Here is a 56886-nt window from a genome sequence, read left to right on the forward strand (position 1 = left end):
TTTAGCGCGGTGGTCCCACCTGACCCCATGCCGAACTCAGAAGTGAAACGCCGTAGCGCCGATGGTAGTGTGGGGTCTCCCCATGCGAGAGTAGGGAACTGCCAGGCATCAGTTAGGTGAAGAAGCCCTGAACGGAAGTTCAGGGCTTTTTTACGTCTAAATTTCATAAAAAGCGCTAATACAGTCATTTCAAAGACTTTTAAGCCACTGAATAATAAAATCAGTAATCTGCTGCGGCTGATTAATATCCAAATAGGGTAAATCAATCTTCAAATCTTCATCAGTAGCCACCGCGATCACGTGCTCATCGATTAAATCCTCAATCTGACCCGGTATATCACGCCGCCAAAGCACAATTTTAGGCACTGGTTCATTCTTGAAGCCCTCAATCAGTATCAAATCTAATACCGAACTATCCATCCTCAATGCTAACTCTGCGAGACGGGGCGTCTGGTTGGGTGTTTCAACCATCAAAGCCCATCGTTTATTACTGGCGACGATCACCTGATCCGCTCCAGCTTTACGCAGCAAATAGCTATCTTTCCCAGGCGAATCGATATCCATTTGGTGGTGCGTATGTTTGATTAAGCCTGATCGTATGCCTTGTGCTTTCAGTTGCGGAATAACTTGCTCTAGCAATGTGGTTTTTCCGGTTCCGCTCCAGGCAGAAATGGCCAGCAAAGGCACGGTCATGACAACGTTTCCTCATTAACCAGGTCATCGGGTGTATTGATATTACGGAAGGCCGATTCTGCATCTGAAAACGCAACGGCATGTCCATCATGCTCGCGTAAAAACTGCATCAAACGCCGTTCGCCGCGGAGTAGCCAGGCTTCGAGATCATCGGCCAGTGCACAATTCACTAGCGCTAAAGCAGGATGATCGCGCTGAGAAGACTTCACCCACACTGCGGGTGCATCGCCACGTTCCTGCCATAAGCGCGCAACAAAATTATTGGGAAGCCAAGGCGTATCACAAGGGCAGAAGGCGACCCATGCAGTTTTACTGTGACGCATACCACTAAGCATGCCAGCCAACGGTCCGGGATAAGCAGGCATTGAATCAGTAACAACCTGACAACCACTTGCCTGATAGCGATCAATGTTACGGTTAGCGCTTATCAACACAATATCGACCTGCGGCCGAAATCTCCGCAAAACATGCTGATAAAGGGGTTCACCTTGTAGCATTAGTAACCCTTTATCCTGTCCACCCATACGGCTGCCTTGCCCACCTGCGAGGATCACGCCGGTAAATGCTGTCATCTTCGTCTCCTTCTCTATTCTGGACGATACTTATATAGCGGCAGCGTACCACCTGCATAAAGGAATCAATGATGAAATATCACCGACTCAATGAACTGATCGATCTTCTGCAACCAGCATGGCAAAAGGAGTCCGACATCAACTTGTTGGCATTTTTACAAAAACTGGCGCATGAATCTGGTTTCAGTGGCCCATTAAGTGAATTAACGGACGATGTATTGATTTACCATCTCAAAATGCGTGAAGCAGGCAGCGACGCTGAAATACCCGGCCTAAAAAAGGATTATGAAGTGGACTTCAAAACCGCGCTATTACGTGCTCGTGGTGTGATTAAGGATGATGAGTAGTGTTATCCTTGCGCATTAATCGCAAAGGTAACACACAGGCAAAATGATGAGCGAAGCTGCCTTTAATTTCCAGACGCTGAATCCCGATGTCATTCTTGATGCACTTTGGGATGCGGGTTTGCGTGTCGAATCAGGCTTAACTGCCCTCAATAGCTATGAGAATCGCGTTTATCAATTTAGCGATGATGAGAAGCGACGCTATGTGGCGAAATTTTATCGTCCACAGCGCTGGAGCGCACAGCAGATTCTTGAAGAGCATCAGTTCACGCAGGATCTGCTGGACGATGAAGTTCCGGTTGCCGCACCGCTAAATCTACAGGGCAGTACGCTGAATCATCATGCCGGGTTTATGTTCGCAGTCTTTCCCAGTTTGGGCGGCCGACAATATGAAACCGACAATGAGGAACAGATGGAATGGGTGGGCCGCTTTCTTGGACGCATCCATCAAACCGGAAGGCAAAGTCCGTTCCAGCAGCGCCCAGCGTTTGGATTGGAAGAGTATGTGTTTCAACCACGGCAGGAGCTGGAAAGAAGCACGTTAGTACCCGCTTCTTTAAAAAACATACTGCTTGCTGCAGTTGATAAGCTGAGCACTACGTTGCAGCAGCGCTGGCATACGCAGTGGCAGCCGCTTAGGTTGCATGGGGATTGCCATCCCGGCAATATTCTGTGGCGTGAAGGGCCGATGTTTGTCGATCTTGATGATGCGCGTACCGGGCCGGCCGTGCAGGATTTATGGATGCTGGTCAACGGCGATCGTCAGGAACAATTGATTCAATGGGACATTTTGCTGGAAGCCTATAATGAATTCGGTGATTTTGATTTACATGAATTGTCACTGATTGAACCTTTACGCGCTATGCGCATGGTTTATTATTTGGCCTGGGTGGTACGCCGCTGGCAGGATCCCGCTTTTCCGCGCGCCTTTCCCTGGATGACAGATGAGGATTTTTGGCGCCGGCAGATTGCATTATTTATCGAGCAGGAGAGGCTGTTAAACGAACCGCCGTTGCAGCTTAGCCCGCAATATTAATGAAGTACTCAGGAGATTGTTTCACGATGAAAAAGATCATCTTTGCGCTGGTAGGTTTGATGCTGGCATTTGGCGCCTCTGCGGCACAGTTTAACGATGGTAAACAGTTCGTTACTTTGCCGAAGCCGGTAGCCGGTGAGCCGCAGGTTCTGGAGTTCTTCTCCTTCTTCTGCCCGCATTGCTACCAGTTCGAACGCGTTTATCACGTGAGCGATGCAGTGAAAAAGAACCTGCCGGCTGACACTAAAGTGACGAAATACCACGTTGATTTCCTTGGTGGCCAATTCGGTCCAATCGTTACTCAGGCATGGGCTGTTGCAATGGCGCTGGGCGTAGAAAGCAAAGTAACTGCACCCATTTTCGACGGTATTCAGAAAACTCAAACCGTTACTGATGCGGCGAGCCTGAAAGAGACCTTTATCAAAGCGGCAGGTATCTCCTCCGAAGATTACGATGCGGCGTGGAACAGCTTCGCGGTGAAAGCGCTGGTTGCGCAGCAGCAAAAAGCAGCTGCTGACGTAAATCTACAGGGTGTGCCGGCAATCTTTGTTAACGGTAAATATATGGTTAACAACGGCGGCCTGGATACCAGCTCAATGGATAACTTCGTTGCTGATTACGCCAACGTCGTGAAATTCCTGGTAGAAAAGAAGTAATGTAGCTTCAGAGAACGCCGACAACGTCGGCGTTTTTTATTGCCTTTTTAGTTTTACTAATACGATGTTTATATAAGCCCTTCGCTTAATATCCACATGGATGATCATCTTTTCATTACGTTGCATAAGGTTGCATTCGGAATATAACTTTATGATATATATATAATTTTAATTCCAAAGTAATTACAATTAACGTAAATAACAATATGTTATGATTTTTACGCACAAACTTATCCACAACCTGATCCTTGCGATCCGTGCCGCGTAACGACGAAAAAGATCCTGACTTCCCTGAGTGCATTCAACATTCTCCTCCGGTTGTGGCATCCTTATAGCCCTCATTATCGCAACGAAGAAAATACGAACCTATGGCGCAAATTGCAGAAAATCCCCTGATTCTGGTCGACGGCTCCTCTTATCTGTACCGTGCATATCATGCCTTTCCGCCGCTAACGAACAGTGCAGGCGAGCCAACTGGCGCCATGTATGGTGTGCTTAACATGCTGAAAAGTTTGTTGATGCAGTATCAGCCAAGCCATGTGGCTGTGGTCTTCGATGCTAAAGGCAAGACCTTCCGCGATGAGTTATTCGAGCACTACAAGTCGCATCGTCCACCAATGCCAGACGATCTGCGGGCGCAGATTGAACCGTTACATGAGATGGTGAAAGCGATGGGCCTGCCACTATTGGCGGTATCTGGCGTTGAGGCGGATGATGTGATCGGCACCTTGGCTCTGGAAGCGGAAAAACTTGGCCGTCCGGTATTAATCAGCACCGGTGATAAAGATATGGCGCAGCTCGTCACGCCGGCGATAACGCTGATCAACACCATGACGAATACCGTGCTGGGCCCGGAAGAGGTCGAACAGAAATATGGCGTACCTCCAACGCTGATTATCGATTTCCTCGCCATGATGGGCGACAGCTCGGACAACATTCCCGGTGTCCCGGGCGTCGGTGAGAAAACGGCTCAAGCCTTGCTGCAAGGTCTTGGCGGTATGCAGTCGATTTACGACAATCTCGACAAAGTGGCCGATCTCTCTTTCCGCGGTGCGAAAACCATGGCGGCGAAGCTGGAACAAAACCGCGATGTGGCTTTCCTTTCTTATCAACTGGCAACCATTAAAACCGACGTTGCGTTGGATCTGACGTGCGATCAACTGATCGTAAACGAGCCTGATGTTGAAGCGCTGCAAACCTTATTTAGCCGTTACGAGTTCAAACGCTGGATCGCTGATTTGCAGGATGGCACATGGCTGCAACAAGGCAAGAAGAGCAACTCGCAGACGCAGAAATCGCAGCTTAGTGAAGTTGTTGCGCCCGTTGCAGAAACCACCAGCGTGCTATCAGCGGATGGCTACGTCACCATTCTTGATGAAGCGACATTCGCTGACTGGCTGAAAAAGCTGAAAAGCGCCGAACTCTTCGCTTTCGATCTGGAAACTGATTCGCTGGATACACTGAGCGCTAACATTGTCGGTATTGCGTTTGCTGTCGCACCGGGAGAAGCCGCCTATCTGCCCGTTGGCCATGACTATTTGGATGCACCCGAACAGCTGGATCGTAATGACGTGCTGAAGCAGCTGAAACCGCTGCTGGAAGACGGTAACGCGGCGAAAGTTGGCCAGAATCTCAAATACGATCGCGGTGTATTGAAGAATTACGATATTGAACTTAACGGCATTAAATTCGACACCATGCTGGAATCATATTGCCTGAACAGCGTGGGAGGTAAACACGATATGGACAGCCTGGCAGCGCGCTGGCTGAACCATAAAACGGTGACTTTCGAAGAGATCGCTGGCAAAGGCAAAAATCAGCTCACCTTTAATCAGATTGCGCTTGAGCAAGCTGGGCACTATGCCGCTGAAGATGCCGATGTCACGCTGCAGCTGCATCTGAAAATGTGGGCGAAGCTGGAGCCAGAGGCGGGGCCAAAACAGGTATTTGAAGAGATTGAAATGCCGTTGTTGAAGGTGATATCGCGAATTGAGCGCAACGGCGTGTTGATCGACCAAAATATCCTGGCGAAACACTCACAGGAGTTGACCACGCGTGTCGCTGAGCTGGAGCTGAAAGCGCATGAGTTAGCGGGTGAACCGTTTAACCTCTCTTCACCTAAACAACTGCAAACCATTCTTTTTGAAAAACAGGGTATTAAGCCGACGAAAAAAACGCCCGGCGGCGCACCTTCCACCAGTGAAGAAGTACTGGCTGAACTGGCGCTAGATTATCCATTGCCGAAGGTAATTCTGGAACATCGCGGCCTTTCGAAGCTGAAATCGACGTATACCGATAAGCTGCCACTGATGATCAATCCGGTTACGGGTCGAGTGCACACCTCCTATCACCAGGCAGTAACGGCGACCGGGCGACTTTCATCTACCGATCCTAACTTGCAGAACATCCCGGTGCGCAACGAAGAAGGTCGTCGTATTCGCCAGGCGTTTATTGCCGGGCCAGGCAATATTATTGTTGCTGCGGACTATTCACAGATTGAACTGCGCATTATGGCGCATTTATCACAAGATAAAGGCCTGCTGGATGCGTTTGCTCAGGGCGAAGATATTCACCGTGCTACCGCATCAGAAGTGTTTGGTGTCACGCTGAGCAAGGTTTCTGGTGAGCAGCGCCGCAGTGCCAAGGCGATCAACTTTGGTTTGATCTACGGTATGAGCGCCTTTGGCCTTTCTCGTCAGCTAAATATCGGCGCGGGCGAGGCGAAGAAATACATGGATCTCTACTTTGAACGCTACCCGGGTGTGCTGCGTTATATGGAAGAGACGCGCTCGAAGGCGGCAGAGAAAGGCTATGTTGAAACGCTCGATGGTCGTCGTTTGTGGCTGCCGGATATTACCTCTAGTAATGCTATTCGTCGTAAAGCCGCTGAGCGTGCCGCGATCAACGCACCAATGCAAGGCACGGCTGCAGATATCATTAAGCGCGCCATGATTGCAGTTGATGGCTGGCTGTTGGAGCAAAAAGACGATGCGGTACGGATGATAATGCAGGTACACGATGAACTGGTGTTTGAGATCCGCAGCGACGCGGTAGAGGGGGCCATCAAGACCATTCGTGAGCTGATGGAGAACAGCATGAAGCTGGATGTGCCGTTGCAGGTTGAAGTGGGAACCGGCGATAACTGGGATGAAGCGCATTGATGTAGCGCAGTTAGCGGTATATGCATGCCGCTGACATCGTCATAAGAAAAAAGTTTACTTAATCGGTTCAGCAGCGTTGTAAAGCGGTCTATTAAATGCGCGTTTTGTAACTGCTTAACGCCTAAGCATTTTTTTAGTAATTAAACTACATTGCGCGTATAAAAATGTGATGAGCTTAGTAAAAAAGATGTCGAATCCTGAAAGTTAACAACAAAAAACCCTTTGTAGGGCGCGTAAAATCAGGTAGAGTTTGTCGCGTAGGGTACAGAGGTAAGATGTTCTATCTTTCAGACCTTTTACTTCACGTAATCGGATTTGGCTGAATATTTAGCCGCCCCAGTCATTTATGACTGGGGCGTTTTTTATTGGGCTTTATCTCAAAAGCCACAACAACGTTACTCTGCTTGCTCTTCGCCATCACCTTCTTGTGCTGGCTCCAGTTCATTGAACCAGCTATCCAGTTTCTTGCGCACAATATCAACGCCCATCTTCTTAAGAGAAGAGAACATTTCCACCTGCACATCGCCGTTAAAGGCCAGCGCGGCTTCACGCACCATCGTCAGTTGCGCTTTACGTGCGCCGGATGCCAGCTTGTCAGCTTTGGTCAGCAGCACAAGGACTGGAATCTGGCTCTGAACGGCCCACTCAATCATGTTCTGATCAAGATCTTTCAGCGGATGGCGAATATCCATTAATACCACCAGGCCTTTTAGCGCCTGACGTTTTTGCAAATATTCCGCCAGCGAGCGCTGCCATTTGCGCTTCATCTCTTCCGGAACCTGGGCATAGCCATAACCCGGCAAATCGACTAAAGATTTACCTTCAACTACTTCAAACAGGTTAATGAGCTGAGTTCGGCCAGGCGTTTTACTGGTACGTGCCAGAGCTTTTTGGTTAGTGATGGTATTCAGCGCACTGGATTTGCCTGCATTCGAGCGCCCGGCAAAAGCAACTTCAATACCTACATCTGCCGGTAAGTGGCGAATATCAGGGGCGCTGAGCATGAAATGGGTCATGTGATAGTTCAAAGCAGACAAAGTGAAACTCCAGCAAAATGAATCGGGCAATAGGGCTGATTATACCTGTAATGGCGCAAAAGTGCCCGATAGCGTCTTAACACGCTATTTTGTAAGAGATCTACGATTTTTACTGCCAGTGATTACCGCTTCATTGAATATTAACAATTGATTTAAGTGTTATTTTTCAATGAATTGAGAGATAAGTGGGAAGTGCCGCTCTAAAATAGAGACAAGTCTCACTTGTTCATTTTACCTATTAGTCTACATTTGTTGTCAGTGCACGGCAGCACCCATCAAGGATGATGAGCTCAGGAGTGTCGGGGATGACCAAGAGCATGGCGGGAAGCGGTTCAGGCAGGAATCGGACAGGGACAAGGATTAATCGCAGGAGCGATGTGGCGATGGAGCAACCGGGACGTTGTGAGCCGTAAAGGATTTATTCAGTGTTTCCTTCGTATGAAGGTGCGATAAAAGGCGATAGCATAGGCTATCGCCTTTTTTCTTTGCTTACTTTCTGCTAGATTTCGCCGCAATTCTATACTGAACTCACAAAGCATCGCCGAGACCGGACACCATGAAGCAACCTGCATCAGCCCCGCGTGGCAAACCTGCTGCGAAAGCCAAGCGCAAATCGCGTGAAGACCTCAATCAAGAAGCGCGCGATCGCAAACGCGACAAAAAGCACAGCGGTCATAAATCTGGCAGCCGCGCTAATCCGGAAACGCAAACCGCTGGCAAAGGCCAGGGTAAAAAATCTCAGGATCCGCGCCTGGGCAGCAAAACGCCAGTCGCGTTAGTTGCTGATGGTAAAACCCAGACGGCGAAGAAGCCGGAAGCCAAACCAAAGCCAAAAGCGGAAAAAGTTCGTCTGACGCCACAAGAAGAATTGGCGAAGCTGGAAAATGACGAACGTCTGGATACGTTGCTGGATCGCCTGGAAAACGGTGAAACCCTCAGTGGCGAAGATCAGGCCTGGCTGGATCAAACCTTAGACCGCATCGACGAACTGATGGAAACGCTCGGCATCGCGTTGGATGACGAAGCGGAAGATGAGCAGGCCGAAGAAGATATGATGCGCCTGTTAAAAGGTAATTAAGGCAAATTTTGATCGGCATGCGTTTTCACGCATGCCGCGCTAAACAGGTATTCACCTATGTTTTGGCCTGGATCAATTTTCGCGCTGCTGCTGACATGTTATCTGCTCTGGTTATTGTTTAAACTACGCCGCCTGTCGCGTCTGAAGTCGCGTTTACGTCGGCGTTCAGCCCATCGCTTCGTCCACTCTTCTGCCACGCGACCCTCTCTCAGACGACGTCACCGTAAGGAGTGAGCATGTCATCGCAGCAGATAGATTGGGATCAGCACCTCATCGAAAAATACAACTACGCTGGCCCGCGTTATACCTCTTATCCCACCGCACTTGAGTTCAGTGAGAACTTTGTTGAAGCTGATTTTCAACACGCCGTTGAGCGCTACCCCAATCGTCCGTTATCGCTGTATGTGCATATCCCGTTTTGCCATCGTCTCTGCTACTTCTGCGGCTGCAATAAAATCGTGACGCGCCAGCTGCACAAAGCCGATCGCTACCTTGATGTGCTGGAGCAGGAGATTCGTCAGCGTGCGCCGCTGTTTGCGGGGCGCAGCGTCACTCAATTGCATTGGGGCGGTGGTACGCCGACATTTCTCAATCAGCAGCAGGTCAGTCGGCTGGTAGCATTGCTACGCGATCATTTTACGATTGCCGATGATGTTGAAATGTCGATCGAGGTCGATCCGCGTGAAATCGAATTGGAGATGATCGATCATCTGCGCGCGGAAGGTTTTAATCGCCTGAGCATGGGCGTGCAGGACTTCAATAAAGCGGTGCAGGAACGCGTTAATCGCGTGCAGGACGAAGAAACCATCTTTGCTCTGGTGCAGCGGGCGCGTGAGCAAGGCTTCCGCTCGGTTAGCCTCGATCTGATTTATGGTCTGCCGCTGCAAACGCCGGAAAGCTTTGCCTTTACCTTACAGCGCGTTATTGCATTGAATCCCGATCGTCTTAGTGTCTTCAACTATGCGCATATGCCTACGCTTTTCGCTGCTCAACGGAAAATCAAAGATGATGAGCTTCCAGGTGCGGCACAGAAACTGCAAATTCTGCAGGAAACCATCGCCACCTTAACCGGCGAAGGTTATCAATTTATCGGTATGGATCACTTCGCGCGTCCGGATGATGAACTGGCGGTCGCGCAGCGTGCGGGCGTGCTGCATCGTAACTTCCAGGGCTACACCACGCAGGGCGAAACCGATTTGCTCGGTATGGGCGTGTCGGCCATTAGTATGTTGGGCGATAGCTATGCGCAAAATCATAAAGAGCTGAAAGCTTATTACAGCGATGTCGAGCAGCGCGGCAATGCGCTTTGGCGGGGGCTCACGTTGAGTGAAGATGATTGTCTGCGCCGCGATGTAATTAAGGCGTTGATCTGTAATTTTTCACTCGATTTTACGGCGGTAGAAGCCCAGTACCCCATTGAATTTGAAGCCTACTTTGCCGAGGATTTAGCCCTGTTAGCGCCGCTGGTGGCCGATGGCTTAGTGGAGCAGAGAGGCCGCAGCCTGCAAGTTACTGGTGTAGGCCGATTGCTGATTCGTAACATCTGTATGTGCTTTGATGTGTATATGCGGCAAAAGATGCGCCTGCAGCAGTTCTCGCGAGTGATATAAAAAAGGGGAGCAAATTTGCTCCCCTTGTCTCAAAACGCCCAACCTGCGCGTTATTCCATTCCCAGCTCTTTCAGCTTACGCGTCAAGGTATTACGTCCCCAGCCGAGCAAGCGTGCCGCTTCCTGTTTGTGACCCTGCGTGTGACGCAGTGCGGTTGTGAGCAACGTGCGCTCCATCTCCGGCTGTGCTTCCGACAACAGATTTTGATGACCGGAACGCAAGGCGCGATCGGCCCACTGCGCCAGCAACGTAGCCCAGCTATCCGGCAGCGACTGCACCGGATTCTCCGGCGTGCTGGATTCGAACAGTTCTGGGGGCAGATCCTGAATCAACACTTCCTGGCCCGCCGCCATCACGGTTAACCAACGACAGGTGTTTTCCAACTGGCGCACGTTACCGGACCAATGCAGACGCGTCAGCGCGGTTTCGGTTTCCGGATGCAGAATCTTCGCTTCCACGCCCAACTCACGTGCAGCAACCTGCAGGAAGTAACGTGCCAAACGTGGAATATCTTCGCGTCGTTCACGTAATGGCGGCAGATGAACGCGAATTACGTTGAGACGGTGGAACAAGTCCTCACGGAATTTGCCTTCCTGCACCCGCAGCTCAAGGTTCTGGTGGGTTGCCGCGATGATACGCACATCCACTTTCACCGGCGCATAGCCGCCCACGCGATAAAACTGGCCATCAGCCAATACGCGCAATAAGCGGGTTTGCACGTCGAGCGGCATATCACCAATTTCGTCGAGGAACAGCGTGCCGCCATCGGCCTGCTCAAAACGCCCCTGACGAATCTGGTTCGCACCGGTAAATGCGCCTTTCTCGTGACCAAACAGCTCTGATTCAATCAGATCTTTGGGAATTGCCGCCATGTTCAGCGCGATAAAAGGAGACTTCGCACGCGGGCTATGGCGATGTAGCGCATGCGCAACCAACTCTTTACCGGTACCGGATTCCCCGTTGATCAGCACGCTAATTGAGGAGCGTGAAAGACGACCAATGATGCGGAACACATCCTGCATTGCCGGCGCTTCGCCGATAATGTCGGTGGTTGGGCCGCTAACCGGTTGATTACGTGGCTGCTGCTGTTCCTGATAATGGCTAATCGCGCGTTCAACCAGCGCCACAGCTTCATCAATATCAAACGGCTTTGGCAGGTAATCGAATGCACCTTGCTGATAAGCGCTAACAGCAGCATCCAGATCGGAGTGCGCGGTCATAATGATCACCGGCAGCATCGGATGACGCTGTTTAATCTGTTTCAGCAGCGCAAGACCATCCATGCCAGGCATACGAATGTCCGACAATAATACATCTGGGGTTTTGCTTGCGAGCGCATCCAGTACCTCGTTAGCGCTGTCAAAGGTTGCACAGCTCAAACCGGCTCCAGTGAGCGCTCGTTCAAGCACCCAGCGGATGGAGCTATCGTCATCGACGATCCAGACTATCCCTCGTTGCATACAAACCTCACTGGCGAATAGGCAGGTAGACCGAGAATTCGGTGTGACCTGGCCAACTGTTAAATTCTATTTTTCCTGAATGCTGATCGATCAGGCTACGGGCGATGGAGAGACCTAAGCCGGTGCCACCTTCGCGTCCGCTCACCATCGGATAGAACAGCGTATCTTGTAGCTGGGCCGGAATGCCTGGGCCATCATCTTCAATATCAATGCGTGCGACTAAACGATAACGCGTACCGTGCAGCGTGAGCTGGAAGGCGGTACGTGTGCGAATCACGATGGTGCCACCTTCATCGCCTAGGGCTTGCAGCGCATTGCGCACCACATTCAACAGCACCTGTTCAATCTGGTCGGGATCGTGCGGCAGTTCCGGCAGGCTTGGGTCGTAATCACGCACCAGCGAAACGTTATCCGGCAGCTCCATCGACACCAGATTCACCACGCGTTCTGCTACCTGGTGAATGCTTTGCGTCACGTGTAAACCCGGTTGTTGCGGACCTAACAGTCGATCAACCAGATTACGCAGGCGGTCTGCCTGCTCAATGATGATGCGCGTGTATTCATGCAGGGAAGGATCGGGTAACGCGCGGGTAAGCAGCTGCGCGGCGCCACGTAATCCCCCTAACGGGTTTTTAATTTCATGTGCCAGACCGCGGACTAAATCGCGGGCAGCAACTTGCTGAGCATGCTGAATTTGTTCCTGGCTAAGCCGGCGCTGATTATCCATCGGCGCCATTTCCAGCAGAATAAAGCCATCGGGTAACCGCTGTGCCGTCAGCGACATAATATGCGCGCGGCCATCAACCACTAAAGTGACCTCACTGTCGGTAAAGCCCTGGCCAGCCCCGAGACTCTCGCTCATCACCTCAATATTCAGCGAAAAATAGCCGGTTAATTCCGGTAATGGCGTGCCGAACAATTTTCGTGAGCTCTGCGACAATAATTGCTGAGCCGCCGGATTGGCGTAATGGATAACTAAATCGTCATCGACCAGCAAAATACTGTTGATCAGGGAGTTGAGAATCTGCCCCGCGTCGGGCAGCGTGCCAGTTGCCATACAGCGTTCCTCTGCACTAATTTAGTGCATTATAGCCTTTAAGGACGGAAATCTGTGCTTTGAACCAGAATACGCGGAGAAAAAAGCCCATCCGGAGATGGGCTAAAGTTTCCACGGCAATATAAAATCTTCTGCGTCTTTTACACCCCCGCTGCGTGGCTGCATTCGTTCACCCGAGTCACTGAGTTATCTCAACTCCCCGGCAATCTCGATTGCCGCCTTGCGGCGATGCATAATCCGCGAATCTTTAATGCTGATTAAACGCTGTAGTACAGTTCGAACTCAACGGGGTGCGGAGTCATGCGCACGCGGTCAACTTCTGGCTTACGCAGTTCGATGTAAGCATCGATGGCGTCATCAGTGAACACGCCGCCACGAGTCAGGAACTCGCGGTCTTCGTTCAGTGCGTTCAGTGCTTCTTCCAGAGAACCTGCAACTTTTGGAATCTCAGCTTCTTCTTCCGGCGGCAGGTCATACAGGTTTTTGTCCATCGCATCGCCAGGGTGGATCTTGTTGATAACACCATCAAGACCGGCCATCAGCAGCGCGGTGAATGCCAGGTATGGGTTAGCCGCTGGATCCGGGAAGCGTGCTTCGATACGACGTGCTTTCGGGCTAGCAACCACTGGGATACGGATAGAAGCAGAACGGTTACGGGCAGAGTAAGCCAGCATAACAGGTGCTTCGTAGCCTGGGACCAGACGCTTGTATGAGTTGGTGGTTGGGTTTGCCAGGGCGTTGATCGCTTTAGCGTGCTTGATGATACCGCCGATGTAGAACAGAGCAGTTTCAGACAGGCCGCCGTACTTGTCGCCAGAGAACAGGTTCACGCCGCCTTTTGACAGGGACATGTGGCAGTGCATACCTGATCCGTTATCGCCGAACATTGGCTTAGGCATGAAGGTTGCAGTTTTGCCGTACGCATGAGCAACGTTGTGCACCACGTATTTATAGATCTGAATTTCGTCTGCTTTTTTGGTCATGGTGTTGAAGCGGGTTGCCACTTCGTTCTGACCAGCAGTTGCCACTTCATGGTGGTGTGCTTCAACCACTAAGCCCATCTGCTCCATGGTCAGACACATGGCTGAACGGATGTCCTGTGCTGAGTCAACCGGTGGCACTGGGAAGTAACCGCCTTTCAGACCTGGACGGTGACCTTTGTTACCGCCTTCGTACTCTTTACCGGTGTTCCATGCTGCTTCGATATCATCGATAGCCACGTGTGAACCTGAAGTAGAAGAACCGAAACGGATGTCATCGAACAGGAAGAACTCTGGCTCAGGTCCAAACAGCACGGTATCCGCGATGCCTGAAGAACGCAGGAACTCTTCTGCACGTTTAGCAATGGAGCGCGGGTCACGATCGTAGCCCTGCAGTGTGCCTGGCTCAAGGATGTCGCAACGGATGATCAGGGTCGAGTCTTCGAAGAACGGATCCATAACTGCAGTGGTTGCATCCGGCATCAGCACCATGTCTGATTCGTTAATGCCTTTCCAGCCACCGATGGAGGAGCCATCGAACATTTTGCCTTCTTCGAAGAAGTCAGCGTTAACCTGGTGAGCAGGGATAGTAACGTGCTGTTCTTTACCTTTGGTATCGGTAAAACGCAGGTCAACAAACTTAACTTCATGCTCGTTCATCATCGAGAGAACGTGTTCAGCGGACATACTCAACTCTCCTGGAAATGGTCATTATCGTCATGGTGAGAGAACTTCGTTGCCGGGAATGCGCCACAACTGCTGACCACTCCTAACCAAAGATCTCGGCAAGCTCTTTCAACCGTTTTATAACTGTCGTTTTCGCTTAAAATAGATAAAGCGAATTCTGTGCCAACTTTATGACAATAGCGAAAATGGCGCTACAATGCGCCCTTTCGTGAGTCGAAGGCTGCACCAGGATGGATTGCATGCATTGTTATGGTGCACCCGTGGTGAATGAAGGCACCAACATGGTGCAAAATGCCATCGCAGTGCAGATTAATGCACCGTTAATGGTGCTAAAAACCAGCACTACGAGAAACTTTCGGCGAAATCTGTGATCATGTTCAGTCTTCCGCTTAATCCGTGTACAATACCGCGTTATTTCTATAATGCCTGAGGCAAAGCTGTGATCGAAAATTTGCGTAACATCGCCATCATCGCGCACGTTGACCATGGTAAGACCACCCTGGTTGACAAGCTGCTACAACAGTCCGGTACTTTTGATGCTCGTACCGAAGCGACTGAGCGCGTAATGGACTCCAACGATTTGGAGAAAGAGCGTGGGATTACCATCCTCGCAAAAAACACCGCCATCAAATGGAATGACTACCGTATCAACATCGTTGATACCCCAGGACACGCCGACTTCGGTGGTGAAGTGGAGCGCGTCATGTCCATGGTGGATTCGGTGCTGCTGGTTGTAGATGCGATGGATGGCCCTATGCCGCAAACCCGCTTCGTAACCAAGAAAGCATTTGCTCATGGTTTGAAGCCGATTGTGGTTATCAACAAAGTTGACCGTCCGGGCGCGCGTCCTGATTGGGTTGTTGATCAGGTATTCGACCTGTTCGTTAACCTGGATGCGACTGACGAGCAGCTGGACTTCCCGATCATCTTCGCTTCGGCGTTGAATGGTATCGCGGGTCTGGAACACACCGATATGGCTGACGACATGACCCCGCTGTACCAGGCGATCGTCGACCACGTTTCTCCACCTCAGGTTGAAGTTGAAGCGCCACTGCAGATGCAGATCTCGCAGCTGGACTACAACAACTACCTGGGCGTGATCGGTATCGGCCGCATCAAGCGCGGTACCGTGAAGCCGAACCAGCAAGTCACTATCATTGATAGCGAAGGCAAAACCCGTAACGGTAAAGTCGGTAAAGTACTGGGCCACCTCGGTCTGGAGCGTATCGAAAGCACCCTGGCAGAAGCGGGCGACATCATCGCTATCACCGGCCTGGGCGAGCTGAACATCTCTGACACCATCTGCGACACGCAGAATGTGGAAGCGCTGCCAGCCCTGAGCGTCGATGAACCAACCGTAACCATGTTCTTCAACGTGAACACCTCACCGTTCTGCGGTAAAGAAGGTAAGTTCGTGACCTCGCGCCAGATCCTGGAGCGTTTGAACAAAGAACTGGTACACAACGTGGCACTGCGCGTTGAAGAAACCGAAGATTCTGATGCGTTCCGCGTTTCAGGTCGTGGTGAGCTGCACTTGTCGGTTCTGATCGAGAACATGCGTCGTGAAGGTTTCGAGCTGGCGGTATCCCGTCCGAAAGTAATCTTCCGCGAGTTTGAAGGCCGTAAGCAGGAGCCATTCGAAAACGTCACCCTCGACATCGAAGAAACCCACCAGGGTTCTGTGATGCAAGCGATGGGTGAGCGTAAAGGCGACCTGAAAAACATGGATCCAGATGGTAAAGGCCGTGTACGTCTTGACTACATGATCCCAAGCCGTGGTCTGATCGGCTTCCGTAACGAATTCATGACCATGACTTCAGGTACCGGTCTGCTGTACTCCACCTTCAGCCACTACGACGACGTGCGTCCGGGCGAAGTGGGTCAGCGTCAGAACGGTGTACTGATCTCTAACGGCCAGGGTAAAGCGGTAGCGTTCGCCCTGTTCGGTCTGCAGGATCGCGGTAAGCTGTTCCTGGGTCACGGTGCGGAAGTGTATGAAGGCCAGATCATCGGTATTCATAGCCGTTCTAACGACCTGACCGTTAACTGCCTGACCGGTAAGAAACTGACCAACATGCGTGCGTCAGGTACTGATGAAGCGACCACTCTGGTTCCACCGCAGAAGATGACGCTGGAACAGGCTATCGAGTTCATCGATGATGACGAACTGGTAGAAGTGACTCCGCTGTCAGTACGTATTCGTAAACGTCACCTGACCGAGAACGATCGTAAGCGTTCTTCTCGCGGCAGCAAAGAGTAAGCGAAACAGTCTGATATTGAGCCCCGCACTTGCGGGGCTTTTTTATGCCTGCAAGCCGCTGCAACGCTCGCTTGCTGAACTTTGGCTCCGCTTCCAGATTACTGATTTCCCGCGCCTCGTCCCTGTTCAGACACCACTTTTGCCGCTAAAGTGAATGATCCAGGGAACATAAAGGAGAGGCGTCATGCTGTACATTTTTGATTTAGGCAATGTGATTGTTGATATCGATTTTAATCGTGTGCTCGGCGTCTGGAGCGATTTGGGGCGTGTGCCGCTGGCAACGTTGCAAAGCAACTTCCGCATGGATGAGGCTTTTGAGAAACACGAACGTGGCGAGATAAGCGATCCCGAATTCGCCGCGCGTATCTGCGATCAACTGGATATCGCGCTGAGTTACCCACAATTCACGGCAGGCTGGCAGGCGGTTTTTGTCGGCGTGCGTCCGGAAACGCTGGCGATCATGAACAAACTGCGTGCTAAGGGCGAGCGCGTGGTGATTCTGTCGAATACCAATCAGCTGCACTTCGAGTTCTGGCCAACGCAATATCCTGATGTACAGCAGGCGGCCGATCATCTTTATATGTCGCAGGATATCGGCATGCGTAAGCCGGAAGCCCGCATCTATAACTATGTGCTGCAGCACGAAGGCTATCAGGCCGACCAGGCGGTATTTTTTGATGATAACCAGGCCAACATCGATGCGGCGCGCGCGCTCGGCATTGAGAGCGTGTTGGTGGTTGATGAGAAAACCGTGCCGGATTGGTTTGCAGGTCGTCTCTGAGTGCTGAATCAACGACATCTGCGCCACTCGGCGCATGCTTTTTTCCTGTGGGTAAAACTGCTGTGGCGACGCATTGACGAAGACAATATGACGACGCAGGCGGGCAATCTGGCCTACGTCTCATTGCTGGCGTTGGTGCCGCTAATTGCCGTGGTTTTTGCGCTGTTCGCCGCTTTTCCCATGTTCTCCGATATCAGCGTGCAGCTGAAAAACTTCATCTTCACTAACTTTATTCCGGCGACGGGCGACGTCATTCAGCGTTATCTGGATCAGTTCGTTGCCAACGTCAACAAGATGACGGCGGTCGGTATTGTCGGGTTGATTGTCACCGCGCTGCTGCTGATGCATTCGGTGGACAGCGCGTTAAACACCATCTGGCGCAGCGATAAGCCCCGACCAATGGTCTACTCCTTTGCGGTGTACTGGATGATCTTAACGCTGGGTCCGCTGCTGGCCGGCGCCAGTTTAGCCCTGAGCTCCTATCTGTTGTCGCTGCGCTGGGTAAATGTCACCGGCGTCACCAGCTTAATCGATCATCTGCTGCGCATTTTCCCGCTGTTTCTCTCTATCCTCGCCTTCTGGCTGCTGTACAGCATTGTGCCGACGCGGCGTGTGCCCACGCGCGATGCACTGATCGGTGCCATCGTTGCCGGTTTGCTGTTCGAGCTGGGGAAAAAAGGCTTTGCGCTCTATGTTACGATGTTCCCTTCGTATCAGTTAATTTACGGCGTTCTGGCGGTCATCCCGATTCTGTTCCTTTGGGTTTACTGGTCGTGGTGTATTGTTTTGTTAGGCGCAGAAATCACCGTCACCCTGGATGACTATCGCCAGTTAAAACAGCAGGAACGCGATAAAGAACGAGAGGAAACATGATTGCTTTGATTCAGCGCGTCAGTCGCGCCAGTGTCAGCGTTGATGACGCGACAGTGGGTGAAATTGGCAATGGGTTATTGGTGTTATTGGGTGTTGAAAAGGGCGACGACGAGCAAAAGGCGCAGCGTTTGACCGAACGCGTTCTCGGCTACCGCATCTTCGCGGATGAGAATGACAAGATGAATCTCAACGTAAAGCAGGCCGGCGGCAGCGTGCTGGTGGTGTCGCAATTCACCCTCGCCGCTGATACCAATAAAGGTATGCGTCCCTCTTTCTCTGGCGGTGCAGAACCGGCGGAAGCCGAGCGTCTCTATGAATACTTCAGCGATTGCTGCCGAACACAGGGTGTGACCACCGCAAATGGGCGCTTTGCCGCCAATATGCAGGTTTCGTTGGTAAACGACGGTCCGGTGACCTTCTGGTTACAGGTGTGAGGTTAACAGCCGAGCGGCAAGGATTTAGCCACGCAAGCTCCGAACGAGAGAATCACTTTATGTATCATCTTCGCGTACCGCAAACGGCGGAAGAGCTGGATATGTATTACCAGTTCCGTTGGGAAATGTTACGAAAACCGCTGCGTCAGCCGCAGGGTTCTGAGCGTGATGCCTGGGATGCGCTGGCACATCATCAAATGGTGGTGGATGAGCAGGGCAAACCGGTAGCGGTGGGACGTCTGTACATCAACGCGGAAAACGAAGCGGCGATTCGCTTCCTCGCGGTACATCCCTCCGTGCAGGGTAAAGGTCTTGGCACGCTGGTGGCGATGACGCTGGAGTCGGTCGCGCGTCAGGAAGGGGCTAAGCGCGTCACCTGTAGCGCGCGTGAAGATGCCGTCGAATTCTTTGCCAAGCTTGGCTACGTCAATCAGGGTGAAATCACCGCGCCGCAAACCACGCCGGTACGCCATTTCCTGATGATTAAACCGGTGGTGACGCTCGACGATATCTTGCATCGCGCCGACTGGTGCGGACAGCTGCAGCAAGCCTGGTACGAGCACATCCCGCTGAGCGAAAAAATGGGCGTGCGTATTCTGCAATATACCGGGCAGAAATTCGTTACTACCATGCCAGAAGCGGGCAATCAGAATCCTCATCACACCTTATTCGCGGGCAGCCTGTTCTCGCTTGCTACATTGACTGGCTGGGGCTTGATCTGGCTGCTGCTGCGCGAGCGTCATCTTGGCGGCACTATCATTCTGGCGGATGCGCATATTCGCTATAGCAAGCCCATCAGCGGTCGTCCGGGCGCCATTGCCGATCTTGGCTCGCTGAGTGGCGATCTCGATAGACTGGCGCGTGGTCGTAAAGCGCGCGTACAAATGGAAGTCGAATTGTTTGGTGACGAAGAGTTAGGCGCGGTGTTTGAAGGTGTGTATATCGTGCTGCCGGCTGATTCTGACGGATCGCTGGAAGAGGGCGGCTCCGGGGCGCGTATTAATTAACGCGCGCCTCATGCGTAAGGTCGCCATTCATGGCGACCTGGTTTTTAAACTATTGAACCTGCCCGCCACGCATTGTCTGCTGCACGGATTGTGCATCGGTGGTTACCGACAAGGTGCCATCCGCGCTTGGGCGCAGCGGCGCGTTGGCGTTGAGAGATCCTTTCAGTTGCAGCTGCAAATTGCTGTTGCCGCTCAACGGCAGCGTTGGCCAACCCCAGTTTTGCAGTACGTTGGCCGGCACAGCCTGACCTTTTAGGCTCAGCGTCAGCGGTCGTTGTGCATCCTGACCTACCGTCGCTGTCCCTTCCAGTAAACCGCTGCCGTTAAAGGCACTCAGCTCAGTCACTTGAATCTGTTGGTCGTTAGCATTCAGCGCAATCGAAGGATGGCGCAGGTCGGTACGATTGAAGGTAGCTTCGGCAGCGTTAAAGCTCGCTTTCCCGGCCCAAATGCCCCACTGATGCTGGCGTGCCAGCAGCAGGTTATCCGCACTGCCATCCAGCGACGTCATCTGGAACGGGAAGGCGGGATTGATATCGATTATCAGGTTACGGTTAGCGGTGGCGCGCGTTACCAGCACGCTGTCCAGCCAATCCGGCAACGTCTGCTGCCAGCGCTCGCGCCAGTTTTGCGGCAGCGTATACTCCAGCCCAGCGATGGCCAGTTCATCCAGCGTCAGACGCTTATCGCTGCGTGTCCAGTTGCCGCTGGCGCGCACCACGCCATTGACCCAGCGAGAACTGAATTGCGTTAGCGCGATACCCTGCGGCGAAAGATCGGCATTCACGATGGGATCGTTCAACTCAAAGCCACCGTTAATAAAATTCCCGGCGTTCATGGAAAGCGAACCACCATCGCTTTCCCAGTCATCGCCGCGCAGGGTGACATTTTTCAGCGTTAAATCGAGATCGGTCACTGCCCAATCTGGCCCTTGCAGGCGTGCATCGGTCATATCCAGACGATTGATGCTCACCGACGGGACATCGCGCAGCGGATTGAGGAAGTCGCTCAGGCTTTGATGCGTTTGCAGGCGGATATCGTTGAGGCGCAGCTGGTCAATCTTCCAGTTGCCCTGCGCATCGCGCTCGGCATTGCCGGTCATCGAACCGCGCGCTAAATCGGCACCAATATTACTCAGTACCAGACGACGTTGCTTAATGTTGCCCTGCAGCAACACATTGTTGCCCGGTACGCCATCCAGCGTCAGAGTTCCAGCACTGATCTGGAACTGCGCATCGCTGCCCAGCACGTCGTTAGGCAGCGGTTTCCACGGCAGAAGACCGCCATTCACGCGCTGAGCGGTCATCGGCAAGGTGCTATGCGGATTCTCAATACGCACATTGTTCAGCTGCAGGCGATTGGCCTGCATCGGCAGCGTGGTATCGGGCGCTTGATTGGCGAGATTGATTTCACCGTCGCGCACTTCGATGCTGTTGAAATGCAGCGGATCGCTGAACTGTACCAGCGTGAGACCCAGGTCAACGCGCTTCGCCACCAGCACGGCGGGCTGGCCATCGTGACCAAAGCTGAAATCATCAAGAATGATGTGCGAAGGAGAGGAGAAGTCGTGCTCAATCTTGCTAAGGGAGAGATGCCAGGCGGTTTTATCGCTTACCCAGCGGCTAAACCAGCCTGCGCCCCACTGTGTTTGCAGCAACACATACAGCACAACCAGCGCCAGCAGAATTAGCAGCAGTAAGGTAAGGAAAAACTTGCCTAAAAATTTCATCGCACTCATCCATCCCGATATTTATCCGGTGAGTGGTTGTTATGCCTGAATTACCGTTACAGCTCAACAGCCTGGATGTAAATGCGGATAAATATCAGGCAGGCCGAAGCCTGCCTGCTGCGTTACTTTTCTTGCGGGAAGATGAGGTTCAACACGATGGCGGTGATACCACCGGCCGCAATGCCAGATGAAAGCAGGGTTTTCAGCCAGTCCGGGGCAAATTGCAGAATCAGCGGCTGCTGAGAAACGCCCAAACCTACCGCCAGCGACAGCGCGATAATCATGATGGCACGACGATTGAGCTGTTCACGCGAAACGATGCGCACGCCAGATGCGGCGATGGTTCCGAACATCACAATGGTCGCGCCGCCCAGCACCGGTTCCGGAATGTGCTGCACAAAACCACTCACTGCCGGGAACAGGCCAAGCACGATCAGCATCAGCGCCACCACAAAACCGACATAGCGACTGGCAACGCCGGTCAGCTGAATCACGCCGTTATTCTGGCCAAAGCACGAGTTCGGGAAGGTGTTAAACAACGCCGAAACAAACGAATTGAGTCCGTTCGCCAACACGCCGCCTTTCAGCCGCTTCATGTACAGCGGGCCGCTTACTGGCTGCTCGGAAACATCAGAGGTCGCGGTGATATCGCCGATAGTTTCCAGCGAGGTCACCATAAACACCAGCATCAGCGGGATCAGCAGATTCCAGTCAAAGCCAAGACCGTAATAGAGCGGCGATGGCACGGCGATCAGCGGTTGATTGGATGGCGTGCTGGTAGCGGGCAGCATATCCAGCGCCCAGGCAAGTGCGTAACCTACTGCCATGGCGATCACCAGTGAAGCCACGCGCAGGTAGGCATTACGCTGACGGTTTAGCAGGATAATGACCACTAACACCGAAGCAGCCAGCAGCAAGTTTTTCGGTGCGCCGAAGGTGTGATCGCTCATCGCAGCAAAGCCGCCGCCAATCGAGGTCAAACCGACCTGAATCAGTGACAGGCCGATAATCATTACCACAATGCCGGAAACCAGCGGCGTAATGATACGGCGTGCCAGATGCAACACGCGCGACAGCACCATTTCGGTACAGGAAGCGACCATTAGCGTGCCAAATAGCGCGGCCATCATGGTCGGTACATCAACGCCGCCATTTTTCAGCGCCATGCCGCCCATAATCAGCGGGGTCACGAAGTTAAAGCTGGTGCCCTGAATCGACAGCAGGCCGGAACCGATCGGTCCCCAGGTTTTAATTTGCAGAATCGATGCCACGCCAGAAGCAAACAGCGACATGCTGATGATGTGCTGTGTGTCCTGCGCCGGTAAACCCAGCGCCTGGCAGATGAGCAGTGCGGGCGTAATCACCGCAACAAACATTGCCAGCAGGTGCTGGCAGGCAGCAAACAAGGTTTGCGGCAGCGGCGGACGGTCTTCGAGGCGGTAAATCAGTTCACTTTTCGGGCTTGCAGCGCTGGCAGGCTGGTGTGATTCAGCGGTGTTGACGGACATGGTGGACGTTCTCAATTACAACAAAGGGGCGATTTTAAACGGTTGCGTTGTGAAAGCAATCGTTTGCAATGCCCCTTTTTACTTCCGTTGATCTAAAGCGTAAACACCGTGCGGCAGCGACTATCATCTTCCTGCCACGCCAGGGCGACGTCACTCAATGGGCGCATCTGGAAGGCGATGGAAAAATCGCTCTCGGCGGCGGCAGCCAGCATTTCGCCAATGCAGGCAATCAATTCCTTATCCGACACGCTTCCCAGGCCGCTGCCCATCAACGTCAATCCGGATGAGCGCAGCAGCTTGCTGTGCAGCGTGATTTCCTGACCGCTCAACGAACCAATTTGCACAAAACGCACCGTCTTTTCACCGCCTGCCACTGCGGCCTGCATAATATCGAGCGCGCTCTGGCCCCAGAGATAATCCAGCACCACATCAATGCCTTCTTTCATCAGTGCCGGGAGCGCACCCGGCAATTCATCCAGCGTGAGCGTGATATCCGCACCCTGCGCACGCAGTTGATCCAGTGCGGCGCGGTTTCGGCCAGTCGCAATGATTTTGCCTGCGCCCAGATGTTGCGCGATGCGTACCGCTAATCCGCCTGAGGTACCGGTTGCGCCATTGATCAATACGGTTTCACCGGCACGCAGCTGCGCGCGACGGGTTAACGCTGCCCAGGATGACATGCCCGGATTAGCCAGCGCCGCAGCCAGAACAGGATCGAGAGTGGCGGGAAGGGGAACGATGCTATCGGCGGGCACTAAGGTTCTTTCCGCCATGCTGCCCCACGGCGCATTAAAGGCGAGGAAGTAAACCGGATCGCCATTACTGAGCATGCCGGTGCCATCAATGCCGGTAATAAAGGGATAGTGTGCCGCCGAACTGTAATGCGTACCGGCGGCGCGTGCTTTTGCCAGTTGGCTGACGGCGGCGGCTTTCACTGTCACCACGACATGGCTGTCATCGGCCTGCGGTTCAGTGAAATCACCGTATACGGGCAGTTCACCTGCTGCGGAAACTATCGCTGCTTTCATGTTTTCACCTTCAGTTAGTCGGAAACTATGTGTAATATGCACACATTAGTCTTGCCTCGGGAAAGCGTCAATGAAAAGTGTGCAAAATACACATAATAGTGCAGCATTTGATGATCTGCACAACGCGCTGCTGATGATTGTTGGAACCTTCAATCGACCGCAACGTGATGAATTGCTAATAAAAGAATCGAATATTAAGCTTGATCGCGCACTGTTTCCGCTACTGATTCAGATTGGACGCTTCGGGCCGATTGGTGTGGTTGAACTGGCGGAGCGTGCTGGGCGCGATTACACCACCGTCAGTCGTCAGGTGGCGAAACTGGAAGAGTTGGGGCTGGCACAGCGCCAGAAAAATGCCAAAGACAAACGGGTGAACGAAGCGGTGATTACTACGGCAGGTAAAGCGATGACCGACAAAATCGATGCTGCGCGCGCGCAGATTTATCAAAACCTGTTTGCCAGCTGGCAGGATGACGAGCGCGCCGAGCTGGCGCGTTTGCTGCAGAAATTTGTCGCAGATTTTATGGCGGTTGATAATACCGCGGATTAAGCGTTGCTGTAGCGCTCGGTTTCCGGCAGCCAGCGCTCAATTAATGCCTGCGCCTGCTCAGGATAATGCTGGTGGATATGGCGCGCCACGCGCTGAACTTCGGGGATCATGCCTTGATCGCGCAGCAAATCAGCCACTTTAAACTCGGCGTTACCTGTCTGGCGGGTGCCAAGCATTTCACCGGGACCGCGAATCTCTAAATCGTGCTGCGCAATCACAAAGCCATCGTTGCTGTCGCGCAACACCTGTAGACGTTTTTGTGCGGTTTTGCTCAGCGGCGCTTTGTACAGCAGCACGCAATGCGAGGCGACGGCGCCACGGCCAACGCGGCCGCGCAGCTGGTGCAGCTGCGCCAAACCGAGACGTTCTGGATTCTCAATAATCATCAGGCTGGCGTTTGGCACATCCACGCCCACTTCAATCACCGTGGTGGCGATTAACAGCTGAATTTCATTGGCTTTAAACGCCGCCATCACCGCCTGCTTTTCGGCTGGCTTCATGCGGCCGTGGACCAGGCCAACCTGCAAATCTGGCAGCGCCACTTTCAGCTCTTCCCAGGTGGCTTCCGCCGCCTGCGCTTCCAGCACTTCAGACTCTTCGATCAGCGTACAGACCCAATAAGCCTGGCGCCCTTCATGACAGGCGCTCTGCACGCGGGTGATGATCTCGCTGCGGCGACTATCGGGAATTGCCACCGTGGTCACCGGCGTACGTCCCGGCGGTAATTCATCGATGGTCGAGGTATCGAGATCGGCGTAAGCGGTCATCGCCAGCGTGCGGGGGATCGGGGTTGCGGTCATAATTAATTGGTGCGGATGGAAGCCCTGTTCCTCACCTTTTTCCCACAGCGCTAAGCGCTGATGCACGCCAAAGCGGTGCTGCTCATCAATGATCACCAGCGCCATGCCGTTAAATTTTACCTGCTCCTGGAACAACGCGTGGGTGCCCACCACCATCGCGACCTGGCCACTGGCAATCGCTTCCTGCTGCGCCTCACGCGCTTTGCCTTTCTGCTTGCCCGCCAGCCAGCCCACTTCAATTCCCAGCGGCGCAAACCACTGACGGAAATTGTTGGCGTGCTGCTCAGCCAGCAGTTCGGTGGGAGCCATTAACGCCACCTGTTTGCCATGCGCGATGACATTTAGTGCCGCCAGTGCAGCCACTAGCGTTTTACCGGAACCGACATCGCCCTGCACCAAACGCATCATCGGAAAATCGTTGGCCAGATCCTTTTCGATTTCTGCCACCACGCGCTGTTGCGCACCGGTTGGCGAAAAGGGCAGCGCCGCGAGCAGTTGATTAACCAGCTCATGACGTGGCGGCATCGGCAGCGCATGATGGCGCTGTGCGCCAGCGCGCACCGCCAGCATACTGAGGTTATGCGCCAGCAGTTCTTCCAGAATTAAGCGCTTCTGTGCCGGATGACGCCCGGTCTCCAGCTCGCTCAAGCGTAAATCCGGCGGTGGACGATGCAGAGTGCGCAGTGCATCTGGCAGGCTAATCAGCCCGCCGCTCAGTTCTGACGGCAGCAGTTCGGCAATGGGGCAGCTTTCCAGCAGCGTTAGCGCCTGATCGGTGAGATTGCGCAGCGTGGCCTGGCGGATGCCTTCGGTTGTAGGATAGACCGGCGTGAGGGTTTCCTGCAGCTCAACGCTGCCTTGTTCGCCCTGCACGCGATACTCGGGATGAATGATTTCCGCACCGCGCTGGCCGCGTTTTATCTCGCCATAGGCAGTAACACGTCGGCCTGGTGACAGGCTGTTTTTCATCCCGGCATTGAAATTGAAGAAGCGCATGGTCAGCATGCCGCTGCCATCGCTAATCTGGCACACCAGCATGCGGCGGCGGCCAAAGGTAATTTCGCTGCTCAGCACTTCACCTTCCACCGTGGCATAGACACCCGGTAGCAGGTCATTAATTTTATACAGTTGGGTGCGATCTTCGTAGCGAAGTGGCAGGTGCAGCAGCAAATCCTGAATGGTAAACAGGCCGAGTTTAGCCAGCTTACCCGCCTGACTGGCGCCGACGCCGGTCAGGGTACTGAGCGGGATGGCATCCAGCAGACGGCCTTTCATTTTTTACCCGTCGATTGCATGGTGGCCCACCAACCGGCGTCGGCTTCCACCTCGCCCTGGGCATTGATGTGCGGGTAAGGCAGGCCCTTCTGTTTGGCGACGCGCGCCAGTACCGGATAGCCGCCTTCAAACAGCAGGCGCTGTTGTTCGTCTTCATCCAGCAGGCTGTAGGTGCGCTGATACATCCCGGCATTCTGTCGCTGACGCTGCGCTTCATACAGAATCAACGCAGACGCGACCGAGACGTTGAGCGACTGCACCATGCCAACCATCGGCACAATAATGTCCTGATCGGCCAATGCCAGTGCTTCCGCCGTAATCCCGGTCTTTTCCTGACCCATCAGAATACAGGTCGGTTTAGTGTAATCGACCTCGCGAAAATCCACCGCTTTGGCCGACAGATTGGTCGCCAGCACCTGCATGCCTTCATCTTTAAGATGGCGTACCGCTTCGGCAATATGACGATGCGTTTTCACCTTGACCCAGCTGTTGCTGCCAGCTGAAGCTGAAACCATAGTGCGCATACGCACGCTTGGCCACACGGCGTGCACTTCGTGGATGCCGACCGCATCGGCGGTACGGATCACCGCTGAGACATTATGCGGTTTATGCACCTGTTCCATGCAGACGGTGAGATCGTGCTGGCGCAGGGCCAACATCTCCTGAATACGAGCAAAGCGTTGAGCGTTCATCGACTAGTTACGGTTTCTGTGAACTTTGATCACGTCCGGCATTACGCGGATTTTGCGCATAATATTCGCCAAATGGACGCGATCGTTCGCGGTGAGGCGGATAAAGGCGCTGTATACGCGACCATCTCGCTCTTCGGTATTCAGGCTCTGAATGTTGGAACCGGCAGTATTAATTGCCGCAGTCAGATTCGCCAGCGCGCCCTGATGATTGAACATGTCGACTTTAATCTCGGCGACAAATTCCTGATCGGTCACTTTATCCCACTCTACCGGCATGAACTTTTCAGGCTCTTTTTGGTAGCCGCGAATATTACGGCAGGATTCGTGATGCACCACCAGTCCTTTGCCGGGACTAACGTGCGCAACGATGGGATCGCCTGGAATCGGACGGCAGCATTTGGCAAAGGTGATCAGCACGCCATCTGCACCTTTGATCGGCAGCTTTTTGCGTTTGCTGTTACTTTGCGGCTCATCACTGCCCGCCTGCAGTAGGTTCTTCGCTACCACCACGCTCATGGCGTTACCGAGGCCAATTTCCGCCAGCAAATCATCGATGGCGGTCAGCTTCATGCGTTCCAGTTCGTGCTGAATATTCTCTGCAGGAATTTCTGCCAGCTTCTTGCTGCCGCCAAGCGCATGGCTTAACAGACGACGGCCAAGATTAACGGAGTCTTCACGTTTGAGGTTTTTCAGCAGTTGACGAATTTTGGCGCGCGCTTTTGAGCTGACAACAAAATTGAGCCAGGCAGCGTTCGGGCGAGCGCCCGGCGCGGTAATGATTTCAATGGTTTGACCGCTGGTCAGCGATTGAGACAGCGGATAAGGCTGGCGATCGACGCGAGCGCCAACGCAGGCATGACCGATATCGGTATGCACCGCATAGGCGAAATCGACTGGCGTGGCGCCAGCCGGCAATTCGACAATGCGGCCTTCCGGCGTGAACACATAGATCTCATCCGGGAAGAGATCGGATTTCACGCTTTCAATAAATTCAAATGAGCTACCGGCGCTTTGTTGCAGCTCCAGCAGGCTTTGCAACCAGCGCTGAGCACGAATTTGCGCGGTAGTACCGCTAATTTCACCGGTCTCTTTATAAGCCCAGTGTGCGGCAACACCCATTTCAGCCATCTGATCCATATCTTCGGTACGGATCTGCACTTCAACCGGCACGCCATGCGGGCCAATCATTGAGGTGTGCAGCGATTGATAGCCGTTGGCCTTGGGAATGGCGATGTAATCTTTCACGCGTCCGGGACGCGGTTTGTACAAGCTGTGCATCTGGCCAAGCACGCGGTAACAGGTATCCAGATCTTTCACGATGACGCGAAAGGCATAGATGTCCATAATCGAGTGAAAACGCTGCTCTTTCAGGTGCATTTTGCGGTAGATCGAATAGAGATGCTTCTCACGTCCACTTACGCGGCAGGGAATACCTGCTTCCTGTAAGCGACCGTCGATTTCAGCGAGGATCTTTTGAATCATCTCTTTTCGATTACCACGCGCTGCTTTCACCACCTCTTTGATCACGCGGAAACGGTTCGGGTAGAGCGCTTCAAAGCCGAGCTCTTCCAGTTCTGTTTTCAGGTGATGAATACCAAGACGGTGCGCCAGAGGACTGTAAATCTCCAGCGTTTCCAGCGCGATACGGCGTTTTTTATCCGGGCGTAACGCGCCGAGCGTGCGCATGTTGTGCGTGCGGTCAGCCAGTTTGATCAAGATGACGCGGATATCCTGCACCATCGCCATGATCATTTTGCGGAAGTTTTCAGCCTGCGCTTCTTTCTTGTCGCGGAACTTCAGCTTATCGAGCTTGGAGACACCTTCCACCAGTTCGGCAACGCTTTTACCAAACAGCTGTTCCATATCCTGATAAGTGGCGGGCGTATCTTCAATCACATCATGCAGCAGCGCCGCCATTAGCGTTTCATGGTCGAGTTTCATCTCGGCCAGAATGCAGGCGACAGCAACAGGATGGGTGATGTAAGGCTCGCCGCTGGAGCGTGTTTGACCCTCGTGGGCATCACGCGCGACTAGATAAGCTTGCTTGAGGCGCTTAATTTGCTCCTCAGGCAAGTATTTTTCAATCAGTTGATTGAGGCTTTCGAACAGATACAAGGGCGACCTGCAGAGTGCTGTTAACGACGACCTTCAGCGATAGCGGTAACGGCTTGTAACTCAGCGGCTTCCTGCTCGTGCTGTTCCTGACGATCACGGACATCCAGGATCTGGGTGGTGATCAAACCTTCTTCAATTTCGCGCAGGGCGATAACGGTCGGCTTATCGTTCTCTTCTGGAACCAGCGCATCTTTACCGCCTACCTGCATCTGACGTGCACGACGTGCAGCGACCAACACCAGGTCAAAACGGTTACCAACTTTCTCTACTGCGTCCTGAACGGTTACGCGTGCCATAGGTGTGCTACTCCACAGATGATGAAGAAATGACTGGGCATAATACTGAAAGTGAATTCAGACTGCCAATAGTTTGCTGATTAAAGCATCATGTCGCGATTTTTGGCGACCCATACGCAGACGTTCTGCGCGAATAATGGTTTTCAGATCTGACAACGCCAGATCGAAATCATCATTAACAATTAAATAATCATATTCGGCATAGTGGCTCATTTCCGCCACCGCCTGTTGCATACGACGGGCAATTACCTCTTCGCTGTCCTGACCGCGTCCACGCAGGCGGCGATCCAACTCTTCGGTAGAGGGCGGCAACACAAAGATGCTGCGTGCAGCAGGCATTTTCTTGCGAATTTGCTGCGCACCTTGCCAGTCGATATCCAGGAAGACGTCAACGCCGGTCGCCAGCACCTGCTCAATGGCAGCGCGTGACGTACCGTAATAATTGCCAAACACTTCCGCATGTTCGAGGAAGTCATCTGCTGCAATCATGGTCTCGAATTCGGGCTTAGAGACGAAAAAGTAGTGCTCACCATGAGCTTCACCGGGACGCACGCCACGGGTGGTATGCGAAATAGACACTTGCGTATCGTACAACGGTTGTGTCTTTAACAGCGCCTGAATCAGGCTGGATTTACCCGCGCCGCTAGGGGCGGAAACAATATAAAGCGTGCCTTGAGCCATGGTTATCTTGAATTGAGTAAAGAGCGGAGTCGATTTCCTGCACAGTATACACGGCTTAAGGGTGTCACGCAGCGTTTGCCGCTTGGCTGAGGCAATTCTTTTTCTGTGAAGCCGCGCCAGAAGCAGATGCAGCATGCTGCAACGGGCATATAAACGATGGAATCTGCTTCTATCTTGCAATTTTCACTGCTGGTAAAAGCCTTCGCTGCACTCTCCAATAGACAAAAAGGAGAGTGAAGATGAAAGGATGCCTCAGTGTGATTTGCTGCTTTTTCAGCGTAGGTTGCTGGGCCGAAGCGCTGTGTCCAAATTGGTCGCCCGTGCGCGCCGGGCAGGAGATAGCGCAGCTGCAAACCCAGCTACGTCAGTGGGACGACGCTTATTATCGGCAGGGTACTCATGCGGTGACCGATGCGGATTATGACAGCCTGCAACAGCGGTTACAGCAGTGGCAGCGCTGTTTCACCCCCGCGCAGCCCTCCTATGATGCTCAACTCACCACCGACGGCAGCACGCATCATCCCGTTGCACACACTGGCGTGCGCAAACTGCGCGATAAGCTGGCGGTGGCGTATTGGATGCAAGATAGATCTGCGCTGTGGTTGCAGCCCAAAGTTGATGGCGTAGCTGTCACGTTAGTGTATCGGCAAGGTCGGTTGGTTTCATTAATCAGCCGTGGCGATGGTTTGCGTGGTGAAGAGTGGCTGGCCAAATCGCCCCATATTCCTGCCATTCCGCAACGTATTCATACCCAGCGAGACGAAGTCATACTGCAAGGTGAGCTGTTTCTGCATATGAACGATCATCAACAGGCTCGCGACGGTGGTAAAAATGCGCGAGCTCAGGTGGCGGGAGCGATGATGCGGCACGACAGCAGCCCGCTTCTTGATCGCCTCGGTATATTCATCTGGGCGTGGCCGGACGGCCCGGCTTCGATGTCCGATCGTCTGGCGCAGCTAACGCAATGGGGCTTTGGACTCACGCAGAGCTGGAGTCGTCAGGTAAGTAATGAAGAGGAGGTCGCAGTATGGCGCGCTCGCTGGTACCGCGAATCGCTGCCATTTGTCACCGATGGCGTAGTAATCCATCAATCACCTGCCAGCGCAGGGCGCGATTGGCAGCCTGGGCAGGGCAGTTGGTCAGCGGCATGGAAATATCAGCCGGCGGAAGTCAGTAGCGAAGTGCTCTCGGTAGATTTCAATGTAGGACGCACGGGCAAGATTGCCGTCGTGCTGAATCTGATTCCGGTGCAACTCGACGATAAAACGGTACGGCGGGTCAACATTGGCTCACTGCGACGCTGGCGCGAACTGGATGTGATCGCGGGCGATGAGGTGACGCTCACGCTTGCGGGATTAGGCATTCCCCGGCTGGAGCGGATAATTTGGCGCGTTGTGCAGCGCGATTATCCATCGTCGCCTCAGAATGGCGAATTCCACGGCTTAACGTGTCTGCACTTCAGCGCTGCCTGCCGGGCGCAGTTTTTGTCTCGCCTCAGCTGGCTGAGCCAGAAAACGGTGTTGGATATTGCGGGCGTACAGCGCAGCAGCTGGCAGCGCTTACTGGATAGTGGTGCTATCACGCATCTCTTTTCCTGGCTGACGCTGACGCCAGAGCAGATTGCGCAGGCCAACGGGATAACGCCTGCTCGCGCGCAGCTCATCTGGCACCGCTTCAACTTAACGCGGCAACTGCCGCTGCGGCGCTGGGTAAGTGCACTTGGCTTGCCGTTACCGCGTAAAGCTCTGCAGGCGCTCCCGGATACACAGTGGTCGCAGTTGATGGCGCGAACGGCGGAAAGCTGGCAGCAGTTGCCCGGTATCGGTAGCGTTTTGGCACAGCGGATTGTGATGATGCTGCAGGATGCGAGCCTGCAGCAATTGATTCACTTTCTGCAACAGCAGGAGATTCCTGCTGTTGACTCAATGTTCAGGGTGGGGATAGTTGAAAATCGGCAAACCGAGGCGGAAACGCAGCGCCAGCAAGCGGGCGAAGAAGCCAAACAGTAGCGTGATGATCACCACCGCTTCATGCGCCAGCGGCGTTTTCAATAGCAGGATGTACATCCAGCCAGAGGCGAACGCGATACCGGCATACAGCTCTTTCTGGAACACCAGCGGAATGCGATTGCAAAACATGTCGCGCAGTACGCCGCCAAACACACCGGTAATTACAGCGGCGATGGCAGCAATAATGGAAGCATGACCACTATCAAGTGCGACCTGTGCGCCAATAATCGAGAACACCACCAGACCCAGCGCATCCAGCACCAGAAATACTTTACGCAGATGCGTCATTAGGGGGGCAACAAAGGTCGTCACCACCGCAGCGGCGGCGACGATCATGATGTATTCAGGATGTTTTACCCAGCCGAGAGGGTAGTGACCTAGCAGAATATCACGCACCGAACCACCACCAATCGCGGTAACCGAAGCGATGATGATCACGCCGAACAAATCCATTTTGCGACGCCCTGCCGCCAGTGCGCCGGTCATGGCTTCGGCAGTAATACCAATAATATAGAGAACGGTTAATAACATAGAGCACTCCATCAGATTGGCGGCAAGGCTAAAGATTTCCCAGCGGGTAGACCACTGAGATTTTCTCAATAAAGCAGCATCAGATTAGCCATTTTTATGGCAAGCATGCTAACAGGCTTAGCCGGTGGGATAAATCAGCATTCAGCCACCGTTTCGCATGAGTATAAATGATGCGAATCGTTAAAAACCTCATCAACTTAAGTTTCAGGCAGATTGTGTCGTACCTGTCTATTGCCTGTTCAGCCAGGCTCCCAACTCATTGGCATCACGCGCGGCAACTATCGGACAGGCATGAAAACTCGTAACGAAGACATTCTCTTTTTCTCTTCCGACAAACTGGCGGCGGTGGGGTTGGAGGGGCTATTGGCAACATTACCTATTGACGGCCAGGTGCATGAGTTGTGGTCGCTGAGCACCGTGATGTCGCAGTGTGAAAAACTCAAGCCGCGGTTGTTAGTCTGCATTTTCCACGAAAATATGTCGTTGGCCGGTACCTTCAAGGTGCTCTATGCCTTGCAACAGCAGTTTCCCACGATGCAGATATTGGTGCTTACCCGGCGCTTATTACCGTTAATGCATGCATTAAGCCGCTATCTGCCAGCACTCAATATTCTGGATTTAAAATCATCCTGTCAGGCTGTTACCCACCGCTTGAGCGCTTGCATCAGCGCGAGTACACAGGTTCAGTTGATGGAAGGCGCTGACATTCTGCTGCCCGATCGTCAGCTACGCGTGTTACTGATGATGGCATGGGGTTATAGCACCGAACACATTGGCACTCGTTTAGGTATCAGTCATAAAACGGTGAATGCGCACAAGCTCAACGCACTGACGCGGCTGCAGATCAAAAACAAGAATGATATGGCCGATCTGTTTATGGTGATTGATGAGTTGCGGATGCTGGTGAGTTGGCTGCGCTTGCAGCGTAACGGTAAGTTAAGCGAACTCGCTTTTCACTCATTGGAAGAGTTACTGGAAACATAAAAAAGAAAAAAGCGTGCTGGCGACCAGCACGCGAACGCATCTTTTCAGATGCCCAGAGCCCACCATACAGACTTGTTTTTATTATCCGTTTCTTGCTCGCACGTTGACGAAACTTTTTAGGCTAAAACGGTATTCTGGCTGAAACCAGGCACGACCGTAGTAGCAATAAACCAGCATTCTGATGGATACCATGGCAAGGTAACCCCAGATAGCGCACAACACTGAGGGTGTCAGCCACACGGTGAAGAGCGTGACGCCTAATCCCACCAGCACAGAAGAGACTTCCGTGAATGCAATGCGCGAAAATTGGTTTTCCCGCTGTAATATTGCGCGATAATGTTGCCCCTGCGGAATAATAATGAATATGACCGAAATCATTTCAAGCATTACCGCCATCTCAGGTTGATTCATTATACGACCAGAAATATCACTGCCAATAAACAGTACAGCAAAGATAACAAGGCCGCTTAATACGTTTCCCCAATATAAAATTGAGAGATCGCTATTATTGAGGTTGTTATTTCTTATAATGGCATTGCCAAACTTTCGGTCGGCTAGTGTATCAATAATTAACAGCATCACAATCGCAATGGCGAGTAGATCTAACTCATTTGCCTGAAGTATTTTTGCCAGAAGTGAAAGTTGTAAAACACCAATGCCGACGATTTTGATTGATGACAAAATTGACCATTTAGCGTGGGTCAGATTTTTCTCTCTTAACGCCATACTCTGCTCATTATGGTACATGTACCAGTGCAATTAAGGGGTTACTCTAGCCAGAGGTTAGAGTCCAGCTCACATCAATGCAGCGATTCCTGGCGCAGTCCTGAAATACCTTTCAGGTTTTGCCACGTAAAGATGCTTTCAATTAAATGATGTTCTGAATGTATAAAGATGCCCCTGGCGCTTAATGGTGTTTTTGTCTTAACGGTATCTCCTCCTGTGCGGAGGAAATCCGTAAGATCATTATAAAATCCCTTTGCGTTTATATATTCCCCGGCCAGCATCCGCCTGGCAATCTCAACAAATTCTTTTTCTGATAACAAAGGATAGGTTGAGCGATCCATGTTATTTCCCTGCTGTTGTTATTATGGTTACTGCTGTGTGTGAAGGAGTTATACCGTGTTTTAATTAAATTAACACCATCAGAAAACTCCTATAAATACACCGCAGGAATAAATGGTTTCAGAATATGCATCAGAATATATAAGGCGAACGGCTTACTATTTATTAAAATTTTTAGTCTTTCCTCGCCCCTTGATGAAGTTGCAATAGACGGATAACTAAAAAATCTCGATAAATCATACGGGCCAGGCTTTTTTATAAGCATCCTCACCAGGAGGTTTCCTGGTGAGGATGCTTAAGCCGGACTGGTGATTAGCGTATAAATCAGTGGAGGTTTTGCTAAAACAGTTAAACGCTGCTGTGCGAAAAAGAAACCGATTTTTATCGTTTGATTCCAGCAACAGTTAAAGAGGTGTTGATTGCATAATTCATTGATTCTAATGAGTTAACAGGTGAAGAAGTTGTTCGAGGTCGCGTTTTACCCATGCAACATCCTGGGCAAATTTCTCATCCGACATCAACGGCTGGCGATAAACGACCATCACCACTTCTGCACCTTGTTCGTTAGCAATCACCCGCATCGGCATATAAATCTCTTTTCCGCTACCGGTATCAATCCAGTGGTCCATTACGCCAAACGGGTTGTGTGGGGTAAATCGAATCTTTACCGTTCCCTCTGGGCCTTTGGCTTTCCAGCTATTTCCTTCCTGCGTCAGCGTGCTGGCGCTGAGCCCACTTGCCCATTTGGCAAAGCATTCAGGCTTCCAGATGGTTTCATATAAATCTAACCAGTTGCGTGGAACGGTCAGCGTGACTGTCTGAGATGGCAGCATGGAACCTCCTGATGTGATACAGCCATTAAAGCACGGTGGTACCGGGCTGCAAACGGCCCGGTCATGGAAGTGTGGTACAGCAGCGGTTTCCGTGAGAATGCTGTAATCAGATGAACTTGCCGCGCCCCTGAATATCCCGTTCTTCACTGCTGCCATCAGCCTGACGCAGCACGAAGCGATCGGACTGCGCCACCACTGCACAGCTGTGATTAGGGAATATACGCAGCAGTGCGCCAACAGGCGGCGCCTGATCGCCATATTGCAGAAAGCCATGCTCTTCCGACAGCTTCAACACTTCATAGTGATTGCCTTGCTCATCCACCGCGATGCCAAATCCGCTGGCATTGGTGCCGTGCGGACCTTTATCTGAACTGAGCATCTTGGAGCCGGCATCAATAATGGCGAAGTGCGGATTAACTGCGACGACGCGTGTCACCACGCTCAATGCCAATTCATCCGGCGCACACAGACCCAAACGCCATGCGGTAAGATCCAGCAGCGCGTAATTGCCGGGGCGGATTTCATCACAGCCATTGGCTACCGGAGCTGCTAACGCCGTTGGTGTTGAACCAACCGAAATCGCGCAGTCAGCAAATCCGGCGGCGATCAGGCGCTGTTGCACATCGCGCATCAGTGTAATTTCCTGCAGTGCAATTTCCGCGATGGCAACGGCATTGCCCGCACCATAAGCATGTCCAGCATGAGAAACCAATCCGGCAAATGGCAGACCTGCATCCTGAATTTGCTGCGCCAGCGTAATGGCGGCACTGCTGTGTGGATCGACACCAATGCGATGCAGGCCGACATCCACCTTAATCGCTATCGCTAACTGGCAATCGGGCTGACGCTGATGTGCCGCAGTAATCGCCGCAACGCCAGTTGCGCAATCAGCAATGCAGGTAATACGCGCCTGGTGTTGTGCGGCAACCGCTAACATTTCGGCCAGTGTGTCGGCTTGCACTATCGGATAAGCCAGCAGCAGATCGCGTTCACCACCGAGAATAAAGGCGATGCCTTCACTCGGCTTAGAAACGGTAATGCCCTGCGCGCCAAGTGCTCGCTGTTGCTCAGCGATCCAGACGCTTTTATGGGTTTTGATGTGGGGGCGCAGCGCGACGCCAGCGGCATCGGCTTTTTGCTGCATCTGATGCAGATTGCGCTGCAGGCGCGGTGCATCAATTTCAAGGTAAGGAGTGAGCCGGTCGGCAATCAACGGTCGCAGCCAGCCAGCCGCTATATTCTGTTCCATCATAATAGTCCGCAGGTAATGACAAGTGCGGACCATCATTAAACAATGCGCAGCAGAATGCCAGCCGCTAGCCTAACCCATTGCCAGCATTCTCTTTTCGGCAAACAAGGCGCGGCAAAGGTTGATTAACGAGTTTGGTACGAGTGGGGGTCAACGATGAGCGGAGCAGAATGAGCAGCAGGCCAAAACCTGCTGCCTCGGAAGATTAGATATAGAGAGAAGCTTCACCCGGCGGACGCGTTTTAAAGCGACGATGCAGCCACAGGTACTGATCGGGCGCACGGAGGATCTCTTTTTCGATCACTCTGTTCATGTAGGCAGCCGCTGCGGCTTCATCCTCATAAGGATAATTTTCCAGTTCTGGCTGAATAATCAGCTGGTAACCGCTTTTATCCTGATTACGAATCAGCACGATAGTCAGCATCGCCGGTTTCGCCAGGCGAGACAGAACAAAAGTACCGTTGGTCGTTGCCGCTTGTTTCACCGCAAACAGCGGCGCAAACACGCTGCCTTTCGGGCCGTAATCCTGATCGGGTGCGAACCAAACGGCTTCGCCTTTTTTCAGAGCCTGCACCATGCCACGCAAATCACGGCGATCGATCATGGCTTTATTCGAACGCATACGACCTTTAGTCTGCGCCCATTCCATGGCCTGATTGTTGTGCGGGCGATACATCGCCATCATCGGCTGACACAAACCGGTAATCCGTCCGCCCAGTTCGAGCGACATAAAATGCACACCGATAACCATCACACCACGCTGGTGGCTTTGCGCCTTCTGCAGGTTTTCAAGGCCGCTGACCTTGAAGTAACGACGCACGCGCGCATCCGACCAGAACCAGGCAATGCCGGTTTCTGCCAGTGCCATCCCGAGCGAGGCGAAGTTGCCCGCGATCATCGCCTCTTTCTGTTCTTCTTCAATATTGGGGAAGCACAGCTCGATGTTGCGGCGAGTAATGCGTTCACGGCGCTGCAGGAAATGGCGAGACAGTTTGCCAGCGCCAGCACCAAGCCGGATAAGAATAGGGTAGGGAAGTTGCACCAGTAGCCACAGAACACCTAGCCCAAACCAGGTAAACCAGTAGCGAGGATGCAGAAGAGTGGATCGGAACTGCCTGGATTTCGTCATAACGCCTTCATGTCGGGAAAATGTATCGCACAAAGAAGAGAGTCCATGAGTTCCTGGCGGTACAACTGTTCTAATTACGACCAGTAGATTAACAAATAGTGCCGTCAAATAAACGCGATCTCCACAATCTTTAAGATTAAGAGAACTTGTTGATGCAGCGACTATGAGTAGTTTAATGGCTATCTGGTGGATAGTTATTTTTAAATATCAGTAGCTTAATAGCAGGGTTTCATAAGGTTGAACGGTGATGTTTGCTCGCTTAAAGTCAATTCTGAAAAGATTTTTTATGATTGCTGACACTTATTTAACGCTAACTGCGAAAAATAGCGCTCTGGCTTACGTAGCTTATGAGTAAACCGCAACGCTTTTGCCTGTCATCTATACCTTAAGAAGCCCGCTATGCTGCGGGCTTTTCGAAAAGCATGTTACTCGATATTCTGAATCTGCTCACGCATCTGCTCAATCAATACTTTCAGTTCAATCGCGGATGCGGTGATCTCGGCATTGATGGATTTTGATGCCAGGGTGTTCGACTCACGGTTGAACTCCTGCATCATAAAGTCGAGACGGCGGCCAACGGCTTCTTTCTTCTTCAGGATGTTGTAGGTCTCTTTCACATGCGCATCCAAACGATCCAGCTCTTCCGAAACATCGGTGCGCTGCGCCATCATCACCAGCTCTTGCTCAAGGCGATTGTTCTCGAGCTGCACTTCGGCTTCTTCCAGCTTGGTCACCAGACGCTCGCGCTGCCATTTGATGACTTCTGGCATCTGCGCGCGCACTTTGCTGACTTCTTGCGATACGCCCTCCAGGCGCTGTTCGATCATCGCTTTCAGCGCGGTACCTTCGCTTTCACGCGCTTCGATAAAGTCATCCAATGCGCCATCCAGCGCGACCAGCAGTTCGGCGTTAATCGCATCGAGATCCTGCTCCTCGGCTGACATCACACCCGGCCAGCGCAAAATATCCAGCGGGTTGATCGCGCCTTCATCACTCTGCATTTTTACCCAGTTGGCAGCCTGCACCAGCTGTTTTGCCAGCGACTCATTCAGCTGCAACTCGCCTTGCGCGCTGGCATCGGCGTCATAGCGCAAATAGCACTCGATTTTACCGCGCGTCAGGCGGTTGCGAATACGCTCGCGGATGACAGGTTCCAGACCACGGAACTGTTCCGGTAAACGGATATAGGTTTCCAGATAGCGCTGGTTAACAGAACGAAGCTCCCAGGCGGCGCTGCCCCAGTGGCCTTTGGCTTCGCGGCGGGCGTAAGCGGTCATACTGCGGATCATAATCGTCTTCTCATTTTCAGAAATGTTGGATGAAGTATAGCGAGGCAGGCTCGACGCTAACAGGCATAAGCGTACATAAGCTTGAATAACAAAAAATTTCCGCTTTAGGCGACAGGCACTTATGCTTAGCGCTGGTTCACATCTTGAGGATGAAGTGATGTTCCGCTCTGTGGCTCTCCCGGTTTTATTGACCTTCCTGCTCGCTGGATGTCAGGCGCCTTCGACACCGCGTGAACAAATTCCGCCCAACACGGCACCCGTAGCAGTATGCGGTTCTGGTGAAGTCATGATGCAAACGACATTGTGGTTTGGCATGAATAAGCCAAAAGGCGGCACGGTGAGCAGCCTTGAGTGGCAACAATTTGTCGATAACGATGTGACTCCGCGCTTCAAAGACGGGCTGTCGGTATATGACGCGAAGGGACAGTGGCTGGGCGAAAACGGTAAGCTGGCGCGGGAAAACAGTAAGGCGCTGATGCTGATTCACCATCCCGATCACAGCAGCTCGGAGAGTATTAACGGATTACGTGACATCTATAAAAAGCGTTTTGAGCAGGAATCCGTAATGCGTGTTGATTCACTGGTGTGCGTGGCGTTTTAAATAAAGGGCGGCCGCTCAGCCGCCCTTTATCATCAGATAAACAGCCCGGCAAATGCGGCAGAGAGCAGGCTCACCAGCGTTGAGCCATAAACCAGCTTCCAGCCAAATCGTGAGACCACATTGCCCTGCTTTTCATTCAGACCTTTGATCGCCCCGGCAACAATGCCGATAGAGGCGAAGTTAGCGAACGATACCAGGAACACCGACAAAATGCCCAGCCCGCGTGGCGTCATCTCAGCGGCGACTTTCTTCAGCTCAATCATCGCGACAAACTCATTCGCCACCAACTTGGTCGCCATAATACTGGCTGCCTGAAGCGCATCGGCGGACGGAATACCCACCAGCCACGCAAACGGATAGAACACATAACCCAGCAGATGTTGGAAGCTGTAGCCGAATACCGCCGCGAACAGCGCATTAATCGCCGCAATCAGCGCGATAAAACCAATCAGCATCGCCATGATGATCATCGCCACTTTAAAACCGGCGAGAATGTATTCCCCCAGCATCTCAAAGAAACTCTGATCTTCGTGCAGCTTATCCAGCGCAATCTGTTCTTCATTTTCCGGACGCGTCGGATTGATGATCGACAGAATAATAAAGGTGCTGAACATGTTGAGCAGCAGCGCCGCAACCACATATCTGGCATCAATCATCGACATATAAGCCCCGACAATCGACAGAGAAACTGTCGACATCGCGGTTGCGGCCATGGTGTACATGCGCGGTGCGGAGATATCGCCGAGGATGCCTTTATAAGCGATAAAGTTCTCCGACTGGCCGAGAATCAAGGTACTGACGGCGTTAAAGGACTCCAGCTTGCCCATGCCGTTCACTTTCGACAGTAGCGTGCCAAAGAAACGAATCAGCAGCGGCAGAATACGCCAGTGCTGCAAAATACCAATCAGGGCAGAAATAAACACAATCGGGCACAGTACGCCGAGGAAAATAAATGCCAGGCCCTGATCGGCCATATTGCCAAACACAAAGTTGGTACCCTGAGCGGCATAGGTCAGCAAGGTTTCGAAGAAGCCGCCGACGGCGGTAACCACGGATTGGCCACCGGCAGAATGCAGGAAAAACCAACCCAGCGCCGCTTCTACGATCAGCAGTTGAATAATAAAACGCGGACGAATCCGTTTGCGGTCATGGCTGACCAACAGCGCAAGGGCAAAGATCACCACCAGCGCCAGCAGGAAATGCAGTATCGCTATCATCGTTTATCTTTTTTAGGGAGGAAACGCGCATTTAGCCACAGCCACAGCGGAATTTCATCCGGGATTGCGCCGATCGCGGGCAGGACAGCCGCGCATGAAGTCCGTATAATGCGCAGCCAAACCTAAGCAAGCCGGAGAGAAACCATGCGTCCAGCAGGCCGTAGTGCATCAGAAACACGTCCCGTCACCCTTACTCGTCACTACACCAAACATGCAGAAGGCTCTGTGTTGGTTGAGTTCGGTGAAACCAAAGTGCTGTGCACCGCCACCGTTGAAGAGAGCGTGCCGCGTTTCCTTAAAGGCAAAGGTCAGGGCTGGATTACCGCGGAATATGGCATGCTGCCGCGTTCTACCCACAGCCGCATGGCGCGTGAAGCGGCTAAAGGTAAGCAAGGCGGACGTACTCTGGAGATTCAACGTCTGATTGCGCGTTCACTGCGCGCTGCAGTGGATCTGGAAGCCTTAGGTGAATTTACTATCACACTGGATTGCGACGTGATTCAGGCCGATGGCGGCACACGTACCGCTTCTATTACCGGTGCCTGCGTGGCATTAGCCGATGCGTTAAATGCATTGGTTGCCGCAGGCAAACTGAAAGCCAGCCCGTTGAAAGGTATGGTGGCGGCAATTTCCGTCGGCATCGTGGGCGGTGAAGCGCTGTGCGATCTGGAATACGTGGAAGATTCCGCCGCTGAAACTGACATGAACGTGGTGATGACCGAGGATGGTCGCATGATTGAAGTGCAGGGCACCGCAGAAGGTGAACCGTTCAGCCACGAAGAGTTACTGCAGCTGCTGGCGCTGGCGCGAGGCGGCATTGAGCAGTTGATTCAGGCGCAAAAAGCAGCCCTAGCGAATTGATGTAACAGGCGACCTTAGAGTCGCCTTTTCTTTATTTGAGGAGTGAGAAATGAAAGCCTGGCAGCGTCAGTTTATTGAATTCGCCCTGAACAAAGGGGTACTAAAGTTTGGTGAGTTCACCCTAAAGTCGGGTCGTATTAGCCCCTATTTCTTTAACGCCGGATTGTTTAATACCGGCCGCGATTTAGCGCTGCTGGGCCGTTTCTACGCGCAGGCACTGGTGGATGGCGGAGTTGATTTCGACCTGCTGTTTGGCCCGGCGTATAAAGGCATTCCCATTGCCACCACCACCGCGGTGGCGCTGGCCGATCATCACGAGCGCGACGTGCCTTACTGCTTCAATCGCAAAGAAGCCAAAGATCATGGCGAAGGGGGCTTGCTGGTGGGCAGCCCGCTGCAAGGCAAAGTGATGCTGGTGGACGATGTGATTACCGCCGGCACCGCGATTCGTGAATCGATGGATATTATCAGCGCGCATAACGCGACTTTAGCGGGTGTGCTGATTTCGTTGGATCGTCAGGAACGTGGTCGCAGCGATATTTCAGCCATTCAGGAAGTGGAGCGTGACTACAAGTGTAAAGTCACCGCCATTATTACGCTGGCTGAGTTGATTGATTATCTGGAAGAGAAGCCAGAGATGGCTGACCATCTGGCGAAAGTGCGCGCGTATCGCAAAGAGTACGGGATTTAATTATTCGGCAATTGTGCGTTCGGTAATGAGGTTGCCATGAATGGCAACCCTACACTGTAGGGTCGGCATTCATGCTGACCTGCTCTTTTAAACCAACTGCGCCGCCATCAGCGGCCAGCGGCTATCGAAATCCGCGGTAGGGCGAAAACGGAATTCGGAACGCACATAGCGCGACAGCAATCCTTCGCAGAACGCGAGCAGCTGGCTCGCCAACAGCGTTTCATCGTTCTGAAAACCTTCGCCATCACGCATTTTCTTCTCGCGCATCACCTGACGCAGCTGCACTTCAATACGTTCAAACAGCTGATTGATACGCCCTTGCAGGCGATCCTGTTCAAACATCAGTGCGTGGCCGGTCAAAATGCGCGTCAGCCCCGGATTACGCTCACCAAATCCCAGAATCAGCTGCACGATTAAACGCAGTCGCGTCAGCGTCTCTTTTTCATCTTTCAGGATTAGATTGATGCGGGTAATCAGACTGTCTTCAATAAACTCGATGAGGCTATCGAACATCCGCGTTTTGCTGGGAAAGTGGCGGTACAACGCCGCTTCTGAAACGCCTACATTGGCTGCCAGCTTCGCGGTGGTGATGCGCTGACTGCCATCGCCCGACTCCAGCATCTGCGCCAGCGCCTGCAAAATTTCTTCGCGCCGATTCCGTTTCGCGACTTTTTTTTCTGCCATGACCTTCAACACCCCTGAAATTCACCAAAAACAGGCAATACTGCCTCATCTGCCACAGACAAAGCGGCCCGTGGCGACAAGAAATAAAAAGATGGCTAAGCGAAAAGTGTCGCGTGTTACTGGCGGCCTGAGTGACCGAATCCGCCCGCTCCGCGGTCACTGGTGTCAAAATCTTCCACCAGGTTAAATTCGGCCTGTACCACCGGCACGAAGACCAGCTGCGCCAGACGGTCGCCCGGCTGCAGCGTAAAGCTGTCCTGACCACGGTTCCAGACGGAAACCATCAGCTGTCCCTGATAATCGGAGTCGATTAAACCGACCAGATTGCCCAGCACGATGCCATGTTTATGGCCAAGGCCAGAGCGCGGCAGAATGACGGCGGCAAGCGCAGGATCGGCGATGTGAATCGCCAGTCCTGTTGGTACCAACGTGGTCATGCCCGGTGCGATTTCCAGTGCGTCATCCAGGCAGGCGCGCAAATCGAGACCAGCGGAACCAGAGGTTGCATAGGTTGGCAGCGGAAATTCGTTGCCCACGCGTGCATCAAGAATTTTAACGTCGATTTTTTTCATCATAACGGCTGACAATCTCGTCTATTAATTGTTGGCCAAGGAGCGTCTTATCACTGAGCGGTAAGACTTTTTCTCCTTCCTGCCAAAAAAGGTGAAGAGCATTGGTGTCGCTATTGAAGCCCTGACCCGCCTGCGCCACATCATTGGCACAAATCAGATCGAGGTTTTTTCGCGCCCGTTTTTGCCGCGCGTATTCTTCCACATTCTGGGTTTCAGCAGCAAATCCCACAACGTAAGGGCGATTTTCCTGCAGCGCCGCTACGCCTGCGACAATATCGGGGTTCTTCACCAACTGCAGCGTGACGTTATCATCGCCACCCTGTTTTTTGATTTTCTCTGCGGCAATCGTGGCCGCCCGGTAGTCTGCCACGGCTGCGCTGGCAATGAAAATATGTTGTTGCCCGATTTGCGCCATCACAGCTGCTTCCATCTCTAATGCGCTGTCGACATCTACGCGCTGCACGCCTGGCGGTGTTGAAAGCGCAACCGGGCCCGCTACCAGCGTCACCTTCGCACCGCGTTTTGCCGCGGCGGCGGCAATCGCAAAGCCCATCTTACCTGAGCTGTGATTGCTGATATAACGCACCGGGTCGAGCGCTTCGCGGGTTGGGCCGGCGGTGATCATAATGTTGAGATGTTGCAGATCGTTGACGGGCGCAGCCCATTCTAATGCGTACGCCACAATCGCCAGCGGATCGAGCATCCGGCCAGGACCGATATCGCCGCAGGCCTGGCTGCCGCTGTCGGGTCCCCAAATCAGCACGCCGCGTTGATGCAGACGCTGCAGATTCTCCTGGGTTATCGCGGCACGGTACATTTGCTGATTCATGGCGGGAACAATCGCGAGAGGCGCATCGCTGGCGAGACACGCCGTGGTGACCAGATCGTTCGCCATGCCGGCGGTGACGCGGGCAATTAGATCGGCAGTTGCGGGGGCTAACACAATCAAATCAGCCCACTTCGCCAGTTCAATGTGGCCCATTGCTGCTTCTGCTGCTGGGTCGAGAAGGTCATCAAATACCGGATAACCGGAAACCGCCTGCAGGCTCAGCGGCGTAATAAAGGCTTTGGCCGCTTCGGTCATCATCACGCGCACATCTGCACCGCGATCGCGCAGTCGACGCACCAACTCCGGTGCTTTATACGCGGCAATGCCGCCGCTCACGCCCAGCAGAATTTTTTTACCGGCTAATCCCGTCATGTTCTTCGCCTCAACTTAAAGCAGATTGCCGCATTAATGGCGGCAGATGCAGGCAACTTTATCACAAAATCGGTAGCTCGCCTTTTCACTGCCTGCGGCCTTTGCGAGCCGCCTCTGAAATCGCGTTTTGTCTGCTGGCACGACGAGTGGCAGAGGCGCAGAATCGCCACAACGCAGGGAGAACAACGCATGACGGAACTGGCACCACGGGAAAAACTGTTGTTAATGGGCGCGGAGATGTTGAGTGATGCGGAGTTACTGGCGATTTTCTTGCGCACCGGTACCAGCAGCACCAGCGTGCTGTTGCTGGCGCATCAGATGCTGAACGAGTTTGGCTCGCTCTATCGCATTATGACGGCCAGCCAGCAGGAGCTTGGACAGATTAAGGGCGTGGGCAGCGCTAAGATGACGCAGCTGTATGCGATAGCTGAACTGGGACGGCGTTTCTTTGCCAGCCAGCTGGCGCGGGAAAATGTGATGGAAAATCCTCAGGTGACACGCCATTACCTGCAAAGCGTGCTGGCGCATGAGGAGCGGGAAGTGTTTATGGCACTGTTCCTTGATAATCAGCATCGCGTATTGCAGGCGCAGAAGATGTTTTCAGGGTCGATTGCCAGCGTGGAGGTGCACCCGCGTGAAATCGTGCGCGAAGCGCTGAAACTCAATGCTGCGGCCGTCATTCTGGCGCACAATCATCCTTCCGGCATTGCCGAACCCAGCCGGGCAGATCGTGATATCACCGGTAAAGTTGGCCAGGCGTGCGCGCTGCTTAATATCCGTTTACTTGATCATTTGGTGATCGGTCACGGCGAGTTTACGTCTTTCGCTGAGCGTGGTTGGTTGTAATTCAGCGATTCAATTGAACAGAAATGAGGCATTTTTGCGCGATCCAGAGGGATCTTTATCTGTTCGGGACTTGAGCACTCAGGCTGAGCGGCGTATACTACGCCACCTTTGAGAATCTCGGGTTTGGCGTTTGGGCCAGCTTAGCGGGTTCACATGGAACTCGCCTGGGCGGGCTAAGGCCTGACGAGGCGGCCAAAACCTAGTTTTTAAAGCTCGAGCTGATTTGATTTTTGGAGAATAGAAATGTCACGAGTCTGCCAGGTAACTGGAAAGCGTCCGGTAACGGGTAACAACCGTTCCCACGCAATGAACGCGACGAAACGCCGTTTCCTGCCGAACCTGCACTCTCACCGTTTCTGGGTTGAGAGCGAAAAGCGCTTCGTTACTCTGCGTGTATCTGCTAAAGGTATGCGTGTTATTGATAAAAAGGGCATCGATACGGTTCTGACCGAAATCCGCGCCCGTGGTGAGAAGTACTAAGGAACTGAATCATGGCTAAAGGTATTCGTGAGAAGATCAAGCTGGTTTCCTCTGCTGGTACAGGTCACTTCTATACCACCACGAAGAACAAACGTACTAAACCAGAGAAATTAGAACTGAAAAAGTTCGATCCGGTTGTACGTCAGCACGTTCTCTACAAAGAAGCTAAAATTAAGTAATTTTAGTGTTCTGAGAAAAACCCGGCTTCGGCCGGGTTTTTTGTTTCTGCGATTCGTTGAGGAGATGAGATGCCTGAATTACCTGAGGTAGAAACCAGTCGTCGCGGTATCGAACCCCACATGGTTGGTGCCACGATTCTGCATGCGGTAGTGCGTAATCCCCGTTTGCGCTGGCCGGTCTCGCATGAAATTCACGCGTTAAGCGACCAACCGGTATTGAGCGTGCAGCGTCGCGCCAAATATCTGCTGCTCGAACTGCCGCATGGCTGGATCATCATTCACCTCGGCATGTCCGGCAGCCTGCGTGTGCTACCCGGCGAACAGCCCGCAGCCAAACATGACCACGTCGATTTGGTGATGAGCAACGGCAAAGTGCTGCGTTACACCGATCCACGGCGTTTTGGCGCCTGGCTGTGGAGCAACGACCTCGCAGGCAGCAGTGTGCTGGCGCATCTTGGACCAGAGCCACTAAGCAGCGAATTTGATGGTGCATACCTGTTTGAAAAGTCGCGCGGCAAACGCACAGTGATTAAACAGTGGCTGATGGATAACAAGGTTGTGGTGGGCGTCGGGAACATCTACGCCAGCGAGTCGTTGTTTACCGCCGGGATCTTGCCCGATCGTTCAGCGATGAGTTTGAGTCAGGAGGAAGCGGAGCTGCTGGTTAACACCATCAAAGCGGTATTGCTGCGCTCGATTGAGCAGGGCGGCACCACGCTGCGTGATTTCCTGCAGACCGACGGTAAACCCGGCTACTTCGCGCAGCAGCTGCAGGTTTATGGTCGCGCCGGTGAGCCTTGCCGAGCTTGCGGTACGCCGATTGTCAGCGGCAAGCATGGCCAGCGCAGTACCTTCTGGTGCCCACGCTGCCAGCACTGAGTTAAGGCTGAGCCAGTCGCGCCAGTAACGCCTTGTGCACTACGTCAGGCAGAAATGCTTGCACGTCACCGGCATGGCGCGCCACTTCTTTTACCAGCGAAGAAGAGACGAAGGAGAAACCTTCTGACGGCATCAGAAACACACTCTCCAGCGTTGGCAACAGGTGACGATTCATCTGCGCCAGCTGCAGCTCATACTCAAAATCTGATACCGCACGCAAACCGCGCACCAGCACGTTAGCGTTCTGTGCCTGGGCAAAATTCGCCATCAAATCGCTGAAACCAATCACTTCCACATTCGACAAATGCGCAGTTACCTGACGCGCCATATCGACGCGCTCATCCAGGCTGAACAACGGCTTTTTACTCGGACTGGCGGCAATCGCCACAACGATGTGATTAAACATCTTCGCTGCACGCGTCACAATATCCAGATGACCCAAGGTAAAGGGATCAAAGGTGCCGGGATAAATCGCTTTCGTACTCATACGCGACCTTGTGTTGAGGTGTGATGCAGCGCCCATAGCGCCGAATATTTGTTGAAGGTGTACTGCGCGTTGACCACCGCTAAAATCCAGCCCTGTTTACCGTCGAGAAAACCGGCACGCAGCAGCAGCGTTTTTACAAACGCGCCGAGCGTGTGGCTAAAGATGGAGAACAGCCCGCAGCGTTTTCCGCGCTGAAAACGCTCCTGCGCCCAGGCTTCGGCATAATTCATCTGTTTACGCTGAAACGCAATCAGGTCACGACAGGTTAGATGTTGCAGATCGCCCACCAGTTTCACCACTGGCGCACCTTGCGTCTCGAGTGATTCGTGTACCAGGTTGTCGTTGTAATTGAGCTTGCGCGGATAGAGGCGCATTACGCGGTCGGGATACCAACCGCTGTGGCGCATAAACCGACCAAGAAACAGATTACTGCGCCCGAGGCTGTAAACATTATCCGAAGCGGGCTGGATGAGAACCTGCTCAATGGCATCACGCAGTTCTGGCGTGACGCGCTCGTCGGCATCGATCATCAAAATCATATCGCCCTGCGCATGCGCCTGCGCGCGCTGACGCTGTTTGCCAAACCCTTCCCAGCCTTCAGCCTGGAAGACCTGCGCGCCGTGATCGCGTGCCACCTGTACGGTGTTATCAGTACTATCGGAATCCAGTACCACAATCTCATCAGCCCAACTGACGGAAGCCAGCGCCTCCGGCAGCAGTTCAGCTTCGTTTTTGGCGATCATCACTACAGAGAGACGTTGGCGTTGCGACATGAGTTAGTGAGCTCGCGGCGGTAAATGAGGTTCGAGTAACTGTAGCAGACGCTGTAATGCGCCCTGATTCTGATGCAACACTTCCACAGCATGGCGGCCGTAGTAGCGGCGATAATCGTCATCCTGCAGCAAGTTCGCGACTTCTTTCTGTAGCGATACCACGTCAGTGACGGTAATCAGCCCTTCGGCCTGCTGCAATTTGGCGCAGATATCTTTGAAGTTCCAGATGTGCGGGCCCATCAGCACCGGAATGGCATGCGCCGCCGGCTCCAGCGGATTATGTCCACCGCGCTCTACCAGGCTGCCGCCAACAAAGGCGAGGTCAGCAATGCCGTACAGCATCATCAATTCGCCCATGGTGTCGCCAATCACCACCTGTGTGGAACTTGAGGGAATTTCACCGCTGCTGCGCAGCGTAAAGCTGAAGCCGCGTTTTTGCGTTAGATCGCAGGCATCTTTGAAACGTTCCGGGTGGCGCGGCACCAAAATCAGTAGCAGATCCGGGAATTGCTGCAACAGGCGGCGATGGGCATCGAGCACAATCGCTTCTTCGCCTTCATGAGTGCTGGTAGCGATCCATACCGGACGGCGCGACGCCCACTGACGACGCAGCGTCACCGCTTTGGCCGCCAGCTCTGGCGTCACCGAGATATCAAACTTCAGGCTGCCCGTAACGGTCAGATGCGAACGTTTCAGACCAAGGCTGAGAAAACGATCGCCATCTTCGGCGTTTTGCGCGGCAATCAGCGTAATGCGTTGCAGCAAATCACGCATAAAGCCACCGAGTTTTTTGTAGCCTTTGGCCGAGCGTTCAGACAGGCGCGCGTTGGCAATCACCAGCGGAATTTTGCGCTGGTGCAAAATGCGAATAATGTTTGGCCACAGCTCGGTCTCCATGATGATCACCAGTCGCGGGTCGACGGTATCGAGGAAACGATTGATCGAGCCTGGCAGATCATAAGGCAAATAAACGTGGTGCACGTCTTTACCAAACGCTGATTGCGCCCGCTCAGAGCCGGTTGGCGTCATGGTGGTGACGGTAATCGGTAGCGTTGGGTAGCGGTGGCGCAGAGCGCGCACCAGCGGCACCGCCGCCAGCGTTTCGCCGACGGAAACGGAATGCAGCACAATGCCATGTGGCAGGACTTTGCCGCTACAGTAGCCGTAGCGTTCTGCCCAGCGTTTACGGTAGGCCGGTGCTTTTCGACCGCGCAGCCACAGGCGCAGCCAGATTAGTGGCTGAATCAGGTAGAGCAAGGCTGTGTATAGAGTCGTCATAGTTACCGTTACGACAGAATCGCGTCAAAAAACAGATGAAAGGCGGCATGTTATCAGAAACTAGCCACCTGCTCATACCCCTTCATCAGCGGCTTTGCAGCACCTGCTGATAAAGTGAAGTCAGCGCCTGCGCCAGTCGCTGCGGACCAAAAGGTTCAATTCTGCGCCGTGCAGCTTCGCCCATGGCAGAATTGTGTGAAAGTGCCGGTGTGGCTTTTACTGCTTCGTTTAACGCGTTGATATCTAATGCATCGCAGACAAAACCTTCCTGCCCCGCGGTGATAAATTCCGCGCCGCCGCAGCCGGTGCTGGTGATCACCGCCAGCCCGCAGGCCATCGCTTCCAGTACCACGTTAGGGAAGGGATCATAAAGCGTTGGCAGCAGCAGCGCGTCAGCCGCATGGTAGAACGGTTGCACATCTTGCTGCACGCCGACAAAGCGCAAACGCTCCAGACAATTAAGCTGATTAGCCAGCTGCTGGTAGCGCGACAGCTGCTTATCCTGACCAACCACCACCAGATAGCGATCGCTTTTCGCCACGGCTTCAATCGCCGCCTTCAGTCCTTTGCGCTCAAAACCCGAGCCGACGTAAATCATCACCGTCGCCTCTTGCGGCAGCTTTAGCTGCAGGCGGGCTGCATGGCGCAATGCTTCACTGGCAGGCTGGAAGCGCTGACTATCAATGGCGTTATGAATCACATGGATCTTGCTGGCATCGAGCGTGAAGTTGCGCAATATATCCTGCTTCACCATCTCTGAATTACAGATCACCGCCTTTAACGACGGTGCGTTGAACATCTCGTTTTCCGCCTGCAATACGTAGCGATGATAAGGACTTAGGCTGGCGCTTAAACGCTGCCAGGGCGACACAATGCGCGCGCGCTGTTCCAGCCATACGCGGTGTACGCCATCGCCAGCGCGGAAGATATCGCACCCGGCAATACGCTCGTGGCTCTGCACAATATCGAACTTTTCCCGCTCCCAGCAGGCGCGTGCGGCGCGCGCAAAACCACGCTCACGCGAGATGCGGCCGAATTTAGCCGGATTACAGATATGCAGATGCCATGCCGGATTCGGCGTGCCCTGCCAGCTGCGGGTAATAATGTTGAGATCGAGCTGCTCGCTATCCAGCGCTTCCAGTGCACGTGAAATAAAACGTTCGGCACCGCCATCTGGACGATATTTCTGCCGGACGATAGCCAGGCGTAACTTACTCATGCAAAAAACTCCGGGCGGCCACAATCACATCCCCAACGGGAATGGCAGAAAGATAGCGCTGTTGCGTATTGGTATCGATCGCGTCTGGTGACGGCAGCGGGCCATAATCACCGGCCCAAATCACGCGGTTGTTCTCGCCCCACGGTCGCCAGTGCTGCAGTTTGGTTGGGCCAAACAGCGCGAGGCAGGGCGTCTCCAGCGCGGCAGCCATGTGCATTGGCGCAGAGTCCACGCCGATAAACAGCTGTGCGGCATCAATAAGTGCAGCCAGCTGCGGCAAGGAGAGTTCACCGGCCAAAGACACCACATTAGGGCTGTGGCACAGCGCTTGAATATTGGCGATCATCGCCCGCTCTTTCTGGTCCGGCGCAGCGGTCAGTACCACAGTGCGACCTTCGGCGGCGAGTGCATCAATCAACTGTGCCACCTTTTCATCTTCCCAGCATTTGAACAGCCAGCGTGAAGTGGGCTGAAGCACAATAAACGGGGAATTTACTGCATGCTGTGTCAGCACATCCTGCACTTTCTGTTGGTCGGCCGCGCTGAAATGCATTGAGGCTTTGGCGCCGGCTGCGCTGATACCCAGCGGCCTGAGCGCGGCCATATTCTGCTCAACCGTATGCAGCTGGTTATGATCGTCGGTACTCACCAGCTGGTTATGTATCCAGCGCCACAAAGCGTGGCTGCGTTTGGGGAAAGCAAAACCAATGCGCACCGGTGCGCCAGAAAGTCCGGTAATGATGGCGCTACGCCACTGGTCGGCAAGATTAATCACGATGTCGTAATGGCAGGCGCGCACTGCGGAAATCAGTGCCACTTCATGACGGAATTTCTGCCAGCCACCCTCTTTCTTCCAGTTGCGATCGATGATGTGTAACTGGCGAATGGCGGGATGAGCCTCCAACATCGGAGAGGTTTCTTTATAGAGCAGAACGTCGATGTTGGCCTGTGGATAGCGCTGGCGAAGCGCATTGATCGCCGGCGTAGTCAGCAGCATATCGCCATGATGGCGTAGCTTGATTAATAGAATGTTTTTCGCCGCAAATGGGTCTGGAATCGGACTTGCCATACTCAAATGATCTCAGAATTCAGTCAGCTGATTGTAGGGCAAACCCCACAGGCGTGAAAGCCAGGCGTAGCGCTTATTTCCTGCGCCAGCGATAAATCCGGCTCAGCCATAACAGCAGTTGATACCACTGCTGTACGCCGCGCGCGTTACGCAACATGCGTTTGTGCGTTTGCGTGGCAAACAGGTCTGCAATCATCGCCTGGCGTGCGGACTCGTCGGGCTCACGGCGAATACAGTGACAAACGCTGAGTGCCTCATGGGTAATCTGGTAGTGAAACGCCGGGTAGATTTTCACTTTATGGCGATAGCGTGCATTGATCTCTTCCAGTAATTGCGCAATTTTCAGGTAATGGCGCTGATACTCCACGTTGCGCTGACCGGTGCGCTTACGGTTGCTGATAGAGGCATCATGCATGTAATAGCAATACAGCACCTGGTCGGTATAGCGCACCCGTTTAGCGTTCAGCATGAACTCGGTGGTCCAGGGAATGTCCTGATGGTGCAGGCCTGGCTCAAAATCGAGTTTTATCTGTTCGATTAATTCGCGGCGGTAAATTCCTAACCACACCACATGCATATAACGATGCGTTTGCAGCGCTTTGTTGAGCCACTCTGGACCGCTCAGCACCTCGGTGCTGGTCAGGCGATCGAGCGGAATCAGAGGTTTCACTTGCTGGCTGGCTTTAAAAAACCACTCCGCATTGCACTGTGCGGCATCGAGATTATCGCGTTCTGCCATCTCAACCAGCGTTTGATACATCGCCGGATCCATGGTGTCGTCAGCATCCGGAAACGAAACATACTTGCCACGTGCCAATGCTAAGCCGGCATTGCGGGCGCGTGATACGCCGCCATTGGCTTGGTGGATGACCTCAACATGTTGGTATTGCTGCGCATAAGCGTCAGCACAGGCACCCGAACCGTCAGTGGAACCATCATCGACGATGATGATTTCCAGCGAGGTTAATGTTTGTGCCAGCAGCGACTGCATGAAAGACTCAAACATCGCACCTGCATTAAACATAGGTGTGATGACAGTGAGTAATGGTGTTTTATTCGACATGGCTTAACTAATAATTTACGTATCTATGAGGTTAATTATTAGTAAGGAACTCAGAACTTATTACACAATAATGGTCAAAAGCGTTTTGCTCGTTAGCATTCCTGCATCTTTAAGAGTTTGTCGGCGCTGAACGTTCGATAAAAAACTCCTCAATCTGGGCATCAGCATGAAAAATATTCTCGTGATTAGGCGCGACAACATTGGCGACATGGTGTGTACCACGCCGCTACTGGAAGGTTTGAAACTGGCTTTTCCCGATGCAAAGCTGACGCTGCTGGTGAACAAAGTTGCTGAGGATGTGGTGAGCCATAATCCACATGTTGATCGCTTATATGTTTATAAGAAAGCCAAGCATCGCAGTAAAAACGAAACCACGCTGGGCGTTTACTGGCAGCGCGTGAAGGTCATGCTGGCGCTGCGTAAAACACGCTTTGATGCCACGATTCTGGCGAATCCTGTGCCGTGTAAATATAGCCTGCGGTTGGCGAAAATGGCCGGTGCAGGCAACGTAATTGGCGCGGCTCAGACTGATGCCGAGCTTGATCATCCTTTCCAGAAAAGCGATTTCCGTGGCGAGCATCAGGTTGAACACACCTATTCGTATCTCTCAGCGCTGACCCAAACCCCGCCAGCCGTCCCTGCGGTCAATCTCTATCTTTCCGCAAGCGAACGTGAAGTGGCGGCTAAGCGCGTTAGCGCACTGTTCCCCCAACCGGGCAAAGTTTACGGCGTGCACATCAGCAGTCGCAGCCCTAAACGCCGCTGGCCGGTGGCGTCCTATGCGGCTTTTATCAATAAGCTGCTGGAGGATGAACAGGCACAGGTACTGGTGTTTTGGTCGCCGCAGGGAACGCTTGATCTCAATGATAAAGGAGATGCGGCACGCAGCGATGAGCTGATGCAATGCGTAAACTCACCGCGGGTGGCGCGCTATCCCACCGCATCGGTTCGCGAATTGGTGGCAGGTTTTGATCGCTGTGAGCAGATTCTGTGTAGCGATGGTGGGCAGATGCATCTTGCCGCCGGGCTGCATAAAAAACAGGTAGTTTTCTTTGGCGATACTGACGCCAGCCAATGGCATCCGTGGTCGGGGGAGTATCAAATTATGCAGACCGATTCGGGCGAGTGTCGTGATATCTCACTAGAAACGGTCTGGCAAGCGTGGCAGCAATTGCAGCAGCGTTAACGTGACGCGAGTTCGACATATTGACGGCTGATGGCCGTCACATCGTATTGATTAAGTGCCTCTTCATTTATTTCCGGCAGTTGGTCATAAACCTCGACCATCTTGCGGGCTAATGCGCCCGCATCAATCTCGGTGAGCATTTCTGGCATGCCGGCTTTGACCAGAATTTCCTCTGGACCGCCCGGGCAGCGGGTACTGATTACCGGCGTGCCAAGCATCAAAGACTCCACGATCACATTGCCAAAACCTTCGCTGTCCGAACTCATCACCATCAGGTGCGCATGTTTGATGTACGGGAACGGGTTGGATTGAAAACCGAGGAATAGCACGCGATCGGCAATGTTGAGCGTTTGTGCCAGCTGTTTCGCTGCGGCAATGCGTTCTTCAGTGCCGGTGCCAAGCAGCACCAGCTTAGCGCGAGATGCCAGTCCAGATTGCGCAAAGGCTTCCAGCAGACGATCCTGGCGTTTTTGCGGATGGATGCGCGCCACGTTGATCAGGTATTCACTGCCAGCCAGATCGCAGGCGTCATTCGCGCGCGCGCGTAATGCTTGTAAATCAAACGGATTGTTGATGACGGCGGTTTTGGCGGGGTGCACATCCATCACATCAACCATGTCATCCAGCACGGCTTGCGACACAGCAGTGATATTACGCTGTTGATAAATGCCGGCCATTTTGCGCTTTTTCAGCCAGTAGTTGAGTCCTTTACGGTGTCCCAAATAGGTTGAAGAGAGCACGCCATGAATGCAGTACCACAAGCGGGCTGCATCGATAGCTTTACTGCGCGCAACGATGCGGTCAGTTTTATGCAGATTGGAAATGACCAGGTCGTACTTGCCGTTCTGCGCCTCATCCTGACGTAACACTTCATCAAGCTTATTAGCGCGACGCGACAATTCGGTCAGCTTGCGCCACGGCGCACTGCTGGGTGAGGTAATCACACGATATTCAATGCCTTCAGGCAGCGCATAGGCGCAGGTTTCATCGAGTGAGTAGAGCGTAACGTGATGTCCCATTTTATGAATCGATTCGCTCAGGGTTAACACGACTTTTTCCGCGCCGCCGCCCGGTAAACCATCAATAATCATCAAAATGCGCATATCACGTCCAAATGAGTGGCCAGTAAGAGCGCCCTTTATACCGTTTAGGTACTCAGGACGCTACACCGCGCGATTAATCCCAGCTCAATACCACTTTGCCGGATCGCCCCGAACGCATCTCATCAAAGCCCTGTTGGAACGCATCAATGTGATAACGATGGGTAATGATTGGCGTTAGATCGAGGCCAGACTGTACCAGTGCGGCCATTTTGTACCAGGTTTCAAACATCTCACGGCCGTAAATGCCTTTGATGAATAACCCCTTAAAGATCACCTGATTCCAGTCAATGGACATTTCGCCCGGTGGAATTCCCAGCAGCGCGATGCGGCCGCCGTGGTTCATGACGTCCAGCAAGGTACGAAACGCGGGTGGCGCACCGGACATTTCCAGTCCAACATCAAAGCCTTCGGTCATGCCAAGTTCGGTCATCACGTCACGCAGATTCTCCTGCGCCACATTAACCGCACGCGTTACGCCCATTTTACGCGCCAGCTCGAGGCGATATTCATTGATATCGGTGATCACCACATGGCGTGCGCCGACGTGTTTACACACCGCCGCCGCCATAATACCAATCGGGCCGGCACCAGAAATCAGTACATCTTCACCGACTAAATCAAACGACAGCGCGGTGTGAACCGCATTGCCAAAGGGATCGAAAATGGCCGCCAGCTCATCAGAGATATTGTCGGGAATCTTGAAAGCATTAAAAGCCGGGATCACCAGATATTCGGCGAAGCAGCCCTGACGATTGACGCCGACACCGACCGTATTGCGGCATAAATGGGTGCGTCCCGCACGGCAGTTACGGCAATGACCGCAGGTGATGTGGCCTTCACCGGATACGCGATCGCCAATGGCAAAACCTTTCACTTCCTGCCCCATGCCCACCACTTCACCCACATATTCGTGTCCGGTGATCATCGGTACCGGAATGGTTTTGCGTGACCAGTCGTCCCAGTTATAGATGTGCACGTCGGTGCCGCAGATGGCGGTTTTGCGGATCT

Annotated in this window: 56 protein-coding genes and 1 rRNA gene (1 of these 57 only partly in view); 24 read left to right on the top strand and 33 right to left on the bottom strand. The window is 53.1% G+C overall.

Annotated elements, in window-relative coordinates; all coding sequences use genetic code 11:
- Nucleotides 1-107, top strand: a 5S ribosomal RNA gene (gene rrf, locus WFL93_RS20790); the annotation flags it as partial.
- An 82-nt stretch (nt 108-189) separates the two neighbouring features.
- Here rrf and mobB read toward each other — a convergent pair.
- Together mobB and mobA are read right to left on the bottom strand one after the other, a co-directional pair.
- Nucleotides 190-693, bottom strand: coding sequence for a molybdopterin-guanine dinucleotide biosynthesis protein MobB (gene mobB, locus WFL93_RS20795; protein ID WP_336778958.1), 504 nt, complete (start codon nt 691-693; stop codon nt 190-192).
- Nucleotides 690-1265 (bottom strand): molybdenum cofactor guanylyltransferase MobA, encoded by a 576-nt coding sequence (mobA, locus tag WFL93_RS20800; protein WP_336778959.1) that lies wholly within the window; start codon nt 1263-1265, stop codon nt 690-692. The genes mobB and mobA overlap by 4 nt, the downstream gene beginning before the upstream one ends.
- 71 nt (nt 1266-1336) lie before the next feature.
- On the opposite strand from mobA, the gene WFL93_RS20805 reads away from it, so the two are divergent.
- From WFL93_RS20805 to WFL93_RS24330, 5 genes are all read left to right on the top strand, one after another.
- A complete protein-coding gene (locus tag WFL93_RS20805) occupies nt 1337-1612 on the top strand; it encodes a YihD family protein (protein WP_007885228.1) in 276 nt (91 codons plus the stop codon).
- Nucleotides 1613-1658: 46 nt separating this feature from the next.
- Nucleotides 1659-2645 carry a serine/threonine protein kinase gene (locus WFL93_RS20810; RefSeq protein ID WP_336778998.1) on the top strand — a complete coding sequence of 329 codons (987 nt, stop codon included), beginning with the start codon at nt 1659-1661 and terminating at the stop codon, nt 2643-2645.
- A 26-nt stretch (nt 2646-2671) separates the two neighbouring features.
- The gene (gene dsbA / locus WFL93_RS20815) at nt 2672-3301 is read left to right on the top strand and encodes a thiol:disulfide interchange protein DsbA (RefSeq protein ID WP_336778960.1); all 630 of its coding nucleotides are present in this window, start codon (nt 2672-2674) and stop codon (nt 3299-3301) included.
- A gap of 368 nt (nt 3302-3669) precedes the next feature.
- Entirely contained in the window at nt 3670-6462 is a 2793-nt protein-coding gene (gene polA, locus WFL93_RS20820; protein WP_336778961.1) for a DNA polymerase I, read from the top strand.
- 275 nt (nt 6463-6737) lie between these two features.
- Nucleotides 6738-6785, top strand: a complete 48-nt coding sequence (locus WFL93_RS24330; protein ID WP_071892919.1) for a spot 42 RNA, inhibition of DNA synthesis — start codon at nt 6738-6740, stop codon at nt 6783-6785.
- A gap of 72 nt (nt 6786-6857) precedes the next feature.
- Here WFL93_RS24330 and yihA read toward each other — a convergent pair whose 3' ends face one another.
- A complete protein-coding gene (gene yihA / locus WFL93_RS20825) occupies nt 6858-7499 on the bottom strand; it encodes a ribosome biogenesis GTP-binding protein YihA/YsxC (RefSeq protein ID WP_336778962.1) in 642 nt (213 codons plus the stop codon).
- A gap of 556 nt (nt 7500-8055) precedes the next feature.
- Between yihA and yihI the strand changes: the two genes are divergently transcribed.
- Nucleotides 8056-8577 (top strand): Der GTPase-activating protein YihI, encoded by a 522-nt coding sequence (gene yihI / locus WFL93_RS20830; protein ID WP_007885235.1) that lies wholly within the window; start codon nt 8056-8058, stop codon nt 8575-8577.
- Nucleotides 8578-8813: 236 nt separating this feature from the next.
- A complete protein-coding gene (gene hemN, locus WFL93_RS20835) occupies nt 8814-10187 on the top strand; it encodes an oxygen-independent coproporphyrinogen III oxidase (RefSeq protein ID WP_336778963.1) in 1374 nt (457 codons plus the stop codon).
- Nucleotides 10188-10237: 50 nt separating this feature from the next.
- Here hemN and glnG read toward each other — a convergent pair whose 3' ends face one another.
- From glnG to glnA, 3 genes are all read right to left on the bottom strand, one after another.
- The gene (gene glnG / locus WFL93_RS20840) at nt 10238-11647 is read right to left on the bottom strand and encodes a nitrogen regulation protein NR(I) (RefSeq protein WP_007885240.1); all 1410 of its coding nucleotides are present in this window, start codon (nt 11645-11647) and stop codon (nt 10238-10240) included.
- Between the two features lie 7 nt (nt 11648-11654).
- Nucleotides 11655-12704 carry a nitrogen regulation protein NR(II) gene (gene glnL, locus WFL93_RS20845; protein WP_007885241.1) on the bottom strand — a complete coding sequence of 350 codons (1050 nt, stop codon included), beginning with the start codon at nt 12702-12704 and terminating at the stop codon, nt 11655-11657.
- A gap of 257 nt (nt 12705-12961) precedes the next feature.
- The gene (gene glnA, locus WFL93_RS20850) at nt 12962-14371 is read right to left on the bottom strand and encodes a glutamate--ammonia ligase (RefSeq protein ID WP_007885243.1); all 1410 of its coding nucleotides are present in this window, start codon (nt 14369-14371) and stop codon (nt 12962-12964) included.
- 439 nt (nt 14372-14810) lie between these two features.
- Between glnA and typA the strand changes: the two genes are divergently transcribed.
- The 5 genes from typA to fabY all read left to right on the top strand — a co-directional run bounded on the left by typA (nt 14811) and on the right by fabY (nt 19726).
- Nucleotides 14811-16631 (top strand): ribosome-dependent GTPase TypA, encoded by a 1821-nt coding sequence (gene typA, locus WFL93_RS20855; RefSeq protein WP_007885247.1) that lies wholly within the window; start codon nt 14811-14813, stop codon nt 16629-16631.
- Between the two features lie 184 nt (nt 16632-16815).
- Complete coding sequence (yihX, locus tag WFL93_RS20860; RefSeq protein ID WP_007885249.1) at nt 16816-17412, top strand: glucose-1-phosphatase; 597 nt, start codon at nt 16816-16818, stop codon at nt 17410-17412.
- Between the two features lie 3 nt (nt 17413-17415).
- Complete coding sequence (locus WFL93_RS20865; RefSeq protein WP_369751402.1) at nt 17416-18285, top strand: virulence factor BrkB family protein; 870 nt, start codon at nt 17416-17418, stop codon at nt 18283-18285.
- Nucleotides 18282-18719 (top strand): D-aminoacyl-tRNA deacylase, encoded by a 438-nt coding sequence (gene dtd / locus WFL93_RS20870; protein WP_336778964.1) that lies wholly within the window; start codon nt 18282-18284, stop codon nt 18717-18719. Before WFL93_RS20865 ends, dtd begins: the two co-directional genes overlap by 4 nt.
- Nucleotides 18720-18778: 59 nt before the next feature.
- On the top strand, nt 18779-19726 hold the full coding sequence (gene fabY, locus WFL93_RS20875) for a fatty acid biosynthesis protein FabY (protein WP_007885253.1): 948 nt from the start codon (nt 18779-18781) through the stop codon (nt 19724-19726).
- A gap of 49 nt (nt 19727-19775) precedes the next feature.
- Here the strand turns inward: fabY and WFL93_RS20880 are convergent, their stop codons facing one another.
- The 3 genes from WFL93_RS20880 to WFL93_RS20890 all read right to left on the bottom strand — a co-directional run bounded on the left by WFL93_RS20880 (nt 19776) and on the right by WFL93_RS20890 (nt 23991).
- Nucleotides 19776-21455 carry an AsmA family protein gene (locus WFL93_RS20880; RefSeq protein ID WP_336778965.1) on the bottom strand — a complete coding sequence of 560 codons (1680 nt, stop codon included), beginning with the start codon at nt 21453-21455 and terminating at the stop codon, nt 19776-19778.
- A 122-nt stretch (nt 21456-21577) separates the two neighbouring features.
- A complete protein-coding gene (locus WFL93_RS20885) occupies nt 21578-22963 on the bottom strand; it encodes a nucleobase:cation symporter-2 family protein (RefSeq protein WP_336778966.1) in 1386 nt (461 codons plus the stop codon).
- 92 nt (nt 22964-23055) lie between these two features.
- Nucleotides 23056-23991 (bottom strand): quinone oxidoreductase family protein, encoded by a 936-nt coding sequence (locus tag WFL93_RS20890; protein ID WP_336778967.1) that lies wholly within the window; start codon nt 23989-23991, stop codon nt 23056-23058.
- Between the two features lie 70 nt (nt 23992-24061).
- Between WFL93_RS20890 and WFL93_RS20895 the strand changes: the two genes are divergently transcribed.
- On the top strand, nt 24062-24541 hold the full coding sequence (locus WFL93_RS20895; RefSeq protein ID WP_180822720.1) for a MarR family winged helix-turn-helix transcriptional regulator: 480 nt from the start codon (nt 24062-24064) through the stop codon (nt 24539-24541).
- Here the strand turns inward: WFL93_RS20895 and recG are convergent.
- The 5 genes from recG to gmk are packed head-to-tail and all read right to left on the bottom strand — an operon-like array spanning nt 24538 to nt 30400.
- A complete protein-coding gene (gene recG, locus WFL93_RS20900; protein WP_336778968.1) occupies nt 24538-26616 on the bottom strand; it encodes an ATP-dependent DNA helicase RecG in 2079 nt (692 codons plus the stop codon). The genes WFL93_RS20895 and recG overlap by 4 nt on opposite strands.
- The gene (gene trmH / locus WFL93_RS20905) at nt 26613-27308 is read right to left on the bottom strand and encodes a tRNA (guanosine(18)-2'-O)-methyltransferase TrmH (RefSeq protein WP_049851567.1); all 696 of its coding nucleotides are present in this window, start codon (nt 27306-27308) and stop codon (nt 26613-26615) included. The genes recG and trmH overlap by 4 nt, the downstream gene beginning before the upstream one ends.
- A gap of 3 nt (nt 27309-27311) precedes the next feature.
- Nucleotides 27312-29423, bottom strand: a complete 2112-nt coding sequence (gene spoT, locus WFL93_RS20910) for a bifunctional GTP diphosphokinase/guanosine-3',5'-bis pyrophosphate 3'-pyrophosphohydrolase (protein ID WP_007885263.1) — start codon at nt 29421-29423, stop codon at nt 27312-27314.
- Nucleotides 29424-29443: 20 nt separating this feature from the next.
- Nucleotides 29444-29719, bottom strand: coding sequence for a DNA-directed RNA polymerase subunit omega (gene rpoZ, locus WFL93_RS20915; RefSeq protein WP_007885265.1), 276 nt, complete (start codon nt 29717-29719; stop codon nt 29444-29446).
- 57 nt (nt 29720-29776) lie between these two features.
- Complete coding sequence (gene gmk, locus WFL93_RS20920) at nt 29777-30400, bottom strand: guanylate kinase (protein WP_036619878.1); 624 nt, start codon at nt 30398-30400, stop codon at nt 29777-29779.
- Nucleotides 30401-30639: 239 nt separating this feature from the next.
- Here gmk and ligB point away from each other — a divergent pair, with 239 nt between their 5' ends.
- Entirely contained in the window at nt 30640-32409 is a 1770-nt protein-coding gene (gene ligB, locus WFL93_RS20925) for an NAD-dependent DNA ligase LigB (protein ID WP_336778969.1), read from the top strand.
- Here ligB and WFL93_RS20930 read toward each other — a convergent pair.
- Entirely contained in the window at nt 32323-32940 is a 618-nt protein-coding gene (locus tag WFL93_RS20930) for a trimeric intracellular cation channel family protein (RefSeq protein ID WP_007885270.1), read from the bottom strand. The genes ligB and WFL93_RS20930 overlap by 87 nt on opposite strands.
- A 291-nt stretch (nt 32941-33231) precedes the next feature.
- Here WFL93_RS20930 and WFL93_RS20935 point away from each other — a divergent pair, with 291 nt between their 5' ends.
- Nucleotides 33232-33924, top strand: coding sequence for a response regulator transcription factor (locus tag WFL93_RS20935; RefSeq protein ID WP_336778970.1), 693 nt, complete (start codon nt 33232-33234; stop codon nt 33922-33924).
- A gap of 81 nt (nt 33925-34005) precedes the next feature.
- Here WFL93_RS20935 and WFL93_RS20940 read toward each other — a convergent pair whose 3' ends face one another.
- The 6 genes from WFL93_RS20940 to WFL93_RS20965 all read right to left on the bottom strand — a co-directional run bounded on the left by WFL93_RS20940 (nt 34006) and on the right by WFL93_RS20965 (nt 39489).
- On the bottom strand, nt 34006-34650 hold the full coding sequence (locus WFL93_RS20940; RefSeq protein ID WP_007885273.1) for an oligosaccharide flippase family protein: 645 nt from the start codon (nt 34648-34650) through the stop codon (nt 34006-34008).
- Nucleotides 34651-34724: 74 nt separating this feature from the next.
- Nucleotides 34725-34991, bottom strand: a complete 267-nt coding sequence (locus tag WFL93_RS20945) for a hypothetical protein (protein WP_007885275.1) — start codon at nt 34989-34991, stop codon at nt 34725-34727.
- Nucleotides 34992-35426: 435 nt separating this feature from the next.
- Nucleotides 35427-35822 carry a hypothetical protein gene (locus tag WFL93_RS20950; RefSeq protein WP_007885277.1) on the bottom strand — a complete coding sequence of 132 codons (396 nt, stop codon included), beginning with the start codon at nt 35820-35822 and terminating at the stop codon, nt 35427-35429.
- Between the two features lie 106 nt (nt 35823-35928).
- Nucleotides 35929-37071 carry an alanine racemase gene (locus tag WFL93_RS20955; protein WP_442955902.1) on the bottom strand — a complete coding sequence of 381 codons (1143 nt, stop codon included), beginning with the start codon at nt 37069-37071 and terminating at the stop codon, nt 35929-35931.
- Between the two features lie 205 nt (nt 37072-37276).
- Nucleotides 37277-38200 carry a kdo(2)-lipid IV(A) palmitoleoyltransferase gene (gene lpxP / locus WFL93_RS20960; RefSeq protein ID WP_007885281.1) on the bottom strand — a complete coding sequence of 308 codons (924 nt, stop codon included), beginning with the start codon at nt 38198-38200 and terminating at the stop codon, nt 37277-37279.
- 425 nt (nt 38201-38625) lie between these two features.
- Nucleotides 38626-39489 (bottom strand): YicC/YloC family endoribonuclease, encoded by an 864-nt coding sequence (locus WFL93_RS20965; RefSeq protein WP_007885282.1) that lies wholly within the window; start codon nt 39487-39489, stop codon nt 38626-38628.
- A 157-nt stretch (nt 39490-39646) separates the two neighbouring features.
- Between WFL93_RS20965 and WFL93_RS20970 the strand changes: the two genes are divergently transcribed.
- The gene (locus tag WFL93_RS20970; protein ID WP_036619897.1) at nt 39647-40090 is read left to right on the top strand and encodes a DUF3574 domain-containing protein; all 444 of its coding nucleotides are present in this window, start codon (nt 39647-39649) and stop codon (nt 40088-40090) included.
- Nucleotides 40091-40122: 32 nt separating this feature from the next.
- Here the strand turns inward: WFL93_RS20970 and WFL93_RS20975 are convergent, their stop codons facing one another.
- The gene (locus tag WFL93_RS20975; protein ID WP_007885289.1) at nt 40123-41307 is read right to left on the bottom strand and encodes a NupC/NupG family nucleoside CNT transporter; all 1185 of its coding nucleotides are present in this window, start codon (nt 41305-41307) and stop codon (nt 40123-40125) included.
- A 144-nt stretch (nt 41308-41451) separates the two neighbouring features.
- On the opposite strand from WFL93_RS20975, the gene rph reads away from it, so the two are divergent.
- Both rph and pyrE read left to right on the top strand, forming a co-directional pair.
- The gene (gene rph / locus WFL93_RS20980) at nt 41452-42168 is read left to right on the top strand and encodes a ribonuclease PH (protein WP_007885290.1); all 717 of its coding nucleotides are present in this window, start codon (nt 41452-41454) and stop codon (nt 42166-42168) included.
- Nucleotides 42169-42217: 49 nt separating this feature from the next.
- On the top strand, nt 42218-42859 hold the full coding sequence (pyrE, locus tag WFL93_RS20985; protein ID WP_007885291.1) for an orotate phosphoribosyltransferase: 642 nt from the start codon (nt 42218-42220) through the stop codon (nt 42857-42859).
- An 87-nt stretch (nt 42860-42946) separates the two neighbouring features.
- Here the strand turns inward: pyrE and slmA are convergent, their stop codons facing one another.
- The 3 genes from slmA to coaBC form a co-directional block, all read right to left on the bottom strand.
- Nucleotides 42947-43543 carry a nucleoid occlusion factor SlmA gene (slmA, locus tag WFL93_RS20990; RefSeq protein ID WP_007885293.1) on the bottom strand — a complete coding sequence of 199 codons (597 nt, stop codon included), beginning with the start codon at nt 43541-43543 and terminating at the stop codon, nt 42947-42949.
- A gap of 116 nt (nt 43544-43659) precedes the next feature.
- Nucleotides 43660-44118, bottom strand: coding sequence for a dUTP diphosphatase (gene dut, locus WFL93_RS20995; RefSeq protein WP_007885294.1), 459 nt, complete (start codon nt 44116-44118; stop codon nt 43660-43662).
- Nucleotides 44096-45316 carry a bifunctional phosphopantothenoylcysteine decarboxylase/phosphopantothenate--cysteine ligase CoaBC gene (gene coaBC, locus WFL93_RS21000; RefSeq protein ID WP_336778972.1) on the bottom strand — a complete coding sequence of 407 codons (1221 nt, stop codon included), beginning with the start codon at nt 45314-45316 and terminating at the stop codon, nt 44096-44098. Before coaBC ends, dut begins: the two co-directional genes overlap by 23 nt.
- A gap of 189 nt (nt 45317-45505) precedes the next feature.
- Between coaBC and radC the strand changes: the two genes are divergently transcribed.
- The 4 genes from radC (at nt 45506) to mutM (ending at nt 47700) form a co-directional block, all read left to right on the top strand.
- The gene (gene radC, locus WFL93_RS21005) at nt 45506-46162 is read left to right on the top strand and encodes a RadC family protein (RefSeq protein ID WP_007885296.1); all 657 of its coding nucleotides are present in this window, start codon (nt 45506-45508) and stop codon (nt 46160-46162) included.
- 243 nt (nt 46163-46405) lie between these two features.
- Nucleotides 46406-46642, top strand: coding sequence for a 50S ribosomal protein L28 (rpmB, locus tag WFL93_RS21010; protein ID WP_007885297.1), 237 nt, complete (start codon nt 46406-46408; stop codon nt 46640-46642).
- Nucleotides 46643-46653: 11 nt separating this feature from the next.
- Complete coding sequence (gene rpmG, locus WFL93_RS21015; protein ID WP_003024094.1) at nt 46654-46821, top strand: 50S ribosomal protein L33; 168 nt, start codon at nt 46654-46656, stop codon at nt 46819-46821.
- 69 nt (nt 46822-46890) lie between these two features.
- Nucleotides 46891-47700, top strand: coding sequence for a bifunctional DNA-formamidopyrimidine glycosylase/DNA-(apurinic or apyrimidinic site) lyase (gene mutM / locus WFL93_RS21020; protein ID WP_101760687.1), 810 nt, complete (start codon nt 46891-46893; stop codon nt 47698-47700).
- A gap of 1 nt (nt 47701) precedes the next feature.
- On the opposite strand, the gene coaD is transcribed toward mutM, so the two are convergent.
- The 6 genes from coaD to WFL93_RS21050 form a co-directional block, all read right to left on the bottom strand.
- Entirely contained in the window at nt 47702-48187 is a 486-nt protein-coding gene (gene coaD, locus WFL93_RS21025; RefSeq protein WP_007885301.1) for a pantetheine-phosphate adenylyltransferase, read from the bottom strand.
- On the bottom strand, nt 48184-48960 hold the full coding sequence (locus WFL93_RS21030; protein ID WP_336778973.1) for a glycosyltransferase family 2 protein: 777 nt from the start codon (nt 48958-48960) through the stop codon (nt 48184-48186). The genes coaD and WFL93_RS21030 overlap by 4 nt, the downstream gene beginning before the upstream one ends.
- A gap of 3 nt (nt 48961-48963) precedes the next feature.
- On the bottom strand, nt 48964-50238 hold the full coding sequence (gene waaA, locus WFL93_RS21035; protein WP_007885304.1) for a lipid IV(A) 3-deoxy-D-manno-octulosonic acid transferase: 1275 nt from the start codon (nt 50236-50238) through the stop codon (nt 48964-48966).
- A gap of 85 nt (nt 50239-50323) precedes the next feature.
- A complete protein-coding gene (locus WFL93_RS21040) occupies nt 50324-51457 on the bottom strand; it encodes a glycosyltransferase family 4 protein (protein ID WP_336778974.1) in 1134 nt (377 codons plus the stop codon).
- Complete coding sequence (gene rfaQ / locus WFL93_RS21045) at nt 51450-52526, bottom strand: putative lipopolysaccharide heptosyltransferase III (protein ID WP_336778975.1); 1077 nt, start codon at nt 52524-52526, stop codon at nt 51450-51452. Before rfaQ ends, WFL93_RS21040 begins: the two co-directional genes overlap by 8 nt.
- Nucleotides 52527-52599: 73 nt before the next feature.
- Complete coding sequence (locus WFL93_RS21050; protein ID WP_071531029.1) at nt 52600-53589, bottom strand: glycosyltransferase; 990 nt, start codon at nt 53587-53589, stop codon at nt 52600-52602.
- A gap of 166 nt (nt 53590-53755) precedes the next feature.
- Between WFL93_RS21050 and WFL93_RS21055 the strand changes: the two genes are divergently transcribed.
- A complete protein-coding gene (locus tag WFL93_RS21055) occupies nt 53756-54775 on the top strand; it encodes a glycosyltransferase family 9 protein (RefSeq protein WP_007885309.1) in 1020 nt (339 codons plus the stop codon).
- Here the strand turns inward: WFL93_RS21055 and WFL93_RS21060 are convergent.
- Together WFL93_RS21060 and tdh are read right to left on the bottom strand one after the other, a co-directional pair.
- Nucleotides 54772-55878 carry a glycosyltransferase gene (locus WFL93_RS21060; protein WP_336778976.1) on the bottom strand — a complete coding sequence of 369 codons (1107 nt, stop codon included), beginning with the start codon at nt 55876-55878 and terminating at the stop codon, nt 54772-54774. The genes WFL93_RS21055 and WFL93_RS21060 overlap by 4 nt on opposite strands.
- A gap of 73 nt (nt 55879-55951) precedes the next feature.
- A protein-coding gene (tdh, locus tag WFL93_RS21065; protein ID WP_049851578.1) for an L-threonine 3-dehydrogenase crosses the window boundary here: on the bottom strand, nt 55952-56886 show its 3' portion. The gene runs 94 nt beyond the window's last position; only the last 935 of its 1029 coding nucleotides appear in the window; its start codon lies off the right edge, out of view; the stop codon is at nt 55952-55954.

Origin of the sequence: Pantoea sp. USHLN256, from assembly GCF_037149875.1 — a bacterium.
In the GTDB taxonomy this organism is placed as follows: Bacteria; Pseudomonadota; Gammaproteobacteria; order Enterobacterales; family Enterobacteriaceae; genus Pantoea; species Pantoea nemavictus.

Bases quoted from the DNA above. Each gene is read 5' to 3' on its own strand.
- mobB (WP_336778958.1), bottom strand. From the start codon at position 693: ATGACCGTGCCTTTGCTGGCCATTTCTGCCTGGAGCGGAACCGGAAAA.
- mobA (WP_336778959.1), bottom strand. From the start codon at position 1,265: ATGACAGCATTTACCGGCGTGATCCTCGCAGGTGGGCAAGGCAGCCGT.
- WFL93_RS20805 (WP_007885228.1), top strand. From the start codon at position 1,337: ATGAAATATCACCGACTCAATGAACTGATCGATCTTCTGCAACCAGCA.
- WFL93_RS20810 (WP_336778998.1), top strand. From the start codon at position 1,659: ATGAGCGAAGCTGCCTTTAATTTCCAGACGCTGAATCCCGATGTCATT.
- dsbA (WP_336778960.1), top strand. From the start codon at position 2,672: ATGAAAAAGATCATCTTTGCGCTGGTAGGTTTGATGCTGGCATTTGGC.
- polA (WP_336778961.1), top strand. From the start codon at position 3,670: ATGGCGCAAATTGCAGAAAATCCCCTGATTCTGGTCGACGGCTCCTCT.
- yihI (WP_007885235.1), top strand. From the start codon at position 8,056: ATGAAGCAACCTGCATCAGCCCCGCGTGGCAAACCTGCTGCGAAAGCC.
- hemN (WP_336778963.1), top strand. From the start codon at position 8,814: ATGTCATCGCAGCAGATAGATTGGGATCAGCACCTCATCGAAAAATAC.
- glnG (WP_007885240.1), bottom strand. From the start codon at position 11,647: ATGCAACGAGGGATAGTCTGGATCGTCGATGACGATAGCTCCATCCGC.
- glnL (WP_007885241.1), bottom strand. From the start codon at position 12,704: ATGGCAACTGGCACGCTGCCCGACGCGGGGCAGATTCTCAACTCCCTG.
- glnA (WP_007885243.1), bottom strand. From the start codon at position 14,371: ATGTCCGCTGAACACGTTCTCTCGATGATGAACGAGCATGAAGTTAAG.
- yihX (WP_007885249.1), top strand. From the start codon at position 16,816: ATGCTGTACATTTTTGATTTAGGCAATGTGATTGTTGATATCGATTTT.
- dtd (WP_336778964.1), top strand. From the start codon at position 18,282: ATGATTGCTTTGATTCAGCGCGTCAGTCGCGCCAGTGTCAGCGTTGAT.
- fabY (WP_007885253.1), top strand. From the start codon at position 18,779: ATGTATCATCTTCGCGTACCGCAAACGGCGGAAGAGCTGGATATGTAT.
- WFL93_RS20880 (WP_336778965.1), bottom strand. From the start codon at position 21,455: ATGAAATTTTTAGGCAAGTTTTTCCTTACCTTACTGCTGCTAATTCTG.
- WFL93_RS20885 (WP_336778966.1), bottom strand. From the start codon at position 22,963: ATGTCCGTCAACACCGCTGAATCACACCAGCCTGCCAGCGCTGCAAGC.
- WFL93_RS20890 (WP_336778967.1), bottom strand. From the start codon at position 23,991: ATGAAAGCAGCGATAGTTTCCGCAGCAGGTGAACTGCCCGTATACGGT.
- WFL93_RS20895 (WP_180822720.1), top strand. From the start codon at position 24,062: ATGAAAAGTGTGCAAAATACACATAATAGTGCAGCATTTGATGATCTG.
- recG (WP_336778968.1), bottom strand. From the start codon at position 26,616: ATGAAAGGCCGTCTGCTGGATGCCATCCCGCTCAGTACCCTGACCGGC.
- trmH (WP_049851567.1), bottom strand. From the start codon at position 27,308: ATGAACGCTCAACGCTTTGCTCGTATTCAGGAGATGTTGGCCCTGCGC.
- rpoZ (WP_007885265.1), bottom strand. From the start codon at position 29,719: ATGGCACGCGTAACCGTTCAGGACGCAGTAGAGAAAGTTGGTAACCGT.
- gmk (WP_036619878.1), bottom strand. From the start codon at position 30,400: ATGGCTCAAGGCACGCTTTATATTGTTTCCGCCCCTAGCGGCGCGGGT.
- ligB (WP_336778969.1), top strand. From the start codon at position 30,640: ATGAAAGGATGCCTCAGTGTGATTTGCTGCTTTTTCAGCGTAGGTTGC.
- WFL93_RS20930 (WP_007885270.1), bottom strand. From the start codon at position 32,940: ATGTTATTAACCGTTCTCTATATTATTGGTATTACTGCCGAAGCCATG.
- WFL93_RS20935 (WP_336778970.1), top strand. From the start codon at position 33,232: ATGAAAACTCGTAACGAAGACATTCTCTTTTTCTCTTCCGACAAACTG.
- WFL93_RS20940 (WP_007885273.1), bottom strand. From the start codon at position 34,650: ATGGCGTTAAGAGAGAAAAATCTGACCCACGCTAAATGGTCAATTTTG.
- WFL93_RS20945 (WP_007885275.1), bottom strand. From the start codon at position 34,991: ATGGATCGCTCAACCTATCCTTTGTTATCAGAAAAAGAATTTGTTGAG.
- WFL93_RS20950 (WP_007885277.1), bottom strand. From the start codon at position 35,822: ATGCTGCCATCTCAGACAGTCACGCTGACCGTTCCACGCAACTGGTTA.
- WFL93_RS20955 (WP_442955902.1), bottom strand. From the start codon at position 37,071: ATGGAACAGAATATAGCGGCTGGCTGGCTGCGACCGTTGATTGCCGAC.
- lpxP (WP_007885281.1), bottom strand. From the start codon at position 38,200: ATGACGAAATCCAGGCAGTTCCGATCCACTCTTCTGCATCCTCGCTAC.
- WFL93_RS20965 (WP_007885282.1), bottom strand. From the start codon at position 39,489: ATGATCCGCAGTATGACCGCTTACGCCCGCCGCGAAGCCAAAGGCCAC.
- WFL93_RS20970 (WP_036619897.1), top strand. From the start codon at position 39,647: ATGTTCCGCTCTGTGGCTCTCCCGGTTTTATTGACCTTCCTGCTCGCT.
- WFL93_RS20975 (WP_007885289.1), bottom strand. From the start codon at position 41,307: ATGATAGCGATACTGCATTTCCTGCTGGCGCTGGTGGTGATCTTTGCC.
- rph (WP_007885290.1), top strand. From the start codon at position 41,452: ATGCGTCCAGCAGGCCGTAGTGCATCAGAAACACGTCCCGTCACCCTT.
- pyrE (WP_007885291.1), top strand. From the start codon at position 42,218: ATGAAAGCCTGGCAGCGTCAGTTTATTGAATTCGCCCTGAACAAAGGG.
- slmA (WP_007885293.1), bottom strand. From the start codon at position 43,543: ATGGCAGAAAAAAAAGTCGCGAAACGGAATCGGCGCGAAGAAATTTTG.
- dut (WP_007885294.1), bottom strand. From the start codon at position 44,118: ATGATGAAAAAAATCGACGTTAAAATTCTTGATGCACGCGTGGGCAAC.
- coaBC (WP_336778972.1), bottom strand. From the start codon at position 45,316: ATGACGGGATTAGCCGGTAAAAAAATTCTGCTGGGCGTGAGCGGCGGC.
- radC (WP_007885296.1), top strand. From the start codon at position 45,506: ATGACGGAACTGGCACCACGGGAAAAACTGTTGTTAATGGGCGCGGAG.
- rpmB (WP_007885297.1), top strand. From the start codon at position 46,406: ATGTCACGAGTCTGCCAGGTAACTGGAAAGCGTCCGGTAACGGGTAAC.
- rpmG (WP_003024094.1), top strand. From the start codon at position 46,654: ATGGCTAAAGGTATTCGTGAGAAGATCAAGCTGGTTTCCTCTGCTGGT.
- mutM (WP_101760687.1), top strand. From the start codon at position 46,891: ATGCCTGAATTACCTGAGGTAGAAACCAGTCGTCGCGGTATCGAACCC.
- coaD (WP_007885301.1), bottom strand. From the start codon at position 48,187: ATGAGTACGAAAGCGATTTATCCCGGCACCTTTGATCCCTTTACCTTG.
- WFL93_RS21030 (WP_336778973.1), bottom strand. From the start codon at position 48,960: ATGTCGCAACGCCAACGTCTCTCTGTAGTGATGATCGCCAAAAACGAA.
- waaA (WP_007885304.1), bottom strand. From the start codon at position 50,238: ATGACGACTCTATACACAGCCTTGCTCTACCTGATTCAGCCACTAATC.
- WFL93_RS21040 (WP_336778974.1), bottom strand. From the start codon at position 51,457: ATGAGTAAGTTACGCCTGGCTATCGTCCGGCAGAAATATCGTCCAGAT.
- rfaQ (WP_336778975.1), bottom strand. From the start codon at position 52,526: ATGGCAAGTCCGATTCCAGACCCATTTGCGGCGAAAAACATTCTATTA.
- WFL93_RS21050 (WP_071531029.1), bottom strand. From the start codon at position 53,589: ATGTCGAATAAAACACCATTACTCACTGTCATCACACCTATGTTTAAT.
- WFL93_RS21055 (WP_007885309.1), top strand. From the start codon at position 53,756: ATGAAAAATATTCTCGTGATTAGGCGCGACAACATTGGCGACATGGTG.
- WFL93_RS21060 (WP_336778976.1), bottom strand. From the start codon at position 55,878: ATGCGCATTTTGATGATTATTGATGGTTTACCGGGCGGCGGCGCGGAA.